Consider the following 55,307-nt stretch of genomic DNA (forward strand, 5'->3'; position numbering starts at 1 on the left):
CGGAGGCGGTGTTCGTGGGCGCCTCCGCGGTGGTCGCCTTCGCCGCGCCGGGCACCACCGCGACCACCTACGCCCTGATCGCCCTCACGGCCTTCGCCATGGGCCTGCGCAACGCGACGGTCCGCAAACTCGGTGTGCCGGACCTCACGACCACCGTCCTGACGATGACCCTGACCGGCCTCGCCGCCGAGTCCCGGGCCGGCGACGGCTCGGGCCACCGCTCCCCCCGCCGCACTGCGTCCGTCCTCGCCATGCTGGCGGGCGCGACGCTCGGCGCATGGCTGGTGATCCACCACGGCCTGGGCATCCCTCTGCTGCTCTCGGCAGCACTGGCGGGGGTACTGGCGGTCGCGACGTCCGGGCGGGAGTGACGGGGTCCGCACGGGTGCAGCAGTCCGTGACCAGAGGGACGCGGACTCCCTGAACGCGCGAACAGGCCCCGGGCTCCGTCACGGAGTCCGGGGCCTTCGAGCGGGCCGGGTTACAGCCGGTCGAGGAGCCAGGTGCACAGCTCTTCGGTGATCTTGGTGTGGCCCTCGTTCTGGGAGGCGCACAGGAACGCGTCGAGTTCGCTCTCGTCGGGGTCGAGGGCGTCGATGTCGGTGTTCAGCAGGGCGGTGGTGTCCAGGTCACGGATGGCCACCGCGCTGACCGAGGGCACGAAGCAGATCTCGGGGACCGGGGCCACGGCACTACCGGGAATCAGCTTGTTGAGGGTGTTGGCGGCAATGCCGAAGGACGCCAGGGTGCCACCGGGAGCGCCGTCGATCTCCGGGAACCCGTCGGTGGTGATCGTCTCGTCCTTCCCGAAGGTCGCCTTCAGTTCGGCGACCACGGCGTCGTCACCCTCGGACTGGGTGTAGATGGTGGTGCCGGGGAACAGAATCCCGGTGGCGCGGAACGCCTCCGCGCCGGGCTCGATCCCCGTGCCCTGGCCGTTCCCGGTGCCGTTGGCGACGCCGAGTGTCCTCGGCATCCTCGGCCAGCCGCCGACGCGGTCCAGGGCGGCGAGGAACTCGGTACGGGCCTTGTCCTGCCCGGGAGTGCCGTCCACCGTCTCGATGTGCCGCCACATCAGCTCACGGGAGGCCGGGCTGTTGATCTGGTCCGACAGCGCGCTGTTGGCCGGGTTGCCGCGCTTGATGTAGTGCGCGAACGCCTGCAGCCCGATCGGCACCCACGCGCCACGGTGGGGGCTGTCGTAGGAGAAGTACGTCCCGGTCTGGTGGTCCATCTTCTGGGTCTCCATACGCGCCAGGGCGTAGCGGGTGACCAGACCGCCCATGCTGAACCCGCCGACCACCAGCAGTTCACTGCCACTGCGCTCGTCGATCAGCCTCGTGATCGCCTCGATCACATACCCGGCATTGTCGAGGATCGACGCGGAGCGCTCCCCGTAGCCGAAGATGACCGCGTCCCGGCCGCGCTCGCGCAACTGGCTCATCAGCGGGTACTCGCCCCGCTCGAATCCGTCGTAGAGCTCGTCCAGAACGCTGGGCCCCATGTTGAAGCCGTCGGACATCAGCACCGGCCGCTGCACACCGCGGTGGCCCTTGCCGTAGTACACCCAGGCGGTGCCGTCGTAGACCGGCACGTAGCCTTCCTGGCCCTCCTCGTCGGCGTTCAGGTGCCGTCCGAAGTGCCACGTCTCGTCCGGCGCCGGGGCCGGTGGCGGCTTCGGCTGGTCCAGCGGGGCCACCAGCCCGATCGAACCGACGAACTGCTGCTCTCGGGCCGCCTTCTCATTGCTCACTGCGGTTGATCCCCTTCCTTCGGGCCGCACGAAGACCCCGAAGGCATATGCCCCGGGGTCGTGCGGCTTGGATGTGAGGCTCATCATCAGGGGACAAAAAAGGATGTTCGGGTTCCCTCGCGCGATCATCATCACCATGAGTGATTCCCAGCCTCACGGGTTTGGCCCGGCGGCCGAGCCGGTCGACACTCGAACCAGACCGTCTTGCCGCCCCCGGGCCCCGGCCCCACACCCCACTTGTCGACCACCGCGTCGAGCAGCACAAGCCCGCGCCCACCCTCCGCCTCCGGTGGCAACCCGGAGGGCACGCGAGGTGGTTGCGGGGAGCCGTCCGCGACCTCCACCCTCACTCCGGCCGTCTGCCGCAGCACCAGCAACGCGCAGTGCCGGTCCGGGACATGGCGTACGACGTTGGCGACCAGCTCGGTCACGGCCAGCTCCACGGAGTCCGTCAGCTCGGCCAAGTCCCACTCGTCCAGCAGCGACCTGACGATCCGCCGGATGTGCCGGGCCGAGTGCGCGCCGACCGTGATCCGCATCCCGTACTGGGCCGGGCGGGGGCCCAGGAGGGTGGGGGGAATGTGTTCGTTCACGTGACGAGACTGAGCCCGCGCGACTACGCTCGGCTACGGAACGAATACAACGGGTGCCGGAGTGGACCGAGTTGCGCGCGAGAGGGGCCGTACGTGACCCATATCAACATCCTCGACCCGGGCGCGTCCCCGCTCGACTACTACGGGTTCGAGTTGCGACGGTATCGGGAGGCGGCCGGACTGACACAGCGGCAGCTCGGCGACATCGTCAACTACACCGGTTCGCTGGTCGGCCAGATCGAGACGGCGAGAAAGCTGCCGACGCCGGAGTTCAGTGAGCGGGTGGACGTGGCGCTGGGGACGGGTGGGTTGCTTTCCCGGCTGGTCGGACTGGTGATGCGTAGTCAACTTCCGGCCTGGTTCCAACAGGTGGCGGAGTTGGAGGCGCGGGCGGTCGAGATCTGTTCCTTCCAGACGCACATGGTCCTCGGTCTCCTCCAGACCGATGCATACGCGCGTGCCGTGCTGGGCGCACTGGACCAGACCGACCTTGACGACCGTACCGCCGTGCGGCTGGCCCGCCAACGCATCTTCGAGAAGCGGGAACCGCCGGTCTTCTGGGCGGTCCTCAGCGAGGCCGCGTTGCACCAGGGGATCGGCGGCCCGAAGACCATGCGAGAGCAACTCACCCACTTGTTGTCGTTCGAGGACAACTCCCGGATCAACGTTCAGGTGCTGCCGTTCTCGGCTGGAGAACACGCCGGACTGCAAGGCTCGTTCGACCTCTACCGCTTCGCGAGCGACCCGACCATCGTTTACACCGAGAGCTACGGAAGCGGGCATCCGTCCGCCAACCCGGACACCGTCAAGGACTGTTCGCTCCGTTACGATCATCTCCGAGCTTCCGCGCTCTCCCTCAGGGACTCGGCGGAGCTGATCCGGCGCGCGATGGAGGAACGCTATGGAGAACAACGCGATTCTGACGGCGGTCCAGTGGCGTAAGTCCAGCTACAGCGGCGACCAGGGCGGCCAGTGCGTCGAGTGCGCACCCCTCGGCCCCTTGGCCTGGCGCAAGTCGACGTACAGCAGCGACCAGGGCGGCGACTGCGTCGAGATCGCCGAAACCCCCTGCGCCACCACCGTCGCCGTACGAGACTCAAAAAACCCCACCGGCCCGATCCTCACGATCGCCCCCGCCGCCTTCGCCACCTTCGTCTCGTGGACTACAACCGCTGGATGATCGTCCCGGTGGCCAGTCCACCGCCCGCGCACATCGTGATCAGCGCGAACTCCTTGTCCCGTCGCTCCAGTTCGTGCAGGGCGGTCGTGATCAGCCGCGCTCCCGTCGCTCCGACCGGGTGCCCGAGCGCGATCGCACCGCCGTTCACGTTGACCTTCTCCAGGTCCTGTTCGAAGACCTGCGCCCAGCTCAACACCACTGAAGCGAACGCCTCGTTGATCTCCACGAGGTCGATGTCCTTCAAAGACATCCCCGCCTTGCCCAGCACCGCACGCGTCGCGTCGATCGGCCCGTCCAGATGGAAGTGCGGGTCCGAACCCACCAGCGCCTGGGCCACGATCCGTGCCCTCGGGCGCAGCTTCAGCGCCCGGGCCATCCGCTTGGACGCCCAGAGGATCGCCGCCGCACCGTCCGAGATCTGTGAGGAGTTGCCCGCCGTGTGGACGGCTGTGGGCATCACCGGTTTGAGGCCGGCCAGCGCCTCCATGGACGTGTCGCGGAGCCCCTCGTCGCGGTCGACGAGGCGCCACATACCCTGTCCGGCCCGCTGCTCGTCCTCGGTGGTCGGCACCTGGACGGCGAAGGTCTCGCGCTTGAAGCGTTCCTCCGCCCAGGCGTTCGCGGCGCGCTCCTGGGAGACGAGCCCGAGCGAGTCGACGTTCTCGCGCGTCAGGCCACGATTGCGGGCGATGCGCTCGGCGGCCTCGAACTGATTGGGCAGGTCCACGTTCCACTCGTCCGGGAACGGCTTCCCGGGGCCGTGCTTGGAGCCGGAGCCCAGCGGCACCCTCGACATCGCCTCGACGCCGCACGAGATGCCGACGTCGATGACGCCCGCCGCGACCATGTTGGCCACCATGTGGGAAGCCTGCTGCGAGGAGCCGCACTGGCAGTCGACGGTCGTCGCCGCCGTCTCGTACGGCAGGCCCATGGCGAGCCAGGCCGTGCGCGCGGGGTTCATGGACTGCTCGCCGGCGTGCGTCACCGTGCCGCCGACGATCTGCTCGACGCAGTCGGCGTGGATGCCGGTGCGGCCGAGGAGTTCACGGTAGGTCTCGCCCAGGAGATAGGCGGGGTGGAGGTTGGCGAGCGCGCCACCTCGCTTGCCGATGGGGGTGCGTACGGCTTCGACGATCACGGGTTCCGCGGCCATGGGGGCTCGTCCTCTCCTCAGGCCTGTCCGGCGGCCAGGCCCTGCTGACCCGCGCAGCGCGGGGCGTCCCGGCCCACCCACCGCGCAGAACTAGAACGCGTACCAGTTCTGTGTGCAGTCTGCGGATCGGAGCCCCCGTGCCGCAAGGGTCGTGCAGCGCCCGAAGTCGTGATCTGCACGAACTCCCCACGGAATTCGGGGCGCCGTACCTCTTGCGACTTGTAGAACCCGTTACTACCTTCACGGCAATTCCGGATTCCTGATGGACCGTCAGAATGGTGGGTGGTCGCCGATGCCCTGTCCCGCGCTGCCCGACGGGTTCGACTTCACCGACCCCGATCTGCTGCACCACCGTGTGCCCCTGCCGGAGTTCGCCGAACTGCGCCGGGCCGAACCCGTCCGCTGGATCCCCCAGCCGGCCGGTCTGGCCGGTTTCCAGGACGAGGGCTACTGGGCGGTGACCCGGCACGCGGACGTCAAGTACGTCTCCACGCACCCGGAGATCTACTCCTCCTACCTCAACACCGCGATCATCCGCTTCCACGAGCACATGCAGCGCGACGCGATCGACGCCCAGCGGCTGATCCTGCTCAACATGGACCCACCCGAGCACACCCGCGTCCGCCAGATCGTGCAACGCGGTTTCACGCCAAGGGCCATCCGGGCGCTGGAGGAACGGCTCCGCTCCCGCGCCCTCGCGATCGTCGAGGGCGCCCGCGCCCACTCGGGACCCTTCGACTTCGTCACCGAGGTCGCCTGCGAACTGCCCCTCCAGGCGATAGCCGAGCTGATCGGCGTCCCCCAGGACGACCGCATCAAGATCTTCGAGTGGTCCAACAAGATGATCGCGTACGACGACCCGGAGTACGCCATCACCGAGGAGGTCGGCGCCGAGTCTGCCGCCGAGCTCATCTCGTACGCCATGAACATGGCCGCCGACCGCAAGCAGTGCCCGGCGAAGGACATCGTCAGCACGCTGGTGGCGGCCGAGGACGAGGGCAACCTCGGTTCCGACGAGTTCGGCTTCTTCGTGCTGATGCTGTCGGTCGCCGGCAACGAGACCACGCGCAACGCCATCACCCACGGCATGCACGCCTTCCTCACTCACCCCGAGCAGTGGGAGCTGTACAAGAGCACGCGCCCGGCGACCACGGCCGAGGAGATCGTGCGGTGGGCGACCCCGGTCGTCTCCTTCCAGCGCACCGCCACCCAGGACACCGAACTCGGCGGCAAGCAGATCAGGAAGGGCGACCGCGTCGGCATCTTCTACTCCTCCGCCAACCACGACCCCGAGGTCTTCGAGAACCCGGACACCTTCGACATCACCCGCGACCCCAACCCCCACCTCGGCTTCGGCGGCGGAGGCCCGCACTACTGCCTCGGCAAGTCCCTGGCCGTCCTCGAGATCGACCTCATTTTCAACGCGATCGCCGACGCGATGCCGAATCTCAGCCTGGTCGGTGACCCGCGCCGACTGCGCTCCGCCTGGATCAACGGCGTCAAGGAACTCCAGGTCAACGCCGGCTGACCGCACCGCACGCTCGGGCCGACGGACTCCCGGTGTCCGTCGGCCCGTCCCGCGGGAGGCAGGGGCATCCCTCCTACGCCCCGCCCCTGCCTCCCCCGAGACGAAAGTCCGATGAACGTCTCCGTTCCGTTTCGCGTCTTCACCGGTGGCTCAGCCATCCCCCCCACCTCCGAAGACAACCGACGCTGCGAACGGAACCGGTGCACCGTGGTCTCTGCCGAGCTGATCCCCGTCCGGCCCGACCACCCGGCCGTCCGCCGAAAACGCCCGCATCACGGGTTCTGGCTCCGCCACCGTCTCCCCCTCCTCGTCACCCTCCCCGTGCTGCCGCTGTACGCGGTGTGGTGGGCCTTCCTCGCGACCGGCGGTGGTGATCTCGCGGCCCAGGTGGCGTGGGCGGAGTTCGTGGCGCGGCACGGCGGGTCGGCGTACAACCTCTTCTGGTACGGCGGGATGCACACCGCCAACTACAGCCTGATCTCGCCGTATCTGATGGCCGCGCTGGGTGTGCGCCCGGTGACGGTGGTCTCCGGGCTCGCCGCCACCTGGCTGGCCGCCGTGCTGATCGCCCGCACGGGGATACGACGGCCGGTGGGCCCGGCGCTGCTGGCGTCGCTCGCGCTGTGGTGCAACGTCGCCTCGGGGCGCACCACCTTCGCGCTGGGCGTCGCCCTCGGTCTCGCCGCCTGTGTGCTGCTGACGGGCGAGCGGCGGGCGCTGCCGGCGGCGGCGTACGCGGCACTGGCGACCATGGCGAGCCCGGTGGCCGGGCTGTTCCTGCTGGTGGTGGGCGCCGGACAGCTCGCCGTACGGGACCGGGTGCGGGCTGGGGCGCTGCTGGTGCCGCCGGTCGTCGTGGTCGGAGCGACCACGCTGCTGTTCCCCTTCACCGGACAGCAGTTGATGCCCTCGGACCGGATCTGGCCGCCCGTGCTGTTCGGGCTGACCGTCGCCACGCTGGCCCCGCGCGGCTGGCGGGTGGCCCGATGGTGCGGGGTCGTGTACGCGGTCGGAACCGTGCTGACGTATCTGATCGCCTCCCCGGTGGGGACGAACGTGGAGCGGTTCGCGGAGCTGTTCGCGCCCGCCGCGCTCCTCGCGGCGCTGCTCACCGCGCCCGTGGGGCTGCACGTGGTGCGGCGCGTCGCGCTGGTGGTGGCGCTCGTGCTCTCCGTCGCCTGGGTCGGGCAGAAGACCGTGGACGACCTGGAGGTGTCCACGTCCGTGCCCGCCTGGGCCGCCGACACGCACGGCGTCGTACGGACGCTGGAGCGGCTCGGCGCCGGCCGCGGCCGTGTCGAGGTGGTCCCGGCCCGCAACCACCGCGAGGCCTCCACGCTCGCCCCGCATGTGAACCTGGCGCGCGGCTGGAACCGTCAGCTGGACATGGTGCGGGGGCGGCTCTTCTACGACGGCACGTTCTCGGAGGCGACCTATCGGGCCTGGCTGGACCGCTGGGCGGTGGGATTCGTCGTGCTGCCGGCGGGGAAGCCGGACGGGTTCGCCGAGGCGGAGGCGCGGCTGGTGAGGAGCCGGCCCGCGTGGCTGGAGCCGGTGTGGAGCGACGCCAACTGGCAGGTGCTGCGGGTGCGCGACGCCGTGCCGCTGGTGTCGGCGCCCGGCTCCGTGCTGCGCACGACGAGCGCCGAGGTGGACGTACGGGTGCCGGTGCCCGGCCCGGTGACCGTGCGGATCGCGTACTCGCCGTGGCTGCGCGCGCGGGGCGGCTGCCTGACCCGGGACGGCGAGTTCACGCGGCTGACGGTGACCGAGCCGGGTGCGTACCGGATCAGCTCGGGGTACGGCCCGTCAACGGGACCGGATCCTTCATGCTGACCTCCACGGGCTTTCTCAGCGGCCTCGGCCGCGGCCCTTGGAGGAGGTGGGTCAGGCCGAAGCCCGCGCCGACGACGGCCGCGCCGCCCACCGCGTCCAGCACCCAGTGGTTGCCGGTCGCCACGATCGCGGAGACCGTGAGCAGCGGGTGCAGCAGGCCGAGCGCCTTCATCCACCACTTGGGCGCCAGGACCACGATGACGACTCCGCACCACAGGGACCAGCCGAAGTGCAGCGAGGGCATCGCCGCGTACTGGTTGGTCAGCGCGGTCAGCGTGCCGTAGTCCGGCTTGGAGAAGTCCTGCACGCCGTGCACGGTGTCGATGACGCCGAGGCCCGGCATCAGGCGCGGCGGGGCGAGCGGGAAGAGCCAGAAGCCGAGGAGCGCTATCAGGGTGGCGAAGCCGAGCGCCGAGCGCGCCCAGCGGTAGTCGCCGGGGCGGCGGGCGTAGAGCACACCGAGGACGGTGAGCGGGACGACGAAGTGGAACGACTCGTAATAGAAGTCGAAGAAGTCCCGTAGCCACTCGACCTTGAACACGGCGTGGTTGACCCAGTGCTCGATGTCGATGTGCAGGAACCGCTCGATGGAGAGGATCTGGTCGCCGTGGTGTTCGGCGGTGGTCCGGCCGCCCGCGTTGGTGCCGCCCGTCGCGGCGAGCCTGACCTGCTGGTAGGCGGAGTAGCCGACGCGGATCAGGAGCAGTTCGAGCAGCAGGTTCGGGCGGGTGAACACGCGGCCCAGGAAGGGGAGCAGCGGCACCCGCTTCCAGCGCGTGGGGACGGAGTGGGCGTAGTCGGTGGGGATCGGCGCCCGGTAGTACTCCGAGGTGCGGGAGAGGAACGGCACGATCGTGGCGGCGGCGAGCGCGGCGAGCAGCACCACGTTGTCGCGCAGCGGGAAGAGCTCCGCCATGTTCGGCAGCATCATCTTCGCGGGCAGCGTCATGACAAGGATGACGGCGACGGGCCACATGGCGCGGTCCGAGGTCTTCTTGCCGACCCTGCCGACCAGCGCGAGCAGCACCCACAGCAGCTGGTGCTGCCAGGACGTGGGCGAGACGACGACGGCGACACAGCCGGTGATCGCCACGGCCAGCAGCAGCTGCCCGTCCCGTGCGTAGCGGATGGCGCGGCGCAGGCCGAGGGCGGCGACGGCGGCGCCCAGCAGCAGGAACAGGGTGATCTCCAGCGGGCCGTAGAGGCCGAGCCGCAGCAGCGCGCCGTGCAGCGACTGGTTGGAGAGGGCGTCGGCGTCCCCGCCGAGGCCGACGCCCGCCAGGTGGTGCACCCAGTAGGTGGTGGAGTCGTGCGGCATCACGGCCCAGGCGAGCGCGCCGAGGCCGCCGAAGGTGATCGCGGTGGACTCGACGGCGCGGCGGCGCCCGGTGAACCAGAGCAGCGGCGCGAAGAGCAGCATGGTGGGCTGGAGGGCGGCGGCGATGCCGATCAGCAGGCCGCCGGCGCGCTCGCCCCGGACGGCGAAGCAGCCCAGCAGGACGAGCAGCACCGGGATGATGCTGGTCTGGCCGAGGTAGAGGGCGTTGCGCACCGGCAACGACAGCATCAGCAGGCTGATCGCGACGGGCGCGGCGAGCAGGGCGGTGCGCCGGCTCACCGGCTGGGGCAGGGCACGTGCGACGACCAGGCCGAGCACGACGACCAGCGAGAGACTGCCGAAGGTCCAGCCCCAGCCGAGCGCCTGTTCGGCGGCGCGGGTGAGGGGTTTGAGGACGAGTCCTCCGAAGGGGGTGCCGGTGAACTGCGTCGAGTCGTACAGCGATCCCTTCACATGCAGGACGCCGTTGGGTCCGACCCAGGTCTCCAGGTCCGTCAGCCGTTCCCCTTTCGGGGTGCTCAGCACGACGGTGACCTGCCGTATCGCCAGGACCACGGCGATCAGCCACAGCCCTATCCGGATCGCGCGCAGTCTCGCTCTCGCCGATTCCGCCGCCCCCGCCCCGAAGGCATTGCCCGCTGTCCCACCGTGCTCAACGTTCGCCACGCCCCGCCGACCCTCCCACCCCGTTTGTCCCGTTCGTCCCGCGTGCCCCGTGCGTCCGGACCCGGCCCGGACCCTACGAGGCTCGCACGCCCCGATTGAGAGACGCAGGCAACCCCCTCTTCACCTGACGGCCTCCCGCCTTTTGTCCGGTTGACGATAGTGCGCGCCTGGTTCCGGTTCCCCCCTCCGTTCGCGACTTAGCTCACAAAGGGGCCCCGGAAAAGCGGCGCGCGATCCGGCCGACACCCCTGCGTACGGCACATTTAATTGCAGCATGCATCGAGTTGCCTACGGTACGTGATGCGGAGGAGTGCCCCTATGGTCGCTTTTCGGCCCACTTCCGGGTGAGCCACGTCCCCGTCCCCTACGAAGGGCATGCCCTTGCCGTCCGCCACAGCAGTCGCCCCCGCCGTACCCCGACCCCGGACCCCCGCGCCGCCCGAGGCCTACGTCACCGATCCGGCCATGGTCAGGCGGGCCGTGAAGGCAGCGGCCCTCGGCAACGCGATGGAGTGGTTCGACTTCGGTGTCTACAGCTACATCGCGGTGACGCTGGGCAAGGTCTTCTTCCCCTCCGGCAACCCCACCGCGCAGCTGCTGTCCACCTTCGGCGCCTTCGCCGCGGCCTTCCTCGTCCGCCCACTCGGCGGCATGGTCTTCGGCCCGCTCGGCGACCGCGTCGGCCGCCAGAAGGTCCTCGCCCTCACCATGATCATGATGGCGGCGGGCACCTTCGCGATCGGCCTGATCCCGTCGTACGCCACGATCGGCGTCGGCGCCCCCCTGCTGCTGCTCGCGGCCCGGCTCGTCCAGGGCTTCTCCACCGGCGGCGAGTACGCGGGCGCCTCCACCTTCATCGCCGAGTACGCGCCCGACAAGAAGCGTGGCTTCTTCGGGAGCTGGCTGGAGTTCGGCACCCTCGCCGGATACATCGGCGGCGCCGGCCTGGTCACCCTCATGACCGCCTTCCTGTCCACCGAGGACCTGCTGTCCTGGGGCTGGCGTGTGCCGTTCCTGATCGCGGGCCCGATGGGGATCATCGGCCTGTATCTGCGGATGCGCCTGGAGGAGACCCCGGCGTTCGCGGCGGAACTGGCGAAGGCCTCGAAGAAGGAGGCGGACCGCCCCAAGGTGCGGCTGCGCGAGATGGTCGCGGGCCAGTGGCGCGCGCTGCTGCTCTGCGTCGGCCTGGTGCTGGTCTTCAACGTCACCGACTACATGCTGCTGTCGTACATGCCGAGCTATCTGACGAGCGAGCTGAAGTACGACGAGACGCACGGCCTGCTGGTCGTCCTCGGCGTGATGGCGCTGATGATGATCATCCAGCCCTTCGCGGGCGCGCTGACCGACCGGATCGGCCGCCGCCCGGTGATCGCCGCGGGCTGCGTCGGCTTCCTCGCCCTGTCCGTCCCGGCACTCCTGCTGATCCGCCAGGGCAGTCTGCTCGCGGTCGCGCTCGGCATGGGCGCACTGGGCCTGCTGCTGGTCTGCTTCACCTCCGCGATGCCCGCCGCACTCCCGGCGCTCTTCCCGACGAAGGTCCGCTACGGCTCGCTGTCCATCGGCTTCAACGTCTCCGTCTCGCTCTTCGGCGGTACGACCCCGCTGGTGACCACGGCGCTCATCGGGGCGACCGGGAACATGATGATGCCCGCCTACTACATGATGGCCGCGGCCGTCGTCGGCGGCGTGGCCGTGTGGTTCATGACCGAGTCCGCGGGTCGCCCGCTGCCGGGCTCCGCACCCGCCGTGTAGGTTGGGCGTGGGACTAGTTAGGACATCTAACTAGGCATACGAAAGGCATGGTTCATGAGCGAGTCGCAGCTCTGGAACGAAGTCGACGACTACTTCGCCACCCTCCTCGCCCCCGCCGACGAGACACTGACGGCGGCCCTGCGCGACAGCGACGCCGCGGGGCTGCCGCAGATCGCTGTCGCGCCGAACCAGGGCAAGCTGCTCCAGCTGCTCGCCGAGATCCAGGGCGCCCGCCGCATCCTGGAGATCGGCACCCTCGGCGGCTACAGCACCATCTGGCTGGGCCGCGCGCTCCCGGCCGACGGCCGGCTGATCACCTTCGAGTACGACGCCACGCACGCCGAGGTCGCCCGCCGCAACCTCGCCCGCGCGGGCCTCGACAAGATCGCCGAGGTGCGGGTCGGACCCGCGCTGGAGTCGCTGCCGAAGCTGGCCGAGGAGAACTCGGAGCCGTTCGACTTCGTGTTCATCGACGCCGACAAGGTGAACAACCCGCACTACGTCGAGTGGGCCCTCAAGCTCACCCGCCCCGGCAGCCTGATCGTCGTCGACAACGTCGTGCGCAGCGGGCGGGTCACCGAGGCGGGCAGTGCCGAACCGAGCGTGCGGGGCACCCGGGCCGCCCTCGAACTGATCGCCGCCCACCCGAAGTTGAGCGGTACGGCGATCCAGACGGTGGGCAGCAAGGGGTACGACGGGTTCGCGCTGGCGCGCGTGCTGGCCTGACACCCGCTTCCCCCTCCAGGGCGCTCAGGCTCGCGCTCCGGGGGGCATCAGGCTCACACTCCGGGGCTCAGGCTCGCGCTCCGGGGGGCTCAGGTCTCGTGATAGAAACCCACGTTCACGCTGTTCGGTCCTGTGCGGTCGAGGATGACGATCTCCCCCGAACCGCCCGCGGGGAGCTTCGCCGTCCCGCCGTACGGGACCGCCTGGGTCTGCAGTCCGGCCAGCGTCAGCCGTACCTCGGCGGAGGGCTCAGGGCGTGACCCGTGCAGCCAGGTGACCTGCCAGGTACCGTCCGGGCCGCACAGGAACTCCAGGTGGACGCGGGAGACGAACAGCCAGTCGTCGGGGGTCGCGAGCCGGCACACGGCCCGGTCCCGGCCCACCCGCAGCACGGCTCCGGGGTCGCTCGGCGCGTCGGCCATCAGCATTCCGGCCGTCGCACCAGCGTCCGCCCCGGTGACCGAGGCCATGGTGAGTTCGAGCACGTGCGCTCCTTCGAGTTCCAGCGTTCATCCGGGCCGCGGCGCTTCAACCCTCCTGGTACCGAGTGTGGTTGACGCGCCGCCGCCGCATGATAAATCTCCCGATCGTCCGATCGTGTGTCGTACGGCACAATGGACGCATGACCGAACGGAAGCCACCCGGGGTCAGCTTCGAGACCTGGGTCGACCGACAGATCCGTGAGGCGGAGGCCCGCGGTGAGTTCGCGGACCTGCCCGGTGCGGGCAAGCCCATGCCCGCCGTGACCGACACTCCGTACGACGAACTGTGGTGGATCAAGCGGAAGATGGCCCGCGAGGGGCTGTCGGTGCTGCCGCCGACGCTGGCCCTGCGCAAGGAGGCCGAGGACGCGCTCGCGGCGGCCTCGGTGGCGCCCTCGGAGCGCGTCGTGCGCCGGATCGTCGAGGACATCAACGCCAAGATCCGCGAGGTCATGTTCAAGCCGCCGCCGGGACCTCCCCTCGGCCTCAAGCCGTACGACGTGGACGAGATCGTCCGGGAGTGGCGCGAGCGCCGGGCCGGATGACCCCGTCCACGGGTGAGGCCGCGCCCCGGAACATGGTCCGGGGCGCGGCCTCACGGTGGTACTCGACGGTTCGGCTTCTCACGGTGGTACCCGACGGTTCGGCCTCCTGACCGGTGCAGAAGGCGCTCGGTCACCTACAGGTGCAGGAGGCGCTCGGTCACCTCGCGGTAGTCGCGCAGGGCGAGCCGCAGCTTCTCGGTGTCGGCCGTGTCGCTCTCACCGGCCGCCTGCCAGGTCGTCCGCAGGCTGCGGCGGCGCCGGGTCATGGCGTCCGTGAACTCGGTGGTCAGCTCCTCCAGGACGTGGTCCGCCTCCTCGACGGACGCCCGCGGGCCGTCCACGAACCCACCGACGGCGTGCTGCATCCGCAACGCGTACTTGTCGCACTCGTCGTGCGGCAGCAACGCCCCGTCGCCGTCACCCTGCGGACCGGTACCGCGCTGCTCCGCGGGGGTGGGGCCGCTCTGCCCGGCAGCCGATTCCTGCCGCCCGGCACGAGTGGGTTCACCCCGCGCACCACCGCGGGCGAACTCCGCTTCTTCGGCGCGCATGGATTGCTGCTGCCCGGCGCGGGTGGGGTCACCGCCCTGCCCGGAGCGGGCGGAATCCGGCTGCGCGGAGCGCATGGCTTCCTGCTGCCCGGCGCGCAGGCCGGTGTCCTGTCCGGCGCGGGTGTCGCGGTCGTCGGCGGGCATGCCCCGCATGTCGTCGGCCGTCGAACGGGACGGGTCCGCGCTCTCGCGGGACCCCCTACCGCCGGGGGCCTCGCCGGGGTCGCGGACGGCCGGGTCGGCGGGGGTACCGGGTCCGGCCGGCGGAGCGACCTGGGCGTCCTGGGCGTGCCGGTGGACGAGGGGGTCGACGTCGCCGCGCCCCGTCATCGCCCCACGACGCGGAGTGTTCTCATTGCCGTTGTCCGAAGTCATCTTCTTCACTTCCTCAACTCCCCTTCGCATGACGCCTGGTCAGTACCGACGGAACATGGGCTCGGTGGGAACGCCCGTCCGGGACGGATGCCGCGACCGGGGCGGTGTCGGCGGCGTCCTGGCGGGCGTCCTCGCGCACCGGGGCCAGCAGCTCCTCGAAGAGACCGCGGGCCTCCACCATGGACGAGCGGAGCTCCTCCGTGCTGCCGCCGGCGCCCGCGGCGGGGGCGTACGTGGCCTGGTGGACGCGCCGGTAGCCGTGCAGATGGTGTCCGTGGTGGACGGAGAGCGCGTCGAGCTGCTCCTCGTAGCGCTCGCCGTCGGGGAAGCCGCGTGCGCCGGCCAGCTCGGCGACCAGCCGGTCCGCCTCGGCCACCGCCTCCTGGGGCGAGTCGACGAAGCGTTCCTGAACGGCCCCCCAGCGGGCCGCGTACTCGTCGCGGGCCGCGGGCTCCAGCGGCCGTTCACGCAGCGAGCCGTGTCGCTTCACCCGCTCGGCGAGGTCACGCTCGGCGGCCCTGGCGTCGCCGTCGTGCTGGGCGACGGCCCGATCGTACTCGGGCCCGAAGCGCCGTCGCAGTGTGCGCCCGCCCTGCGGCCTGCGGGCCAGAAGGATCAGCGCGGCCGCGACGACGGCGACCGCCACGATCACGATCAAAGCGATGATGAGGCCTGTGGACATGGGTGCCTTCCGGGGGTCTCGACCCGACGGGCCGGTTCGAGGACCGGGTTGCCCGGAACCCCGCACTCAAACGAACCCCTCACCGGCGCCCCGCCGAAATCCGCTTGCGAACAGGGGGCCGCGCCTCCCGACAATGACCGCCATGACCTGGACCATCGCCCCCGAGCCCTTCGACTCGTCCGTCGCCGCCGCACTGTGGCGCGCTTACTACACGGAGGTCAGCGACCGCTGGTACCTGCTGCACGAGGGGCACCCGACCGACCCCGGGGAACTGGAGCGGGAGATCGCCGCGACCCCGGGTGGCGAGTTCCGGGCGCCCGGCGGGGTGCTGCTGGTCGCGCGGTACGGCGGCGACCCCGGCGGCATGGCCGGGGTACGGATGCTCGACGCCACGACGGGTGAGCTGAAGCGCGTGTTCGTGCGCGAGGGGTTGCGCGGAAGAGGCGGTGCGGCGCTGCTGCTCACGGCGGCCGAGGAGGCGGCGCGCGGCCTCGGCGCCGAACGGCTGATCCTCGACACCCGGGGCGACCTGGTGGAGGCACGCGCCCTGTACGCGCGGCACGGCTACGAGGAGACCGAGCCCCACAACGACGAGACCTACGCCGACCACTGGTTCACGAAGAAGCTGACGTCCTGAAGTCCGACGCTGGACTCAGGCCGGTGTCCGGACTCACGCCGGTGTCCCGCGCGGATGCGTACGCGGCACCGTGCCGTCGTGCGGCCGCTCCGCGTCGGACCCGCACAGCTCGCCGTTCAGCTCCTTGACCAGCTTGGTCAGATCGGTCGGGCGGTCCGGGCCCCACCAGTCGCCGAGCAGCTCCGCCAGGGACTCCTCACGGGCCTTGGCCAGCTTCCCGGCGACCTCGCGGCCCTCGTCCGTGAGGACGAGGTCGAGCCCTTCGCGGGCGGCGAGGCGGCGCTCCTCCAACTGCCGGGCCGCGGCCAGTACGACGGACAGCGGTACGGTGCTGCGCTCGGCCAGCAGCGCGGGCTCCGCCCAGCCGTACTTCTTGATCCGCAGCAGCAGCCAGCTCGCGGCGGGCAGCAGGTCGTACCCGGCCCGCTCGGTGATCTTCACGTAGATCTCCCGCTGCCCCTCCCTGGTGCCGAGCACGGACAGCGCGCGGCACACCTCGTCGTACGACGACCGCTCCACCGGATTGGTGGCGAGCGTCTCGGTGATGTCGGGTGCCGTGACCGAACCCCGCAGCTTGTCCTCGCGCAGGAACCAGGCCAGGACGAAGCCGAGCAGGGCGACCGGGGCGGCGTACAGGAAGACGTCGGTGATCGACGAGGCGTACGCGTGCAGGACGGGCTGGCGGAGCGCGGACGGCAGGTCGGCGATGCCCTTCGGGTCGGCCTTGAGACTGTTCGGCGTGATGCCGGCGGGCAGGTGCCTTCCGCTCAGCACGGCCACCAGGTTGTCGCCGAGGCGGCTCGCGAAGACGGTGCCGAAGATGGCCACGCCGAACGAGGCGCCGATGGAGCGGAAGAAGGTGGCGCCGGAGGTGGCGACGCCCAGATCCTCGTACGAGACCGCGTTCTGCACGATCAGGACCAGGACCTGCATGACCAGGCCGAGGCCCAGGCCGAAGACGAGGAAGTACACGCTCATCTCGCCGGTGCTGCTGTGCTCGTCGAGCTTGTGGAGCAGGAGCAGACCGATCGCCGTGACACCGGTGCCCGCGACGGGGAAGACCTTCCAGCGTCCGGTACGGCTGACGATCTGCCCGGAGACGGTCGAGGACAGCAGCAGCCCGAACACCATCGGCAGCATGTACACGCCGGACAGGGTGGGGCTCACGCCCCGGACGACCTGGAGGAAGGTCGGCAGATAGGTCATCGCGCCGAACATCGCGAAACCCACGATGAAGCTGATGACGGCGGAGAGGGAGAAGGTGCGGATGCGGAAGAGCCGCAGGGGCAGGACGGGTTCGGCCGCCCGCTGCTCCACCGCCACGAACGCCACGGCGAGCAGGACACCGAGCACCGCGAGACCGATGATCTGCGGCGAGCTCCACCCCCAGGTGGTACCGCCGAGCGAGGCCACGAGAACGAGACAGGTGGCGACCGCGGCGATGAGGAACGTGCCGAGGTAGTCGATGACGTGCTGGGCGGACTTCCTCGGGATGTGCAGGACCGCCGCGATCACGATGAGCGCGACCACGCCGACCGGCAGGTTGATGTAGAAGACCCAGCGCCAGCTGAGGTGCTCGGTGAACAGCCCGCCGAGCAGCGGCCCGAGCACGCTCGTCGCACCGAAGACGGCCCCGAACAGCCCCTGGTACTTGCCTCGTTCGCGCGGCGAGACGATGTCGCCGACGATCGCCATGGACAGCACGATGAGCCCACCGCCACCGAGGCCCTGAAGGGCCCGGAAGCCGATCAACTCGCCCATGTTCTGCGCCATTCCGCACAATGCGGACCCGACGAGGAAGATCACGATCGCGGCCTGGAACAGCTTCTTCCGGCCATACTGGTCGCCGAGTTTGCCCCACAGCGGAGTGGCCGCGGTCGACGCGAGCAGATACGCGGTGACCACCCACGACAGATGTTCGAGCCCGCCCAGGTCGCTGACGATGGTCGGCAGCGCGGTCGACACGATCGTCTGGTCGAGGGCGGCCAGCAGCATGCCGAGCAGCAGCGCGCCGATCGAGACGACGACGCTGCCGTGCACCGGCGCCTCCTTGGCGTCGACGGCTGCCGCCGAGCGCCTCCGCACGGCCGACTCGTTCACACCGTACGGGGGGTCGTGCGGCGGTGCGTCCGGGTCGTGCACATCACCGGGTATCTCGCCCGTCATGCGGACCTCCCATGAGCCCCTGGGGTCTCGGTCACCCTCCATGGTGGTCGGTATGGCGGGTTATGGCCTGTTGAAGCTTGTAACGGGTGCGGAAGGCGGGATTCCGGGGGCTCCTGGGAGAAGGTGTGGTGGATGTGACTAACCTCGGGAGTTCCGAGGGGGCGAGTCTCAGGGGGAGGGACCCAACGCGTGACTGAACCGAACGGGCATGTCTGCCCCGAGTGCGCCGCGCCCCGGACGCCGGACGGCACCCCGTCCTGCGCCTGCACCCGGCGCGCGTCCGACGCCCTGCGCGACGCGCGCACCGCGGAGGCGGCAGCGGCGGAGGACTTCGATCCCCTGCGCATCCGCCCGTACGTGGACCTGACGGCGAACGAGTCCGCCCCCGCCACCATGCGCCTGCGTGCGGTGCCGCCGGAGGCCCTCAGCGCCGCACGACACGTCGACTTCGGAAACGAGCCCGCGGAACCACCCCCGCTCCCCCTCTCGGAGGAACCTCCCCGGCGCCGACGGCGTACGGCCCTGCTGGCCGTGGCCGGGGCCACGGTGGCGGTCGTGGCGGCGGCGGGGTTCGCGAGCGGGCTGTTCTCGTACGACGCTCCCGCGCGGGACCGGGCGCTGCCGGACGACGTACGGGCGAGCGTTCCGGACCCGTCACCGACGACGGCGTCGACGCCGTCGTCGTCCCCGTCGCCGCGACCGGGCTCGGGGTCGGCCCCCGGAAGCGCCGCATCCCCCACGACCACGGCAACAACAGCGACGAGGCCAACCGCATCGCCCAGCGGCAGTCCATCCCCCTCGGCGTCGGCGACGCGATCGCAGCCGCCCACGTCCTCACCGTCCGCTACGCCCACGCCCACCGCGGCTGCCTCGTTGGCACCGGGCCAGGGCTCCACGGGCGATCAGCCCGCCCAGACCCTGCGCCGCGGCGACCAGGGCCCCGAGGTCACGGAACTCCAACTGCGCCTGCGCCAGTTGTCCCTCTACACCGGCAGGGCCGACGGCAGGTACTCCGGCCAGGTCGAGGACGCGGTACGCCGCTACCAGTGGGCCCGTGGCATCACGGGCGACAAGTCCGGGGAGTACGGGGCGGCGACGCGCGCGAGCCTCGAGAGCGAGACGTGGACGCCGTAGGGGTCGGCGGGTTCGGTTGATTCACCGGCTGCGGCCCGGTGGCAGCCGATCGCGCAGTTCCCCGCGCCCCTGAGGCGGGGACTTCGCCCCGCATCGCCCCGGCCGCCCGGAGTTCTTCGACTGCGGCCCGGCGGGAGCTGGGCGCACAGTTCCCCGCGTCCCTTGAGGGCGTCGGCGCGCGTCTTTCAGCCTGTCCGGCGTTTGAGGACGAGGCCGTTCAGGCCGATGGGGGGCTGGGGCGGAGCCCCTGGTGAGGGGACGGGTAGGGGCGGCGGGGGCGAGGAAACCCGGTGTCAGGCGATGTGCAGGCGTATCGTCCCGCCCCCGTCAACCTCCACCCGCACCTGCGTCAGATCCCGCACCACGACATCCGGCCGATGAAAGCCGGCCCGCGGCCCCACCCCGACCACCCGCATCCCGGCCCCCCGCCCAGCGGAAATCCCGGCCCCCGAATCCTCGAAGACAACACACTCCTCAGGCGCCACACCCAACTCGGCGGCACCCTTCAGAAAACCCTCCGGATCAGGCTTGCTCGCACCGACGGACTCCGCGGTGACCCGCACATCCGGCAGCCCCAGCCCGGCGGCAGCCATCCGCGCCGTGGACAGCCCCACATCCGCGGAAGTGACAAGGGCATGCGGCACCCCGTCCAGCGAGGCAAGAAACTCCGCGGCACCCGGAATCGCGACGACCCCGTCCATGTCCGCGGTCTCCTCGGCGAGCATGCGCGCGTTGTCGGCGTAGTTCTGCTCCATGGGCCGGTTCGGCAGCAGCACCGCCATCGACGCGTACCCCTGCCGCCCGTGGACGACCTTCATGACCTCGTCCCCGTCCAGCCCGTGCCGGTCGGCCCAGCGGCGCCAGCAGCGCTCGACCACGGCGTCCGAGTTGACGAGGGTGCCGTCCATGTCGAGCAGGAGGGCGCGGGCGGTCAGAACGGTGGTGGCCGTCATCGGCAGGCTCCAGAGCATGGGGGAAGGGGCCGGGGGCGTCCATTGGATCAGCACCGGGTCCCCCGGGGACAAGGCGGCCCCGCCCGCCGGTCAGGGAGTGCGGACGGGAGCCACTTTGTTTCTCTACCATACAAAACAAGAGGGGCCGGCGCCACCACCTCCGTCCGGGACGAACGTCGGGCCCTTCGACGACGCCCGACCGACGCCCCGACCGACGCCCCGACGAGCGGGGCACCAGTGGCTCAGGCCGCCACCGCCTCGTACAGACTCCAGACGCCCAGCGCCAGCATCAGCATGGCCGCGACCTTGGTGATGAGCTCCAGCGGAACCCGCTTCATCAGGGCCTTGCCGCCGACGATGCCGAGTCCGGCCACCGCCCAGAGCGCGAGCACCGCACCGAGGCCGACCGAGAGCGGGTCGTCGTACCGGGCGGCGAGGTTCGCCGTCATGATCTGCGTGAGATCACCGAACTCGGCGACCAGGATGAGCATGAAGCCCGCCCCCGAGACCTTCCAGAAGCTCTGGTTCGCGGGATCGCGGATCTCCTCCTCGTCCTCGCCCTTCTTCAGGAGCAGCACGGCGGCACCGGCGAGGAACAGCACACCCGTGATCGCGTGCACGATCTGCTGCGGCAGCAGGGTCAGCACACTGCCCGCGGCGACGGCGAGCGTGACATGTACGGCGAAGGCGGCGGCGACGCCCACGAAGACGTACGAGGCGCGATAGCGGGTGCCGAGGACGAGCCCGGCGAGCGCGGTCTTGTCCGGCAGCTCGGCGAGGAAGACGACGCCGAAGACGAGCGCCATCACGGTGATGCTGATCAAAATCCCTCAATCGGTCGGGGCCGCCCCACCGAGAGTGCTGTGACTGCTGCGCGACACCTCGGCACGGCAGCACACATCGGCGCCCGCACGAGGACGTACGCGCGGACAGTGCACTGCTCTGCCGAAGGTCTCGCTGGCCGACCGTGACGGTCTGCCTCCGGGCGCCGGCTCAGACGAGCTGAGCAGTATGTCGACGGTCCGGCGAAGAGCTACTCCCCTTCTGCGCCACCCATCGTACGGGATGACGAAACGGGCCGGACAGGGCCGAAGGTCCCGAGCCCCTCGGACCGGCCACACCGCCGCACCTTCGGAGCCCGCCTTCCCCGATCCGCAGAAACCGATTACCCCGAACCCCTTGGCATGTCATGCACACGTCACTAACTTCTTACCTGCCTCACACCTTCCGGAAATGCGCCACCGCGAGCATGGGCCCGCTCGCCCCAACGTCCCCCCACCTCAAGGGAGTTCGCATGCCAAAGGTCTACGCGCGTCGACGGCTGAGCATACTCGCAGCCTTCACCGGCCTGATAGCCATGGTCGGGATTTTCAACGGCCCGACCGCCTCCGCCGCACTCCCCACCCCGGTCAGCGCCGCCACCGCGCGCACCTACCTCGCCTCGCTCACCGTGGCGACGGAGAACCGCACCGGCTACAACCGGGACCTGTTCCCCACCTGGATCACCATCAGCGGCACCTGCAACACCCGTGAGTACGTCCTCAAGCGCGACGGTTCGAACGTCGTCACCAACTCCGCCTGCACCGCCACCAGCGGCACCTGGTACTCGGTCTACGACGGCGCCACCTGGACCGCCGCCTCCGACCTGGACATCGACCACCTCGTCCCGCTCGCCGAGGCCTGGGACTCCGGCGCCAGCGCCTGGACCACCGCCCAGCGCCAGGCCTTCGCCAACGACGTCACCCGTCCGCAGCTCATCGCCGTCACGGACAACGTGAACCAGCAGAAGAGCGACCAGGACCCGGCCGAGTGGATGCCCCCGCTCAGCTCCTACGCCTGCACCTACGTCCGCGCCTGGGTCCAGGTGAAGTACTACTACAACCTCAAGGTCGACTCGGCGGAGAAGAGCAAGCTCAGCTCGGTCCTCAACGGCTGCTGATCCCCGCACCGATCCCCCCACGGCTCACCGCCGGTCCCCTCCCCCCCACGGAAACCGGCGCAGTTACCGGAACCTCCCCGCTCCTCTCCGTCGTTCCGTACCGTACGGGGCGACGGAGAGGGGTGATCACCTTGGCGGAGCTGCGCCTGGGACCGCTGCTGAGGTACGTCGACGGCTCGTCCGCGACCTTCTGGGTCGAGGCGAGCCGTCCGTGCACCGCCGAGGTGCGCTGCGCCGACGGCGCCCGCGGCTCGGCCCGCACCTTCCAAGTCGCCGGACACCACTACGCGTTGGTGCCGGTGAGCGGTCTGGCCCCGGGCACGGACACCACCTACGAGGTGCTGCTGGACGGCGTCGGCGTCTGGCCGCTGCCCGGCTCCCCCTTCCCACCCTCCGTCGTCCGCACCCGGGGCGAGGAGGACGCCGTCCGCGTCACCTTCGGCTCCTGCCGCTGGGCCGCGCCGCCCGCCGACGGGAAGGACCCGGTCGGACCCGACGCGCTGGACACGCTGGCGGCCCGTATCGCGGGCGAGCCCGGGAGCGAACGGCCGGACGTCCTGGTCCTGTTGGGCGACCAGGTGTACGCCGACGAGACCTCGAAGGCCACCCAGCGCTGGCTCGCCGCCCGCCGCAACCTCGCGGACCCCCCGGGCGACCAGGTCGCGGACTACGAGGAGTACACCCGCCTCTACTACGAATCCTGGCTCGACCCGGAAGTGCGCTGGCTGCTGTCGACCGTACCGAGCTGCATGATCTTCGACGACCACGACGTCATCGACGACTGGAACACCAGCGCCTCCTGGCTCGCCGACATGCGGGCCACGGCGTGGTGGCGCGAGCGGCTGCTGAGCGGACTGATGTCGTACTGGGTCCACCAGCACCTCGGCAACCTCTCACCGCGCGAACTCGCCGAGGACGCTCTGTACGCCGCCGTCCGCGAGACCCCCGACGGCACCGACGTGCTGAGCGCCTTCGCCGCCCAGTCCGACGCCGACCCGGCCTCCGTCCGCTGGAGCTACCGCCGCGACTTCGGCCGCGTACGGCTGCTGATGGTGGACACCCGGGCGGCCCGCGTGCTGGCCGAGGACCAGCGGGCGATGCTGGACGCGGGCGAGGAGCGGTGGCTGCGCGAGCAGGCGCTGGACGCGCCGGGCTCCTGCGACCACCTCCTGATCGGCACCTCACTGCCCTGGCTGCTCCCCCACCTCGTGCACGACGCCGAGACATGGGACGCCGCCCTGTGCCGGGGCGAACGGGGCGCGCGCTGGGCCCGGTTCGGGGAGAAGCTGCGCCGCCGGGCCGACCTCGAACACTGGGCGGCCTTCCCCGCGTCCTTCGCCGCGCTCGCGGAGCTGATCGCCGAGGCCGGTTCCGGACCGGACGCCCCGGCGACGGTGTCCGTGCTGTCCGGAGACGTCCACCACGCCTACATCGCCGAGCCTCAGTGGCCTTCCGGGACCCCTGGGACCCCCGGCTCCCCCCGCTCCCCCGACGCCCGTGTCCTCCAGCTGACCTGCTCTCCCGTCCACAACTCCATCCCCCTGTCCATACGGCTCGGCTTCCGCTTCGGGTGGAGCGCGGTCGGCCAGGCGATCGGGCGCCGGTTCGCCCGGCACGGCAAGTGCGACCGGCCGCCCGTCGACTGGCGCAAGACCGGCGGCCCTTGGTTCGGCAACCAGCTCATGACCCTGACGCTGCACGGACGTTCGGCCCGGCTGCGGCTGGAGCAGGCGCGGGCGGGGAAGGGCGGGGGCGCCGCCCGGCTGCGGACGGTCATGGAGTCCGAGATCGGTTCGTGAACGTCCACGGTCGTGCGCGGTCGCCCTCTGCCGCCTTCTGCTGTCGTCCTCCCTCGTCCGCTGCCGTTCCCAACACGCTTGTGAAGCAAGCGTGTCAGCCGTGCGAGAGGTGCGTGAGGGCCGCGTGAGGTACCCGTGACGCATCCCCCAGCGGGCGGCGATCCTCCCGCCCGGGGCTCGGTTCGGGTTCTCGCCGACGGCATGATGAGGCGGACCGTCCGCTTCCAGGGGACCTTCCCGTGGAGCTCCCCGCAGGCGGTTCGCCGTCATGCGCCCTCCATGCCCGGGAGTCACACCTTTGTCTGCAGTGAGCGCCGCGCCGTCCGGGACCACCCCTGCCGTCGATGTGTCCCTCGCCGTCGTCGGCGCGGGACCACGGGGCACCAGCGTCCTTGAACGCCTGTGCGCCTCAGCGCCGGAGCTGCTCCCGCCCGGAGCACGGCTGACGGTCCACGTGGTCGACCCGTCGCCACCCGGCCCCGGCCGCGTCTGGCGCACCGCGCAGTCGCCCCATCTGCTGATGAACACCGTGGCCTCGCAGGTCACCCTCTTCACCGACGACAGCGTGGACTGCTCGGGCCCGGTCCGCCCCGGGCCGAGCCTGCACACCTGGGCGGGCGGCGAGCTGGGCCCGGACGACTACCCGACCCGCGCGCACTACGGCCGCTACCTGGAGTGGGTGTTCGGCGAGGTGGCGCGCGCAGCGCCGCCCGGCGTGCGTGTCGAGGTGCACCCGGCGCGCGCGGTACGGCTCGACGACGACCCCGACGGCCGCCAGACCCTCACCCTCGACAACGGGCGCACACTGCCGGAGCTGTCCGCGGTCGTCCTCGCCCAGGGCCATCTACCGGCGGCCCCGGATCGCGCCCAACGCGACCTCACGGCGTACGCCGAACGGCACGGCCTGCGCCACATCCCGCCCGCCAACCCGGCGGACGTCGACCTCTCCGCCGCCGGACCCGCTCCCGGCGAACCGGTCCTGCTGCGCGGCCTCGGTCTCAACTTCTTCGACCACATGGCCCTGCTCACGACGGGCCGCGGCGGCCGCTTCACCCGCACCGCCGAGGGCCTGTGCTACCTCCCCTCCGGCCGCGAGCCCCGGCTGTACGCGGGCTCGCGCCGCGGTGTCCCGTACCAGGCCCGCGGCGACAACGCGAAGGGCCCCTACGGCCGCCACCTCCCCCTCGTCCTCACCGACGAGGTCATCGCCGGCTTCCGCAAGCGCGCCGACTCCGGTGAGGCGCCGGACTTCCTGGGCGAGATATGGCCGCTGATCGCGAAGGAGGTGGAGGCGGTCTACTACGAGGGGGTGTGCGCCGGGCGGTGGGAGCGTCCGAGGCTGCTGGAGTTCAGGGACCGTTTCCTCGCCGCCCCGCACCGGAGCCCTCAAGAGACCCGCGCCCTCGACGAGTTCGGCGTCCCGGAGGGCGAGCGCTGGTGCTGGGACCGCGTTTCGCGCCCGTACGCCGGCCGCGACTTCGCCACGCCCGGCGCCTGGCGCTCCTGGCTGCTGGCACATCTGCGCGAAGACGCCGAGCAGGCCGCGCTCGGGAACGTCGACGGTCCCCTGAAGGCCGCCCTGGACGTACTGCGCGACCTGCGCAACGAGGTGCGGCGGATCGTGGACCACGGGGGCCTGCCGGGCGGCTCGCGGCGCGACCACCTGGACCGCTGGTACACACCGCTCAACGCCTTCCTCTCCATCGGGCCGCCCCGCCGCCGCGTCGAGGAGATGGCCGCGCTGATCGAGGCGGGCGTCCTGGACGTTCCGGGCCCCCGGCTGGAGGTGCGGGCCGAGGACGGGGCGTGGGTCGCGCACTCCCCCGACGTGCCGGGCTCGACCGTGCGCGCGACGACGCTGATAGAGGCACGGCTGCCGGAACCGGACCTCAGACGGACGGGCGACGAGTTGCTCACCCGGCTGCTGAGGACGGGCGGGTGCCGTCCGCACACGAGCGACGGTTACGAAACCGGAGGACTGGACGTGACACCGCGGCCCTACCGTCTGAGGGACAGTCAAGGTCACGCGCACGCACGGCGGTTCGCCTTCGGGGTACCCACGGAGGGCGTGCACTGGGTGACCGCGGCCGGGGCCCGGCCGGGTGTGGATTCGGTCACGCTTTCGGACGCCGACGCGGTGGCGCGGGCCGCCCTGCGCGCGGCGACAGCGGAGACGGAAGCCCAAGCGGAATCCGGCCCATGGCTAAATGTTGAACTTGCAAGCATTGATTAGGTTCACCTAACCTTGGTGACTCACTCGGTTCCGCCCCCAGGATCCGGTTCCCCCACGGACCGGACCAGACCGAAGGAGTCCCCCACATGACCGACCGCCTCAACAGCGCTCAGCCGTACGCCATCGGCCTGTTCCGCATCGTCATAGGCCTGCTCTTCGCCGTGCACGGCGCCGCCTCGCTCTTCGGTGTCCTCGGCGGCGCGGCCGGCACCGACGGCGGCTCCATCCCGTCCGGCACCTGGCCGGGCTGGTACGCGGCCGTGATCCAGCTCGTCGGCGGCGCCCTGGTGCTGCTGGGCCTCGGCACCCGCGGCGCGGCGTTCATCGCGTCGGGCTCGATGGCGTACGCGTACTTCGACGTGCACCAGTCGTCGGCCCTGTGGCCGATCCAGAACGGCGGCGAGCTCCCCGTGCTGTTCTGCTGGGCCATGCTGCTGCTGGTCTTCACCGGCTCCGGCGCGCTCGGCCTCGACCGGCTCTTCGCCGGGCGCACGGCCGCGTCCCGTACGGACGAGCGGGCCTCGGAGCCCGTCGCGGCCTGACCCGGCCGCCACTCGTGACGGCGCCCGCCTCCCTCACCCGGAGGTGGGCGCCGTCCCGGCGACCCGCCCTGGCCCGGGCCGTCCCCGCGACCCGCCCACGCTCAGGCGGTCCCGGCGACCCAGCCGAACGGGACGGTGAAGCACGCCAGCCGCGTACCTCCCGCGCCCGGCCCGTCGTAGAGCACGACCGAACCGGCCCCGCCCGGCCGGAAGCCCCAGTCGTGCCGGGTCCTCGCCTCACCCGTCCCGTTCGCGTCGGCGGTGAAGTCCAGCCACACCTCGTTGTCGGGATCGGTGTGAGCCGGGTCCTCGCGGTGCTGGTAGACCCCGCCCGCCGCGGCCGGATCGGCGGCGCAGGACTTCTGGTGCACCCGCGCCCCGAACGCGTGGCCCGCCTTCACTCCGGTCACCCGCAGCCGTACGGTCGTCGCGCCCCGCTCGTCCATCAGCTGGCTCACCTCGATCCCGCCGGCCGCCGGAACGGCCTGCATGTCGTACGTCAGTGCCGCCGACGGGAGGAAGGCGCCGGGCGGCGCGAACCGCGCGTCCGTCGTCATCCAATAGCCGTCCGCTCCCGCGCCGCCGCCCACCGTCAGTACGGCCGACGCCAGGGCACCGGCGATCATCCCTGCCACCATCGTTGTCCCACTCCTCCGGCACTCGTCCCCGCCCTGACTTCACCCCTCCCCTACTCGCTCCCGCCGTGAGGAGCACATGAACCCCCAGTGACCCTCCTGTCACACCCGCCGCGTACGCTGTATGGCTGTCACAGGCCGCCTGCCGCTCCCCCGCGACGTAGCGGCGAGGTCGTGCCAACGGGGGAGTACAGGGGAGTTTCGGTGTTGGAGAGTGTGGGGCCGCTGACGGGCAGCCCATGGATCTACGCGGCGGTGGCCGTCTCGGTCCTGCTGGACGTCTTCCTGCCGGTCCTGCCGAGCGGCGTCCTCGTCATCACGGCGGCCACGGCAGCGGCGGCGGGCTCCGCGGGGGCCGCCGTCGGGCAGGCGGTGCCCAACATCATGGCGCTCACCCTCTCCGCGGCCACCGCCTCGGTCCTCGGCGACCTGGTGGCCTACCGGCTGGCGTGGCGCGGCGGCGAACGCCTGGACCGGGCCATAGCCCGCTCGCGCCGGCTGTCCCGCGCGCAGGAACGTCTCGGCGCGGTCCTCGCGCGCGGCGGCGGCGCCCGGGGCGCGCTGGTCGTCCTCGCCCGCTTCGCGCCCGCCGGACGCTCGGTCGTCTCACTCGGCGCGGGCGCGGCCCACCGTCGGGTCCGCGAGTTCCTGCCGTGGTCGATCGTGGCGGGCCTGGCCTGGGCCGCCTACAGCGTCGCCCTCGGCTACTTCGGCGGCCAGTGGCTGGGCGCGAGCTGGTTCGCGACCGGGGTGTCGTTCCTGGCGCTGTTCGGCGCGGGGGCGGGCGCGGCGTACCTGATGCGCCGTCCCGAACCCCAGGAGTCGGGCACCAGCGCCTGACCTGCGGCCCTGAGGAGCGCGCGGGGGGCTATCCGGCGCGCTGGGGCTGAGCGGCCCCGCGTACCTCCAGGCCGTCCAGCAGTTCGGCGGTGGCGGCGGCGATCGCCTCGACCGCGCGGTCGAACACCTCACGGTTGTGGGCGGCCGGGGCGCGGAAGCCGGACACCTTGCGGACGTACTGGAGGGCGGCGGCCCGGACCTCCTCCTCGGTGGCCTCTTCGGGGAGCACGGGCGGGCGGAGTGTCTTGATGCTGCGGCACATGCGTCCAGTCTCGCGCATACCGGTGGGAACCCGGGGCGTCGATTCCGTTGCCGTAGCGGGATGATCTACATCGAGGCGGCCACCTTCCGGGGCCGACCGACGAGAGGATCGAACAGCCATGACCAAGGACCAGCCGAAGGACCAGTCGAAGGATCGGGCCGGGGAACGTTCGACCGTGGCGGTACTGGGCCCGGGCGGCGTCGGCGGACTGCTGGCGGCGCTGGTGGCGCGGGCCGGACACCGGGTGATCTGTCTGGCCGGGGACGAAACGGCGCGGGCGCTGCGCACGGACGGCATCCGCGTCCGCAGCGGCCGGTTCGGGGACTTCACGGCGGCCGTGGAGGCCGACACCGAACTGCGCGAACCGGTCGACGCCTGCCTGATCACCGTCAAGCACACGGCACTGGACGCGGCCCTGGAGCGGGTACGGCCGGAGGTGCTCGGCGACGGCCTGCTGGTCCCGTTCCTGAACGGTGTCGAACACCCCGCGACGCTGCGCGCCCGCTACGGCGCCGCCCGTGTCGCCCCCGCCGTCATTCGCGTCGAGTCGACCCGGACCGCACCCGGGGTCATCGAACACGGCAGCCCCTTCGCCGAGATCGACCTGACCGGCGAGAGCGTGCCGCGCGGCCGACTGGACACGCTCGCCGGGGTGTTGGCGGCGGCCGGCCCGGCCATCCGCGTACGGGACGACGAGGCGTCGACGCTGTGGGCGAAGATGTCGTTCCTCGCGCCGTTCGCGCTGCTGACGACCCGTTACGGGGTGCCGCTGGGCGAGGTCCGTACGCGCCACCGGGAGGAGTTGACGGCCCTGGTCGCGGAGACGGCCGCCGTCAGCGGGGCGTGCGGCGGCCCGGCGGACCCGGCCGTGGCCCTCGCCCGCTACGACGCCTTCCCGCCGGACACCAAGTCCTCCATGCAGCGCGACGCCGAGGCGGGCCGTCCGCTCGAACTGGACGCGATCGGCGGCGCGTTGCTGCGGGCCGCGGACCGGCACGGGGTGGCCGTGCCGGTGGCACGGAGGCTGGTGCGGGAGCTGGAGGAGCCGGCGGGCGACCGCCGCCACTGAGACCGGCTACGGCTCACCCCGGCCACGGTTCACCCCGACCATGGTTCACCTGGCGCGCGGCTCAGGCGTGGGTCTTGGCCAGCACTTCCAGGATCTCGTCCGTCGTGCCCGTCTCACCGAGACGCGGGAAGATCCGCTCGACGCTGTTGCGGTGGGTCTCGGCGTCCATGTCGGACATCGCGTCGGTGGCCAGGGTGACGTGGTAGCCGTGCTCGTGGGCGGCGCGGGCGCTGGACTCGACGCCGATGCTGGTGGCGATGCCGACCAGCACGATCTGGGTGATCCCGCGGCGGCGCAGCTGCAGGTCGAGGTCGGTGCCGTAGAACGCGCCCCAGTTCCGCTTGGTGACGACGATGTCCTCCGGGTGACCGGCGAGCTCGTCGACGAGGACGTCCCAGCCCTCCGGCCAGACACGGGGGGCGCGGGCGGGGCCGTCGATGCGCCCGTGGACGCCGTCCGCGCCGTCGGCGGCGGCGGTGACCCGGACGAGGACGACGGGGAGGCTCTGCTCGCGGAACGCGTCCGCGAGCCGGGCCGCCCGCTCCACGACCTCGGCGGCCGGGTGCGGGGCGAGGCCCGGGTTCCCGGCGATGCCGTTCTGCAGGTCGATGACGACGAGCGCGGTCTTCGGGTCGAGCGTGGTGACAGCCATGGTCAGGCCTTTCGGGGGGTGGAGGGCGCGAGGGTGCGCAGGGATCGGTCGAGCAGGGTCACCGCCAGGAGCAGCGTGGCTCCGGCGAGCATGAAGAGGGCCAGGTCGTGCAGGCCCCCGGTGTCGGCGCCCTGGGGGAAGACGGCCGCGTCGGCGGCTGAGGCGACCATCGCGCCGAGGTACATGAAGGTGCGCAGGAGTCCGGCCGCGGAGCCCATACGGGCGGGGTCGGCCTGCCGGTAGAGGGCGTTCTGGTTGGCGAGGCCGTTGAGGCCCTGCGGGACGCCCATGACGATCCCGACGGCGCCGAGCAGCCAGATCGCACTGCCGGAGTTCGCGCCCAACAGCGCGGCACACCCGGCGATCTGGACCAGACTGCCCACGACGAGCTTGCCCCGGATCGCCTCGCGGCGCCCGGTGACGGCGGAGACGGCCAGCGCGCTGAGCGACAGGGGCAGCAGGACGAGTCCGGCGGTGGCGGCGGACAGCTCCCGCCCCTCCTCCAGCCACTGTGTGAAGCCGTACAGGAACGCGTACGCCGTCGTGAAGCTGAGGAATTGGCGCAGGAAGGTCGCGAGCATGGGGACGTTGCCGCCGAGCACCCGCAGATCGATGAACGGCTCCGCGACGCGAACCTCCCGCAGGGCGAAGGCCGTTGCCGCGCCGACGGCGAGGACGAGCAGCCACCAGTGGTCGGCCCGAGGTTTCATCAGGAAGAACATGAGGGCGGCGAGCAGGCCGGCGAACAGCGCCATGCCGAGCGGATCGACGCTGCGCCTCTCCCGCCGGCCGCCCGGGCTCTTCGGCAGCCGCAGCACACCGAGGACCAGACAGGCCACCGACAGCGGCACGTTGACGAGGAAGATGGTGCGCCAGCCGCCCACACCGATCAGCAGTCCGCCCAGGGTGGGGCCGACGACGGCGACGGTCTGGGCGGAGACGGCGAGCGCGGTCAGTACTCCGGCCGGGCTGTCCCGCCCGGTGCGCTCGGCCTCACTGCGGGTGAGGCTCATCGAGGCGGGGTACGCGGCGGAGGTGCCGACTCCGAGCAGCACCCGGGCTGCGACCAGCGCGCCGAGGCTCGGAGCGAAGGCGCCGAGCAGCCCGGCGATCCCCACGAGCGCCGTCCCGATGAGATAGAGGCGACGGGGTCCGTAGGTGTCCACGAGCCGTCCGATGACGGGCTGCCCCACGGCGGTGGCCAGGTAGAGCCCCGTGACCAGCCAGGCTGTCTGCGCGGGCGGTGCCCCGAGCGCGGCCCCGATCGGCACCAACGCCACCGCGATCATGGCGGAGTTGATGGGGTTCAGTACGGATCCGAGGACCATCGGGGCGATCAGCCGCCGGTCGAAGGAGTCCGCGGGGCGGGGGCGCGAGGGCCTATCGGAGCGAGCGAGTCCGGATATCTTGGGCATCACGGCCGGGTGAGCCGGTCCAGTACGGCCATGGCCTCGATGACGGTCTGCCGCTCGGCCTCCGTGCAGCGGTCCTCGAAGGCCCGGGCCAGCCACTCCGCACGGGCCTGCCGGGTGCCCTCGATGCGCTCGCGCCCCGCGTCGGTGAGCGTGACGAGCTGCCGCCGGCCGTCCCCGGGGTCGGGGTTGCGCGCGATCAGCCCGTACTGGTCGAGCGCGGCGAGCGTGGCGGCCATCGACTGCGGGCGCACCCCCTCGGCGGCCGCCAGTCCACTGGCCGTCGCGGCGCCGCTCTTGCTCACCAGCGTGAGCGCGGACACCTGGGAGGGCGTGAGGTCCTGCGTCTCCCCCTGCGTCTCGGCGACCTCCCGGATCCGCCGCCGCAGCCGGTTGAAGGCGACCCGCAGATCCCGCGCGGCACGGGCGGCGGACCCGGAGATCCCGTCGACACCGAGGCCGTCATCGGCGTCAGCGGCCCTTGGGGTGCCGCTCGAGGCCTCAGTGGCGTCCGCGCCTTCGGTGCCGTCCCTGCTGTCGTCCATGCCCCCACGCTAGAACCTTCAGTCCAGACTGTCCAGTTCAGACTGTGCAGCCTGGGCTGAGCGATTCCGTCGATACGAGGAGGCGACGGAGCCGAAGAGAAAACCACGGGCGCTTCCCGCCCGCCCCGGGCAGGATGTGCCCCCGTGAACCACATCCTGTGCGGGCTCGCCGCCAACCCGGCCCTCCCCGCCGAGCTGGTCGACCGGCTGATCACGGTCGCGGACGACGAGATCGCCACGGAGCTCGCCGCCCGCCCGGACCTCGGCCGCGCCCAGGCACTCGCCCTGGCCGCCCGCGACGAGGACATCGCCGTACACCTCGCGTACGAGGGACGGCTGACGTCCGCCGACATCGATCCCGTGGCCCAGCCGCAGGCCGCGCTCGCCCTGCTCGACACGGGGGCCGGCCTCCCGCAGTGGGCGCGCCGCCTCGCGACGGATCCGGTCACCGGGCGCCGCGAGAAGCTGGCCGCCTGCCCGGACCTTCCCCCCGATGTGACGGACACACTCGCCGCCGACTCCGAGATCGCGGTGGTGGCCGAGCTCGCGCTGTGGACCACTCCGGACATGGCCGCCCGGCTCGCGCGACACCCGCATGCGGAGGTCCGCCGCGCAGTGGCGGCCAACGAGGCGACACCACCGGCGGTACTGGAGATGCTGCTGACCGGGGACGGGCTGCCTCCGGCGCGGCGCTGCCTGGTCTGCGACCGAGAGCGGACTCCGGCCGCCCACGCCCACGCTCACCCACACCCACACCCGCACTCGCACTCGCACTCGCACTCGCACTCGCACCCGGCCGACGACCTGCCGCGGGGCGCGTTCTGCACCGGTTCCCACGAGTCCACGGTGCACGAGATGCGGCGGCAGGCGCTGAGCAACCCGGCCACGCCCGCCCGGGCCGCCGCCGGCTTCGCCGGCCATTCCTCGGCGCTGCTGCGCTGGTCGCTCGCCGCCCGCCCCGATCTGTCCCCGGAGGTATGGGGTCGGCTGGTCGACGACCCGCTGCCCGGCATACGGGGCGACCTCGCCGAGAACCCCGCGCTCGACGCCACCCACCTGCGCGCGCTGGCCACCGACGTGGACCCCGATGTTCGGCGCAGACTGGCCCACAATCCCCGTGTGCCACTGGACCTGCTCACCTCCTTGGCGGGCAACACCAAGATCGGCGCGACCCTGCTGCCGCGGATCGCCGCCGCCACCCCCGCCGAGGTCGAGAGCCTGGCCGAGTCTCCCGACCCGGCCGTACGGATGCTCCTGGCCGCACGACGTGATCTGCCGCCCGGAACACGCGACGCGCTGGCCGCCGACACCGACGCGAAGGTGCTCAAGTCCATCGCCCCTCACCCCGGCCTCACCGAGGCCCGGTTGCGCGACATGATCGACCGTCACGGAGTCCGGGTGCTGGCCAAGGTGGCGACGAACCCGGACGCGTCGCCGGCCCTCCTGGAGCACGTGACGAGACACGACCCACCGGTCCAGAAGGCGTTCCGCGAGGTGGCCCGCCACCGCAACGCGACGGCACCGTCCCTGCTCGCCTGCCTGACCGACCGACAGGCGCGACCGATGGCCGCCGCCCACCCGTCCCTGCCCGTACCGGTCGTCGTCGAACTGCTCGGCGACGCCGAGGGGCGCGTGGCGGAGGCGGCCGCGGCCAACCCGTCACTGCCGCCGGCCATGATGCTGAAGCTGATCCCCTGACCCCGCCGGGGCGAGGAACGGCTCCAGCAGGCCGAGGAGCCGGTCCGGGCGGTGCAGCGGGATGATGTGCCCACAGTTCTCGATGACGTGGCCGGTCAAGTGATCGGTCACCGGCCGCAGTTGCTGTTCGAGCGCGCCGCCCACGGGGTGGGCGCCGATGGCCATGGTGGGCACGGTCAGCCGGACCGTACAGACGGCTTCCTGGATCTGCCGGGCACTTTCAGGCAGGGCCCGGTAGTACGAGAAGGCGCAGCGCAGGGCCTCGGTCCCGGTGTACGCGTGGACGAAGGCGTCGCGGACGGCGGGATCCACGCCCTGCCCGAGGGTGCCCGCGTCGAGGAACCAGTCGATGTACCGGTCCTCGTGCCCGGTCAGGACGGATTCCGCGAGGCCGGGTTCCGCGTGGAAGCCGAACCACCACGGCGCGCCGTCGGCGAGGAACTCCTCGGCGCCCGGCAGCCTGCCCACCAGCGACTCCATGACGACGAGTCGCCGGACGAGGTCGGGGCGGCGCAGGGCGAGCAGGAAGGCCGGCGGGGTGCCCGCGTCGATGCCGACCACGGCGGCCGAGGTCTCTCCGAGGGTGTCGAGCAGGGCTTCGGCGTCGGCCGCGAGCGTACCGGCGTCGTAGCCGCCCGCCGTGCGCGCGCTCGCGCCGCATCCGCGCAGGTCCGGTGCGATGACTCGGTAGCGCCCCGCGAGCCTGTCCAGGACGTGGGTCCACAGCTGCCAGGTGTGCGGGAAGCCGTGGAGCAGCAGAACGGCCGGGCCCTCACCGGCCACGGCCACGTTGAGTTCGACGCCGTTGACTTCGACCTGCCGGAGCGCGACGGACATGAGACCTCCAGGTGCGGGGGGGGTCACCATTGGTGACAACCAAACGCTAGGTAACTAGCCTGGAGACGCCAAGACCGCACTTCCACGACAGGCAGTGAGCCCCAGGTGACCCCCTCATGACCCCTTCTCCGCCACAGCCCCGCGACGGGACTCGCGGGGATCTGTTCGATCCGCAGTGCCCGACCCGTCGCCTGCTCGACCGGATCGGTACGAAGTGGATGTCGATGGCCGTCAAAGTGCTGGCGGAGGCGTCCCCGGAGGAGGTGCGCTTCGCGGAACTGCAGCGCAGGATGCCCGGGGTCTCACAGAAGATGCTGTCGGTCACCCTCCAGGGCATGACCCGCGACGGCCTGGTCGGCCGCAGGGTGGAACCGACGGTGCCGCCGCGCGTGTACTACCGGCTCACTCCGCTCGGCCTGTCACTGGAGGGCCCGCTGGCCATGGTCAGGGCCTGGGCCGAGGAGCACATGGCCGAGGTGGACCGGGCCAACGCGCGCGGCCGCGAACTCGCCGACGACGACTGACCGTTCGGGCCGCCACGACAGGACGCCGTCCGCCGTGGACGCCCCACCCGTTCGCGTGAAGTCCCCGAAGGAACTCGCACCTCAAATTCGAACAGGCGTACCATTGCCGCGTGGCTGCGACCTATGACTTCCCGAGTGACCTCCTGGCAGGCCAGGAGGAGCTGCATCAGGTCCGGGCGGAGCTCCTGGCCCTGCTCAAGAGGCTCCCCTGGTCGGTGGAGCCCCTGGACGGCTTCAGCGACGACAAGGGCTGGCGCAAGGTGGAACGCCCCGCCTCCCCCGGCTGGACACCCGACGAACAGGCCGAGGTCGAGAAGCTCCGCCAACGTGAACGAGAACTCGCCGTCTTCGTCACCTGCCACCGCTTCTGGTCGGAGGTCGCCCCACCGGACACGGTGGACGCCCGCGCGAAGCTGAAGCACACCCACGAAGGCCCGCCACAAACGTCGTAATTCCGTGTCACTCCGGGTGCGAGGGAGCCTCCGCGCGGCAACAATGAGTCACCGGCGTTGACGCGGAGGTACTCATGCCCATGCTCCTCATCGAAGGCGACTACCGGATCCTGAACGCGAAACCGGACGGCGACACCGTCCGCTTCGACCCGCACGACGCGGCCTTCTGGTACGAGATCCCCGGCACGCACAAGATCGACAAGACCCACCGGAACAGCCGTGGCGGCGCCAACCTGCGGCTCGACGCGATCGACGCGCTGGAGACCCACTATCTGGGCACGGGTCCGCACGAGGTGCACCAGCCGCTGGACCTCGGCGCCCACGCCGCCCGGGACGAGCTGCTGAGCTGGCTCGGTTTCACCACCGTCCAGCACACGGGCGAGAAGGTCACCGCCAGCACCCCGGAGAGCGTGCCCGGTTTCATCCTGGCGAGCGCGATCGACGTACACAGCCGCTGCGTCGCGCTGGCCGGTCGCGGCGCACCACCCGCGGGCAAGAAGAGCGGCGACTGGATCAACGTGGACGTACCGCTGCTCCGCACCACCGCCAACCACCACCTGCTCACGCTCGGCCTGGTCTTCCCGACCTTCTACTCGGACCTCTTCCCCGACCTGCGCACCGAGCTGACCGCGGTGTCCCAGCAGGCGAGGTCGGCGGGCCTCGGCGTATGGGCCAAGGACACGACGACCACCGGGGCGGCGATCACCGGCCTGTCCTCCCTCACGGACGACCTGGTGCTGCTCCCGAAGCTCTTCCGCCGCCTCGCGGACCACCTGCGCTTCGCGCCCGACTCCTCGCTGGACTGCTTCCCCAGCTACCTCTTCGGCGGCGCCGACCGATTCCGCATCCTCTCCCAGGGCCCCACCGCCAAGACCCTCACCGGCCTGCACCACGTGGTCGAGGTCGACGGCGGGACGGTACGCATGACCCACCCGATCGAAGACCTGGTCTTCGCCGAGGAATGACGAGGCCGGACGTCCGACCATCAGGGCTTCAGAAGTCCGCCCACCCACCAGTCACGCGGTTCACCCCTGACCACGGTGCGATGGCGCAGGGTTCCCTCGACGGTGAAGCCGAGCTTCTCGGCGAGTGCGCGGGAGGGCACGTTCCCGACCATCGCCCACCACTCGATCCGGTGTGCCCCGAGCACGGCGAAACCCCAGTCGCACAGGACCCGGGCCGCTTCCGCGGAGTACCCCCGGCCGCGCTGCTCCTTGGCCGCCCAGTAGCCGAGTTCGTAGACCCCCTCGGAGAGCCTCGTCAGACAGAACGAACCGACCAGCGCACCGTTGTCCGACCGGAAGGCACCCAGAATGTGGTCGCGATCCCCGGCCCAGCCCTGGGACGCGGTCTCCCCGACGTACTTCTCGGCATCCTCACGCCGAAACGGTGACGGCGCCGGCGTGTAGTACTGGATGTCCTCGTCCTGACAGGCCGCGTACACCGCGTCCGCGTCGGAGGGGCCGAAGGGCCTGAGCAGAAGTCGCGCGGTCTCCAGAGTCACGGGATCCATGGCCGCAGTATGGCCAGCACCCACCAGCGCAACCACCGAATTCCCGGGACCCACGGATCCCGCTACGGCATGCCCGGCACGGTCCTGATCCAGCGGCGGAGCACCAGGCAGGAGATCACGGGACCCACCACAAGGGCGCACAGCCAGAGGAACATGGTGAAGGGGGAGATCGCGTAGTACTGCACACGCTCAGGCAGGAGCGCCACCAGCCCCAGGCCCACGACGAGAACCGCCCACGTGCCGAGAACGACAAGTACGGCCTTGGACACGATGACTGCGACACGCATGGCGGATGAGGATAGCCAAGAAGACCAAGGCCCAGGCCCCCCGGGTTCCCCCGGCCGGCCTCGGCCCTTCTCGCCTCCTGAGACTGGTCCCGCAGACAGGCTTCCCTCGGGCGTGGCGGCAGATGGTCACGAACCGGTGGCGGTGGAGAAGCACAGGCGCAGACTGTCGCTGGTCCAGTCACAGTTGAACTCGATGCCGGCTGCCCGGCCGATTCGGATGACGATGTTTGCGGCAGCACCAGCCGTGAGCCGAGAGGCCGGGTCGTGGATCGGGTGCTTGTCCTGGGTCGCGCTCTCGGTCATCCATGCGTACCCGTCGGTCCGCACGAACAGCGGTCCCTCGGTTCGGCCTGCTGCGCGCAAGCCGCCGAGCAGCTCTTGAGTGGCTGCTACCACGCAGTTCGTGGGGTCAGCGCGGTGCGGCGACAGGGAAATCAGGTCGTCTCGCTCCCGATCCTGTCGGCGGATCTTCACCACCAGGCTTGCGCTTGTGGCGGTCATCGGCGACATCAAGTGCGACGAGTTCGGACACTGTCGCATCGCAGGCATGACCGAGCAGGAGCAGGGCGGCACCGCGAGAGCCGGGGATCGTCGGCGAGACCGCCGCCAAGGCAGCATGCAGGGCAGCCGGGATGGCAGCTGTCGCGGTGAGGTCGGGCTCAGTCACGACATCTCCTCACGGATCACGATCTCCGCTCAGCATGGCGGTCACCCCATGGCTGACGTCATCATGACCGGTGCAATCGTGGCCGACCACCGCATTAGGGGTTCGACCCGCGCCCGCTCTTGCTGTTGCCGTCGACTGTGCCATGGGTGGACATGGATGTCGTCCCACTGCACGACGCTCGGCACGGCTGCACGACCCTGATCACCGCCGCCGGGGTGGCGCCACGCGTCGTAACGGAGATCCTGGGGCACAGCCGGATCGCCGTCACGACGAACGTCTACGCCCACGTGGTCCAGGACACGCAGCGCGAGTAGCCCCGGCGCCGATGCCAGATCCGGATGTCAAAGACCCCCAGCCATGATCGGCTGGGGGCCTTCTTCCTGGTGGGCGCGGACGGTTTCGAACCGCCGACATCCGCCTTGTAAGGGCGGACGTGATCGGCGATGGAGCTCCCCAGGTCACTCCAGCTGTATCGGCAGCCCAAGCGAACCGCGCATCTCGACCGCAGCGAGCCCTCGTCGACCGTGGTTGACCGCACAATGTGGCACGGCTGTGGCACGTTCCGAACGACGGAGCGCTTAGAAGGCGCTTTGCCCGTACGCCTGTGGCTGGGCCCTGACCTGGGTAATCACCCGCCCCGGCGACGGCTTACCACCCGACTTCGACACGCATTCGACACGGCCCGGACTACTCGTAGATGGCCGCCGCTCGCAGAGCTCGTGCGAAGAACCTCCAGTCACCGCTGGCCGGCAGCTCGTGGCCGGTGTTGCCGTACCAGCCGTCCGCGTCGTCGATCCATGCCGCCAAGGCCTCCAGGAAGCTCGGGAGGTCCGGGTTCTCCCATGAGCCTCCATCCTCGCCGTGGCTGCGATGCAGGGAACGAACGAAGGCTGCCAGGTCTTCTCTGCTGTCGACGTGCTCAGGAGAAGTAGTCACGCCCGGGACCTTACTTGGCGCACCGGCTCCGGGGCCTGGTGAGCACCGCCTTGTAAGTTCGATCCGGCTGCGGCGTTGATCCTGCTGGGCTGCCTCTGCCTCGCCCTGCCAATTCCCGGGAAGGCCGCATGAGTCCAGCCTTGTCTGCCCTCGTTGATGTCAACCCTGGATGTCAGCCTGCTCGTTCAGGCCGAACCAGGTCAGGCAATCCGGCAGGCCTTCGATCACGACCGGGACCCGTTGGCGATCTTGCCACTGCTCAGCGGTGAGTCGAAGCCTTTGCAGCACTGCAGGCCTGCCCCGTACAGCGTGACGCTCGATCCCGTCGCCGCGGTAGCCCAGCTTGCGCGATACCCCCAGCGAGGCCGAGTTATCGACGTATGCCCCTGAGATGGCCTGCTGCGCACCGAGTCCGGCGAACGCCAGGTGCAGGACCGCCGCGCGCATCTCTGTTCCCAGGCCGTGCCCGTGGTACGTCCTACCGAGCCAGGAGCCGGTACCTACTTCACGGCGTACTGTGAAGTCCCGGGCACTGATGCCCTGGGTCCCCACAACGACGCCGTCGCGTAGGACCACCAAGTTCAGGTCCCAGTCCTCCGGCTTCCACGCGGCCCAGCAGCGCCAGTGGTACTGGAGGACGCTCTGGGCCCGCTGCTCCGGCGCGACATCAGTCCATGCCACGGTGAATGGCTGCACCGCTGGATCGTGAACCCCAGCGGCTGCCAAGGAAGCCAGCTCGACAAGCTCATCCGAGTCCGGCAGTCGGAGCTCCAGACGCCGGGTGGTCAACCGCAGCCCTGCAAGAGGCCAATGGGATACCAAGCTCATGACCAGGAATTGTTCCCGCTCCGATCGGCCGTGATCAAGTTATATAGATGGCTTGTAACTGGGGAAAACGGAGCCCCAGTTCGGAAGATCGCGTAACCGCATGGGGCGTGACCTGGTGGGACGCTGACCTGGACGTTCTCTGGGCGCGCGCCGCTGTTCCCCGTGGTTCCCCGCCGGTCGCCGTCCTATCAGACACGCAGAGGGCACGTGTGTCCGAGATGCTCGTCCTGGTACCGGATGGGGCCTCAACGCCGCGCGTGGCGGATCTTCAACCGTCCAAATCCCATAGCTCCGGAGATCCGGATCCTCGGCCCGCCGGGGCGGGAACGCCGACGGGTCTTGTAGAGCAGGTCCTTCCACCCGGTCTGCAGACCCTCGACGTCGACGATCGCGTCGCGAGGCACCGTGATCTTGGCTCTGCCGGTGCCGAGTTGCAACTCGATGTCGACTACCGCATGCTCGATGACCGCCCGGGACAGGTCCAGGTGCACCCTTCCGAATGCGGACTCAACCTTGAGGCTCCGAGGTACCCGCCATGGGCCGCGCCGCTGGATCCGTCCGCTGGCGGCGGCAATCGTGGACGTGGTGCCCGCACTCTCCTCCGGGAGCGAGGCCAGAGCCGACACGAGCTCGTTGCGCGTCTTGGCAGTAAGCACCTGGTGGAGGTCTTCGTCCATCTCCTCGTGCGAGATGTGCCCTTCGGCGTACGCCTCCTGTAGACGCTGCACAGCCGCGTCGCGGTCGTCTTCGCTGATCAGTGACGGCAGATCTTCCGGCAGAGAGGCCACCGTCTCACTCTAGTGCCGTGCCGGTGATGCGAACACGCCAAGGTCGGCGGAACGACTTTGGCCGGGGGCTGCTTCGGCGCGAGTGATCATGGCCCCGCAAGCTTCCGGCGAGTCGGGCAGTCTGTGGACCTGCCCGTTAAAGCACGACGTTGGGGCCATGATCTTCGAGGCTCGTGCCAAAGCGGCTGGCCAAAGTCGTGGAGCCGACCGCCCCAGGCCACTCGTCGGTGCGGGCCGCGCTGGTCTATCAGCACCTCGTCAACGGCCGCGACCACGAGATCGCCGACTACGTGGACGGGCAGATCAGGAAGGTGAAGCGGCCCCGGCGCGGCCCATCTGGCACGCAAGTGGCACGGCGCCGAAGGGTCGCCGAGAAAGATCAAGGCCCAGATCTCCGGGTGGTCACCCGGAGATCTGGGCCTTTCTCGTGTCCTGAGACTGGTGGGCGCGGACGGTTTCGAACCGCCGACATCCGCCTTGTAAGGGCGGCGCTCTACCGCTGAGCTACGCGCCCAGGACGAGTCGACAGCCTACATTGCCCGGGGGGATGCCCCGCAAACCCGTATCCGGGGGTTAACCCCACCTCCGGTCCGGGAGCAGCCCGGATCCCCCGGCGGACCCCGGAACCGTACGGTCGAAAGGCGTCGAAGGGCATCGGAGCGCGTCGGCGCTACATTCCAGGGGGAGATCTTCATGGCTCGGACTCGGACACGGACAGCCGCGCGGACCGCGGCCGTCGCCGGTGGCGTCGTCGCTCTCGTCGCGACCGCCGCAGGCTGCGGGGCGAGTGCCGGGGACGACAGGCATCCGGAGCATCGGGCGTTCGCGCTGCACGGTCGTACGCTCACCGTGGACTCGGACGACTCCGCGCTGGAGCTCGTGGTCGCCGGGTCGGCCGAGGCGGACGACGTCGAGGTCACCCGGTGGTTCCAGGGGCACACCGTCGTCGGTGGGGATCCCCGCGTGACCTGGGCGATGAAGGACGACCGGCTGACGCTGCGGATGAAGTGCTCCGGCGTGGTCGCCGACTGCAGCGCCAAGCACCGGATCGTCGTGCCGCGCGGTGTCGCGGTGAAGGTCGTGGACGGGGACGGGAGCGTACGGGCGGAGGGGTTCAAGGAGGCGCTCGGGATCCGTACGTCGGACGGGAGTGTCCGCGTGACGAACTCCTCCGGCGCGCTGGACCTGCGGACCGCCGACGGCTCGATCCACGCCCTCGGCATCGCCGCGCGCCACGTGCGCGCCCAGAGCTCGGACGGGTCCGTACAACTCGAACTCGGCGTCGTGCCCGACCTGGTCGAGGCCCGCAGCCAGGACGGTTCGCTCACCATCGGGCTGCCTCACGACACGTACCGGGTGACGGCCGAGAGCGGGGACGGATCCGTGCGGGTGTCCGTGCCCCGGGACCCGGCCAGTTCGCACGTGGTGTCCGCCCACGCGAGCGACGGAAGCATCACAGTACGAACCGCGAACTAACCGGCCCGTGTGTTCGTCCTTAACCGGTGGGAGAATGAACCGGGCAGGGCGGATGACAGCACGGGAGAGGGATGTGACGGCGACACCTTCAGAGCCGTACACGCCGTTTGCGCCACGCGCGCAGTCGGTACGCCGTCAGCCCCATCGATACCGTGACGTGCTGACCCTCGTCACCCTCCCGCTCCTCGCCGCCCTCGTCCTGCCCGCGGCCTTCGCCGGTGGCGGCACCCGGCGCTGGTTCGGCGGGCGCGCCGAGAGTCAGCGGGCCGAGGCGCAGGCCGCGAAGGACGCCGCCGCGGCGGCGTTCTACGAGCTGGACACCGCCCAGCGTGATCTGCGGATCTCGATCGAGACCATCACCGCCGTCGACGACTCCCCCGCGGCCCGCCGCGCTGTCTCCGACTTCGAGGCGCTGGGCCGGCGCATCGACGAGGCCAGTGGGAAGTACATCGAGGCCGTCGACGCCCACGACCTCGACCGGGACGAGCTGGAGGCCTCGGTCGCCACCCGCGCCCGCGCCGAACTCACCGCCGCCAAGGACCAGCTGGGGCGGGTCAAACAGGACCTGGACCGGTTCGGCCAGGGACTCGCGCCGCTGCTCGGGAAGGCCGAGACGCAGCTCGCCCGGCTCGCGCCCGCCGTCGAGCGCGCCCGCCAGGCCCTGCTCGCCGCCTCGAACGCCCTCGATGCCGTACGCAGGACAGGGCTCGCAGCCGATGATCTGGCCGGCCGGCTCGCCGCGCTCGGGCCCGAGCTGACCAAGCTCAACCAGGGGGCCGGACAGCACGGCGTACCGGAGACGCTGGAGCGTGCCGAGCGGGTCTCGCGGGAGGCCGGGGCGGTGCGCGCGGAGGCCGAGCGGCTGCCGGAGCGGGCCGCGGAGATCGACCACCGGCTGGTGTCGCTGCGCACCCGCGCCCAGGCGCTGACCACCCGCGCCGGGCAGGTGGAGCCGGTGCTGAGCGAGCTGCGGCGCCGGTTCGCGGCGGCGTGCTGGCAGGACCTGCAGCACGTACCGGAGCAGGCCACCGAGAACGTACGGCAGGCAGAGCTGAAACTGAAGGAGGCGCAGGCCGCGCGCGACGCGCAGCGCTGGCCGGACGCCACCTCGCTGCTGTCCACGGTGCGCGCGCTGCTGAACGGGACCGACGAGGCCGTGTCGGCGGCCGGCGGCCGGCTGCGACGGCTGAACGCCGTGTCCAAGGACCCCCAGCAGGAGATCGACCGCACCCGCTTCGCCATCCGGGACGCCCAGCGCCTGGCCATGGCGGGCCGCAACACCCCGGATCCGCGGCACGCCCGCCCGCTCGACGACTCCGTCGCCCGGCTGGAGCGTGCCGTCGCCGCGCTGGAGGGGCGCCACCCCGACTACTGGCACTTCCTGACCGAGACGGAGGCGGTGCGGGCGACGGCCGCCCGGGTGGTCTCCCAGATCCGCGAGGAGCGCGGCGGCCCGGTCTGAGCCGGCGGTCCCGGTCCCCGAGTACCGCCGATGCCGGTCTCCGATCCCGGTCTCCGGGGCCGGTCGTCCCGGCCTTCGGTACCGGCGATCCCGGTCCCCGGTGTTGGCGGTCCCCCGCTTCCGGGCGGATGCTGGGTTGTACGTACGGCCTCCGCTAGCGGAAGAGGGAGGCGGACATGGCCACGCACGTACTTCGTCCCGGAACCCGACGACGCATCGCCTTCGACGACCATCTGCCGGTGGATCACCGGCTGAACACGTTCTACCGAATCGGCGCGGGCCTGATGGGCCTCTTCCTGCTCGCCTTCGGCATCCTGGGCCTGACCAACAGGGTCGGCTTCTTCACCACCCACGGGGACACGGTGATGGGGCTGAACACCAACGGCTCGCTCAGCGTGCTGTCCATCTGCGTGGGGCTGCTGCTGTTCGTGGGCATGGTGATCGGCGGGAACTTCGCCTCGACGCTCAACATGGTCTTCGGCGTCCTGTTCATCCTCAACGGCTTCCTGAACCTGGCGCTGCTGGACGGCCGCTACAACTTCCTCGCCTTCCACATCCAGAACGTGCTGTTCAGCTTCGTGGTCGGCGTCCTGCTGATGTTCTTCGGGATGTACGGGAGGGTCGGCTCGGCCCTGCCGCACGACAACCCGTACTACAAAGCCCGCCACCCCGAGGAGACCGAGCGGGCGGAGCGGATCCGGGCGCTGCAGGAGGCGGCCTCGGCAACGGCCCTGCAGCAGTCGCACAGGGCCGAGCCGACGCCCAAGGCCGTGGGCGGCACGGAGACCAAGGCAGCGGAAACCACCAAGGGGGCGGAATCCGAGGCAACGGAATCCAAGGCGGCAGAGTCCAAGCCGTCGGAGACCAGGGCCGCCGAGCCGCCCAGGACCACGGACCCCTAGGTCACCTCAGGTGACCAGGTGATCAGGTGATCAGGTGCGGTACGCGTAGTACGCCGAGGTCGGGTACGACGCGATGATGCTCGACAGCGACCGGCGGTAGGTGTCGGCGTCGTGGTACGTCAGGTACGGAATGCCGCTGGAGCTGCGGTAGGACGTGATCATGGTGTGGTCCTTGGACCCGTCCCTGTCGAAGTCCATCTGCAGGACGTCACCGACGTCCATCTGATAGACGTTCGCCAGCGGCGTGGTGCGCTTGGCGGTCTGGGTGAACCAGGACCACTCGTTCACGCCCGCCCAGGAGTCGGACTGGCCGTTGGCGACGTAGTACCAGGTGTCGTACTCCTCCGGAGTCACGGTGCTGATCGGCTGCCAGCCGCCCGCCAGCAGACTCTGGCTCACGAAGTTGGTGCAGTCGCCGCCGACCCCGTTGAACTTCCGGTAGGCCGTGTTGTAGTTCTTCCAGTACTTCTCGGCGTAGGTCGCCATCGCCGCGTAGTTGTACGCGCCTCCGGTGAGCTTCTTGGGGTTGGCGGGCGCGGGATACGTGGTCGCTGCCGGGGGGGCGTCGACAACGGCCATCGGGGTCCTGCGCGCGGGGGTGGCGTTGACGGGTTCGTTGACCTGGTGGGCGCCCTTGTCGGTCGTACGCAGGCCCGAGAGCTTCCAGGTGCCGTCCGGCTGGGCGGCGAAGGTCAGGACGTGGTGCGCGTCGAAGCCCGTGGTGTCGGGTTCGTCGCCGCGGATCTTCTTGTACGTGAGGACGGTGGTCTCGGTGACCCAGGCGGTGGCCACCTTGCCCCACCTGCGCGTCCTGTCGACGGTGACCTTGGTGTCGGCGGCGGTGTAGGCCTCACCCAGCGCCGCGAGGCGGGAGCGGGTGCCGCGGAGGGAGGTCAGCGCGGTGTCCTCCGTCTTCGTCAGCGCGGCGGTCAGCTTGACGCCTCCTGTCGACTTCGACGCGAGGGCCGTGCGGGGTGCCGCCGGGCTCTTGTCGAGGAGGGCCGCCGTGCGGTCGGTGAGCACGGCGTCCGCCATCCGGCCGAACGCGTCGGCCGTCGCCCGGTTCACGGTGACGGACGCGGTCGCCGCGTGGGCGGACGAAAGGGGCAGCAGGACCGCGGAGACGGCGATCGCCGTCAGGGTCGAGCATCGGCTCAACATCTTCGTTCTCACTGATGATCTCCTTACACCCGATCAGATACCGGGGAAGGAATCTTTACACGTCCTCCTCAACTGTGGTGAACCCGGGAGGATTTCGTGCACGCCGAGGTCAACTCCCTTGAGAAAAGGGTAAGTTGACGCACCGAAAGTCAGGGTGCCGTTCACGGCTACTTCACCACCGTCGACCAGTCCGGGGACTGCGCGGGATCCAGACTGCGCAGGCGCTCCAGGGTCTCGGGCTTCTGCACGTCGAGCCAGTCGGACAGCTCTCGGAAGGACACACAGCGAACGCCCTTCTTCGTGCACACGTTCTTGACGACCTGGTCGATGGACTTCATGTAGATGCCACCGTTCCAGTTCTCGAAGTGGTTGCCGATGAACAGCGGTGCACGGCTGCCGTAGTACACGCGGTTGAAACCGTCCATGTACGACGCGACGGTCTCCTGTTCCCACTCGGGGTACTTGGCCGGGTCGCCCTCGGTCGAGTCGCCGGACTGGTTGGCGAGGAAGTTGAAGTCCATGGACAGGCCTTGGAACTTGCCGCCCTCGTAGGGGAGCAGCTGCAGCGGGAAGTCCCAGACGCCCTCCTTCTTGTTGGGCCATATCTGGAGGTTGCCCGAGGAGCTCGCGTCGTAGCGCCAGTCGTAGTCCTTGGCGGTCGCCTTCATGGCCTTGAGCAGGTTCTTCTGGCCCTCCAGGCAGGGCGCGCGCCCGCCGCTGACCTCCTTCGTGGGGTCGAACGGCAGGGCCGGCAGGTCGGTGTAGCCGGTGTTGGTCTTCCACTTCTCGACGAACGAGAAGAACTGGTTGATCTCGCTCTCCCACTCCTCCACGCTCCAGTCCCCGCCGCCCTTGTCCTCGCAGAAGTGACCGTTGAAGTGGGTGCCGATCTCGTTGCCCTCCTTGTACGCCTTGCCGAGCTCCTCCAGCGTGTCGCGGATGTGCTGGTCGGTGGCGTAGCTGATCGCCGCGGCGCCCGGGGCGTGCATCGGCGGCTTGTAGAGCGTCTTCTTGTCCTTGGGCAGCAGATAGATGCCGGTCAGGAAGAACGTCATGTGGGCGTTGTACTGCTTCGCCAACTCCTGGTAGTGGGTGAAGAGTTTGTCGTCGCCCTGGAGGGCGCCGTCCCAGGAGAAGACGACGAACTGGGGTGGCTTCTCACCCGGCTTGAGCGGAACGGGCTTCAACTGGCCCTTCTGCGGCCCGGTGTAGGACGTGGAGCCGTCCCCGAGCACCTTCGTCTTGCCGTCCCACGGGGGTTCCTTGGTCGTCTTGGTGGCGCTGGCCCCGGAGCGGGGACCGCCGGCCGAGGCGGCCGGTGTGGTGTTGTCCGAGTGGTTCAGGGCCAGGTAGGTGGCGGTCGTCGACGTCACGACGAGGAAGGCCGCCATGGCCACGAAACCCTGGCGGGCGGAACCGGGAGCGGGCGCGGGTTCGCGGCGGCGGTGACCGCTGTGCTTCGAGTTCATACGGGGCACATTCTGCGAGGGGGGTGGAAGGAGCGGGCGGGGGCCTTTCGGCCATCGGGATGCGCGGTGGCCTCTCGGCCGTCGGGGTGGGCGGCCTCGTGGCCGTCGCGGTCAGCCGAGCGGACTCATGGCGCCGGCCCAGATGCCGTACGGGACGTCGTCGGCGGACGTGCCCGCGAGCCCCTTGAGCGGCAGTGGTTCGAGGCTCTTGGTCAGGTCGATGCGGTAGAGGACGATCGCGGTCGACACGGAACGGTTCGTGCCGACGTACCAGGCGGCGGTGTCGTCCGCCGTGGTGCCGGCCTTCCCGGCCGGGCCCGGTGTGTCCGGTGCGCTCTGGGCCGCGGTGGGGTGCGCTGTGCCGAAGGCGTCCGTGAGCCCCTCGGTGACCTCGCGGGCCACCTCCGGGCTCACCGCGCGCTTGGGGCGGGGGGTGTCCAGGGCGACCTGGGAGCCGTTGCGGGTGATGCGTCGCACGGAGTACGGCTCGGTGTGCGACCCGCCCGCGGCGAAGGTGGCGTAGGCGTTGGCCATCCGGATCGCGCTGGGCGTGGAGTTGCCCAGGGACAGGGCGGGCACCTGGGGACCCATGGTCGACGAGAGCAGCCCGGCCGCTTCGGCGGTCTGCCGCACCTTGTCCAGGCCCGTGTCCATGCCGAGCTGCATGAACGGCACGTTCACGGACTCGGCGAGCGCCTTGCGCAGGCTGATCTGCCCCCAGGACTTGTTTCCGTCGTTGTGGGCGGCGACCTTCTTGTTGGCGCGGTCCCAGTAGGGCCCTTCGGGTGTGGTGACGGGGATGTTGTCGTCACCGTTGTAGAGCGTCTCCGGCGTGACTGGTGTCGCCGTACTGTCGCGGGTCTTGTGGACGCCGTGTTCCAGCCCGGCCGCGTAGACGAACGGCAGGAACGACGAACCGGCCGGGACGGTGGTCGCGTTGGACTCGTTGTAGCCCTGCGTACGGTGGTCGGGGCCACCGTAGACGGCGAGGATCTTGCCGTCGGCGGCCACCGAGGAGGCCCCGTAGTGGGCGGTCTTCGCCGTCTTGGGGTCGTCCTTCAGGGCCTTGTTGCGGGCCTTGGTCACGGCGTCGGCGAGCGCCGTCTCCCGCTTCCGGTCGAAGGTCGTGTAGATCTGGTAGCCGCCCAGGTCGAACTGCTGGTCCGAGATGTGCGCGGCCTTCTTGGCGTACTGGGTCGCGAGCTCCACCAGGTAGTCGCTCTGCTTGCCGGTGTCGAAGGTCTGGGACTGCGTGGTCGGCTCGGGGAACTTCGTGTACTTGGCCCGCTCGGCCGGCGACAGCTTGCCGATCTTGACCATGCGGTCGAGGATCCAGGACCAGCGCTCCACGGCGCGCTTGTGGTTCGCCTGGCTCAGGGTGGGGTCGTACAGTCCCGCGCCCTTCAGCAGGGAGGCGAGCATCGCGGCCTCGCTGGCGTTGAGTTCGCCGACGTCCTTGCCGTAGTACGCCTGGGCGGCGCGCTGGATGCCGTACGTGCCGCGGCCGAACCAGCTGGTGTTGAGATAGCCCTCGAGGATCTTGTCCTTGCTCATCTTCTGGTCGAGCTTGAGGGAGATCATCGCCTCGGTGAACTTGCGGCTCACCGAGCGGTTCTGGTTCAGGTAGACGTTCTTGACGTACTGCTGGGTGATCGTCGAGCCACCCTCGGTGTTGCCCTCGCCGATCGTGCGCACGAGGGCACGGCTGATGCCCTTGAAGGAGATGCCCGGGTCGGAGTAGAAGCTCTGGTTCTCCGCGGCCAGCACCGCCCAGCGCACGTCCTGGGGTATGTCCTTCAGCGGCATCGCCTGCCGCCGCACCCATCCGGTACGGGCCATGGGCGTCCCGTCGGACCAGAAGTAGACGTTGTCCTGCTGGGTGGCGTAGGTGTTGAGGTTCTGGGGTATGTCTGTCGCGGCGTAGGCGATCACCAGAAACGTTCCGCTCAGCCCGATGGCCAGGCCCCAGGCGCCCAGCCATTGACGCCAGGAGGGCATCCAGCGCCGCCAGCCGGAGCGGCCGGGGCGCGGGTACGCCGGTTTCAGACGGCGGGCGATGCGCGCCCAGCGTCCGGCGAGCGCGGAGGGCACGGCCGGTTTGCGGCGGGTGCCGCGATGGCCGGAAGCCGTCCCTCGATCGGCGCGTTGTGCGGGGTCCTCCGCACCTGAGTGCGCCTCGATCTCGGCAGGAGAGGGGACGCGAAGCTGCGTGGTCTCCTCGGCGGGACCCTCGGCGCGGGGCGGGATGCGGAGTTGCGTGGTCTCCTCGGCACGGGGCGGCAGGCGGAGCTGAGTGGTCTCCTCGGCACGGGGCGGGAAGCGGAGCTGGGTGGTTCGCTCGGCGGGAGTCTCGTTCTCCGTGTCTTCCGCACGACGACTCGCGGAGTCTTCCCTACGACGGCTCGCGGAGTCTTCCGCGCGACGGCCCGCAGGGTCTTCCGCACGACGGCCCGCAGGATCATCCGCGCGGCCGCTCGCGGGCCGTTGCGGACCGACCCCGCGGCGATTCCGGCGGTCGTCGCCCTCCCCGCTAGCCACGGCGGGCTCCGGCGCGTGGACGGCCCAGAGGATGCGGGGCATCTGTTCGATGCCATGCCTCGGTCACGACTGCGTCTCCCTCCGCACTTCGGAATTGCGCGCGCGGGTAGATGCAGCTGCCGCACATGCGGCTGCGAGCCCCCCTCCCCGACCTTGCGGCTCGTCGCGGCCCTCTTAAATTATCAGCGACTAATACGATCTCCTCGCCCAGGAACCAGACAGAAATATTCAGCAGGTCAAGTCGGCCCTCTGAAGGCACCGGGCGGGAATCGGGGAGGAATCGAGGAGGTCCGGGTTCCGGATCACCGCGCCACCCGATGCGCGACCGGGCCGCGGAAGGCTTCGATCGCCGGCTCCCGGCCGCTAACCTGTGCGTATGCCTCGCTACGAGTACCGCTGCCGGACCTGCGGCGACACCTTCGAACTGAGCCGCCCGATGGCGGAATCCGCCGCTCCGGCGGACTGTCCCGCCGGGCACGACGACACGGTGAAACTCCTGTCGACCGTCGCGGTCGCCACCGGCGGATCGGCTTCCGCGCCCGCCCCGGGCCCGTCCGCAGGGGGCGGAGGCGGGTGCTGCGGCGGCGGGTGCTGCGGCTGATCGACCAGGATTTTTCAGGAAGTCTTCAGCTTTTCTTCGCCCGAATCCTCCGTGCGGCCCGGGCGTGTCGCACTCCCAGGCCGTACGTGGCACCCGCACAGGCCGGGCACGGCTCCCGCTGAGACCGCGCCCGGCTCCCGCTCAGACCGCGCCCGGTCGGCCACAGGCGTGCGTGAACTCCCGCAGGATCCGCTCCCCCGCCGCGACCCCCCGCTCCGGGAGGGCGGTGATCGCCGGCGCCGTCCAGTCGGCCTCGGCCAGTTCCCCGTGGCCGGGCCGCCAGCCGCGGTCGGCGGCGAGCAGCAGGTCGGCGTCGAGCAGGGAGTCACCGGCGGCGAGCGTGAGGAGGGCGCCGGTGCGGCGGGCCACCTCGCGCACGGCCGCGCTCTTGGTGAGCGGCTTCGGCACGGCGTAGATCTTGCGGCCCTGCAGCGACACCGTCCAGCCGCGGCTCTCCGCCCAGACGGCGAGCTCCTTCACCCACTCCTCGGGCAGCAGCTCGCGCTCCACCACCAGATAGACGAACAGGTCCTCGGCGACCCGGTGTTTGCGGACCCAGGCCGGATCGGCGGTGGCCGCGAGGTGGTCCCGCACCTCGGCCAGCGGAGCGCACTCGTCGGCGAGCCGCGCGGTCACGGCCACGTGCCAGTCGGGGTCGGAGACACCGTCGACGAGCAGATGCCCGCCGTTGGCGCAGATCGCGTACTCGGGGGCGGGCCCCGGCAGGTTGATGCGCTGGTACTGCTTGCGGGTGCGGGTCGTGGTGGGCACGAAGTGGGCCGTGTCGCCGAGCTCGGTGAGCAGCGCGGCGGCCGTCTCGGTCATGTACGACAGCGGCCTGGCCTCGTGCACCTCGACGCAGAGCAGCCGAGGCGCCCGCGCGTCGGGCATGGTCAGCGCGAGGGCGGCGGAGGAGTAGATCAGCGTACGGTCGAGATCGCTGGCGACGAGCACCTTGGGCGCGGACATCAGACCGTCACCGCCTTGCCGTCGGCGCCGGTCGCGCCGCGCGTGTACTTCGGGTGGATCAACCCCACGCAGGTGTACGGGAGCTCGTCGACCTCCTCGACGGGTACCCCGCGCTGCTGGGCGAGCAGACGTACGTGGTCGAGGTCGGTGCCTGCTCCGGCGCGCGCCAGGATCTTCCAGGGGACGCGGCGCAGCAGCACGCGGGTGGTCTCGCCGACACCCGGCTTGACGAGGTTCACGTCGCGGATCTCGTACTCCTCGCTGATCCGCTCGACGGCCGCCCAGCCCTCCCAGGTGGGGGTGCGGTCGGTGGCGAGGAGCTCCTTGGCCTGGGCGCAGGCCGCGTCGGCGACGTCGGGGAAGTGGGCGGCGACGGCGTCCAGGAAGTCGACGGAGACGTCGGAGCCGGCGAGCTCGCGGTAGAACTTCGCGCCGTGGAAGTCGTACTCGCCGACCAGGTCCGAGCGCAGAACCGTGCGCGAAATCAGCCCTGAGACCGTCGAGTTGAGGCAGGCGGAGGGGATGAGGAAGTCCTCGCGGGTGCCGTACGTCCGCACGCACGAGCCCGGGTCGGCGAGGACCGCGATCTCCGGGTCGAAGCCGGTGACGCCCTCGGCGGACTCGAACTCCCTGATGGCCTCGGTGAGTTCGCGGGTGATGGCGCCCTTGCCGGTCCAGCCGTCGACGAACACGACGTCGGCCGGGTCGTGGTGGGCGGCCAGCCAGCGCAACGCGTTGGCGTCGATGCCGCGGCCACGGACGATGGAGACGGCGTAGTGCGGCAGGTCGAGGCCGTGCCGGTGCTGGGCCCAGCGGCGCATCAGAACGCCGACGGGGGTGCCCGCGCGGGCCAGCGAGACGAGTACAGGGTGCGGAGAGCGTTCGGCGAGCACCAGTTCGGTGACGGCGCCGACGGCCTGGGCGATCCGGGCGGCCGAGGTGCCGAGGGCCGTCTGGAACAGCTCCTGGTACTGGGGGCTCGGCTGGTATTCGACCGGCAGCGACTCCGCGTAGTGGGCGCCGCCGCTCTGGATCGCCTCCTCGCGCTCCTCGGTCGGCGCCTCCAGCGTCACGTCCGAGAGGTCCTGCAACAGCCAGCCGACCTCGTCGGGCGCGTACGAGGAGAAGGCGGGGCCGCGGAGGGGCTCGGGGAGCATGGAGGGCCTTTCGGTGGACGGCCGTGCGGGGACGTACGACGGAACGACGGCGAGCAGGACGCTCGGCGTGTGCTCCGCGAGCTGGGCCAGCAGACCGTCGAGGGCGTGCAGGGCGGGCGTGTCGGCGACGGAGTCGACCACGGCCACGACCGCGTCGAAACCGGCACCCGCGACGTTGTACGCGTACCGCTCACCCGGTCCGTCGTCGGGGTCGTCGTGGGCCGGGAAGGCCAGGCGCGTCCGTATGGCGTAACCGGGGTCGTCGAGGGCGAGCACCGGGGAGCGGGTGGTCGTGGAGTACCGCACCTCGGCGGACACCACCTGCTCCAGCTCCCTGGCCAGCCTGAGCGGCGCGTACATCAGCTCCTCGAAGCCGAGTACGAGGACGCGCCGCGCCCCGTCCGGCAGCGCTTCGGCGACCCGCGCGGCCATCGCGGGCAGCGCCGCGTCCAGCCGTATTCGCTGCCCGGGCGTGAAGCCGTGCCGTCCCCCGTCGGGCAGACCCCGGGGCCAGCCGAGCTCGACACGGGCGGCACCCGGGTACCCGGGTGGGCTGTCGGCGGCCTCGGTGGTCTTGGAGGTGTCGGTCGTCTTGGTGGTCTGGGTGGTCTCGGTGGTCTCGTGTTCCGCCACCAGCGCCTGGCCCTTCTCCAGGACGCCCTCCGGGAGGTTCACGGTGCCCCTCGCCGCGGCGACCAGGTCCACCCGTGCGCCGATCTCCGTCGCGAACTCCGCCAGACGGCCCAGGTCCGCGGCCGAACGCATGTCGACCAGGGCCACGACCACATAGCGGTCGCGCGGATAACGGGCGTGGAGGTCGCGGATGGTGTTGAGGACCGTGTTGCCGGTGGAGAACTCGTCGTCGACGAGGACCAGGGGGCCCGCGCCCGCCAGCAGAGCGGGGTTCTCCGGCAGCAGGAGGTGAGAGGTGGCGTGGGAGTGGGACTCCTCGAAGCCGCCCGCCGTCTCGACGCCGGGGACGGGACGGCGGGTCGAGTGGAGGTAGGGCGCGAGGCCCACACCGTCGGCGACGCAGTGGCCGAGGCCGGTGGCCGTCTCCGCGTACCCGAGGACGACGGCCGCGCGTGCGCCCTCGGCGCCGAGCAGCTCCCGTACCCGCCGGCCGAGCGCGAACCCGTGTCCGTACACCACGGACGGCGACTGCGGGACGTGCTTGCCGAGCACGTTCGACACGAGCAGATGCGCCCGGCGGGGGTTACGCCGCAGCGCGAGCCCCAGCAGGTCGCTCAGCTTCTCGTCACCGACGAGCTCGACACCCAGTCGCTCGGCGACCCAGGTCCCCGTCCACACCACGTTCTTCATCGATTCCTTGTTGGTCGGTCGGTCGGGCCGGCGCGGTTCACGCAGGCAGGGCGGCCGCGAGCAGTTCCACGAAGCCGATGTCCTCGTTCGCCACACCGAACACCTCGGCGCGCTGGAGGGTGCGCTCGGCCCAGGCGCGGTGCGGCTTCACTTCATTCATTTTGTTCGTATACGCCGATCGCAGCACGCCCCCGCCGCCCCGCTCGGGCCTGAGGATGTCCTGCGCGTCGCTGTACTCCTCGTGGCTGACCACGGACAGCGCGTGCACCGCCGGGACGTGCGAGGGGTGGATGCAGGTCTTGCCGAGCAGACCGTTGGCCCGGTCGAGTGCGATCTCGCGCAGCAGCCCGTCCAGGTCGTGCTCGATCAGCGCCTGGCGCAGGTCCTCGACCTCGCCCTCCTGGAAGGGGCTGCGGCGCAGCTGCGGCTTGAACATGCGCTCCTGGACCCGGAAGTACTCCCACACGGGCCCGGTGACCGTGAACCCGGTGCCGTCCGAGCGCCCCAGCATGTTCACCACGTCCGCGATCACGGAGGCGACGATCTGAACGTCGTAGGCGGTCATGTCGGGCGCCCTGCGCAGCCCGTACGCCGAGCAGAAGTCGGTGACGCCCAGGCGCAGCGCGAGGACGCGGTCGCGGTACTTGTCGACGACCCGGGAGATGCCCTCCAGGGTCTCCCGGCGGCTCTCCAGGTACAGCAGCCCGGGCGATTCCAGGACAGGCATCGCGAACAGCCGCCGGCCGCTCGCGGACTCGGCCGCGGCGAGCGCCTCCATGAACGGGACGCCCCGCTCCTCGGTGAACTTCGGCAGGACGAAACCGGACAGTAGCCGCACGGACGCGCCGAGCCGCCGGACGAGGTCCGGGATCTGCCCGGGCTCACGGACCCGTACGAACAGCAGCGGGAGCCCGTCGGTCTCCGGCCGTCCGGCGAGGTCGGCGAACTGCCGGACCAGGTTCTCCTCGGCGCCGACGACCTCGGCGTCGTCGATCGAGTCCTCCAGGCACAGCACCATGGAGACCACGCCGCGTCCGGCCTGCTTGACGACGTCGTCGGCGAGGTGGGGTCTGGTCGCGGGGCTGTACAGGGTGGCGCCGAGGGCCGCCGCGAGGACGCGGGCGGGCGACTCGGCGGTGAAGAGGCACGGCTCCCGGTAGAAGAGACGCTGCCGCTCTTCAGGGGCGATATGCCCGAAATGACGCATGAAACTCCCCCGTTGCGGCTAGGCGGACCTACGTGATGTGGCCGGTAATAGTACGTACAAATCCATGTCAGTCGTTCCCACCAGGCGTGAAGTTCAGGTAACTCGGCCATGTCGGTTGCCCGCACATCCCGACCGGGAATCCTTACCCCCGCGTTGTCGTGACCAGGACCGAGAGGGCAGGATGACCGCATGACGCACGCGATGCTGAAGGGGTCTAACGTCCCGCTGGACGCCACAGCGGTACGTGCCGTGCTGCGCTGGACGCCCGGGCAGGGTGTCCCCGATGTCGATGTCTCGGCGCTGCTCCTCGGTCCCGACGGTCGTGTGCGATCCGACGAGGACTTCGTCTTCTACAACCAGCCACGCCATCCCTCGGGCAAGGTGTGGCGACTTGGCAAGAAACGCGTCGCCGAGGGCCTCACCGACACCATCCAGACGGATCTGGCGGGTGTCGAGTCCGGTGTCGGACAGATTCTGCTGGTCGCATCGGCGGACGGCGTCACCTTCGACCAGGTACGCGCCCTACGCAT

General features: G+C 70.7%; 53 protein-coding genes, 1 tRNA gene and 1 pseudogene (2 of these 55 cut by a window edge). 26 read left to right on the forward strand and 29 right to left on the reverse strand.

All coding sequences use genetic code 11. From position 1 onward, the window contains the following. Positions 1-371: the 3' portion of a YoaK family protein gene (locus ACIRA5_RS05910; protein WP_403687705.1), read on the forward strand. The gene continues 349 nt to the left of window position 1, outside the view; 371 of the gene's 720 nt are visible here — the last part of the coding sequence; the start codon falls outside the window, past its left edge; it ends in the stop codon at positions 369-371. Positions 372-481: 110 nt separating this feature from the next. Here the strand turns inward: ACIRA5_RS05910 and ACIRA5_RS05915 are convergent, their stop codons facing one another. Next, positions 482-1,753, reverse strand: coding sequence for an esterase/lipase family protein (locus ACIRA5_RS05915; RefSeq protein ID WP_403687707.1), 1,272 nt, complete (start codon positions 1,751-1,753; stop codon positions 482-484). A 131-nt stretch (positions 1,754-1,884) separates the two neighbouring features. After that, on the reverse strand, positions 1,885-2,346 hold the full coding sequence (locus tag ACIRA5_RS05920) for an ATP-binding protein (RefSeq protein ID WP_403687710.1): 462 nt from the start codon (positions 2,344-2,346) through the stop codon (positions 1,885-1,887). Positions 2,347-2,439: 93 nt separating this feature from the next. On the opposite strand from ACIRA5_RS05920, the gene ACIRA5_RS05925 reads away from it, so the two are divergent. Further along, complete coding sequence (locus tag ACIRA5_RS05925) at positions 2,440-3,288, forward strand: helix-turn-helix domain-containing protein (protein ID WP_403687712.1); 849 nt, start codon at positions 2,440-2,442, stop codon at positions 3,286-3,288. Beyond that, on the forward strand, positions 3,248-3,526 hold the full coding sequence (locus ACIRA5_RS05930; RefSeq protein WP_403687714.1) for a DUF397 domain-containing protein: 279 nt from the start codon (positions 3,248-3,250) through the stop codon (positions 3,524-3,526). Before ACIRA5_RS05925 ends, ACIRA5_RS05930 begins: the two co-directional genes overlap by 41 nt. On the opposite strand, the gene ACIRA5_RS05935 is transcribed toward ACIRA5_RS05930, so the two are convergent. After that, the gene (locus tag ACIRA5_RS05935) at positions 3,510-4,679 is read right to left on the reverse strand and encodes a steroid 3-ketoacyl-CoA thiolase (RefSeq protein ID WP_075026617.1); all 1,170 of its coding nucleotides are present in this window, start codon (positions 4,677-4,679) and stop codon (positions 3,510-3,512) included. The two genes, ACIRA5_RS05930 and ACIRA5_RS05935, sit on opposite strands and share 17 nt — an antisense overlap. Before the next feature lie 292 nt (positions 4,680-4,971). On the opposite strand from ACIRA5_RS05935, the gene ACIRA5_RS05940 reads away from it, so the two are divergent. Together ACIRA5_RS05940 and ACIRA5_RS05945 are read left to right on the forward strand one after the other, a co-directional pair. Continuing rightward, the gene (locus tag ACIRA5_RS05940) at positions 4,972-6,207 is read left to right on the forward strand and encodes a cytochrome P450 (RefSeq protein WP_403687717.1); all 1,236 of its coding nucleotides are present in this window, start codon (positions 4,972-4,974) and stop codon (positions 6,205-6,207) included. Between the two features lie 207 nt (positions 6,208-6,414). Further along, positions 6,415-8,043 (forward strand): hypothetical protein, encoded by a 1,629-nt coding sequence (locus ACIRA5_RS05945; RefSeq protein WP_403687720.1) that lies wholly within the window; start codon positions 6,415-6,417, stop codon positions 8,041-8,043. On the opposite strand, the gene ACIRA5_RS05950 is transcribed toward ACIRA5_RS05945, so the two are convergent. Then, positions 7,997-10,048: a bifunctional glycosyltransferase 87/phosphatase PAP2 family protein gene (locus tag ACIRA5_RS05950; RefSeq protein ID WP_403687723.1), complete on the reverse strand. Its 2,052-nt coding sequence runs from the start codon at positions 10,046-10,048 to the stop codon at positions 7,997-7,999. The two genes, ACIRA5_RS05945 and ACIRA5_RS05950, sit on opposite strands and share 47 nt — an antisense overlap. 375 nt (positions 10,049-10,423) lie before the next feature. Here ACIRA5_RS05950 and proP point away from each other — a divergent pair, with 375 nt between their 5' ends. Next, positions 10,424-11,803, forward strand: coding sequence for a glycine betaine/L-proline transporter ProP (gene proP, locus ACIRA5_RS05955; protein ID WP_403687725.1), 1,380 nt, complete (start codon positions 10,424-10,426; stop codon positions 11,801-11,803). 54 nt (positions 11,804-11,857) lie between these two features. Continuing rightward, positions 11,858-12,529 (forward strand): O-methyltransferase, encoded by a 672-nt coding sequence (locus ACIRA5_RS05960; RefSeq protein ID WP_403687727.1) that lies wholly within the window; start codon positions 11,858-11,860, stop codon positions 12,527-12,529. An 89-nt stretch (positions 12,530-12,618) separates the two neighbouring features. On the opposite strand, the gene ACIRA5_RS05965 is transcribed toward ACIRA5_RS05960, so the two are convergent. Next, entirely contained in the window at positions 12,619-13,014 is a 396-nt protein-coding gene (locus ACIRA5_RS05965) for a hypothetical protein (RefSeq protein ID WP_403687730.1), read from the reverse strand. A 137-nt stretch (positions 13,015-13,151) separates the two neighbouring features. Between ACIRA5_RS05965 and ACIRA5_RS05970 the strand changes: the two genes are divergently transcribed. Beyond that, a complete protein-coding gene (locus ACIRA5_RS05970) occupies positions 13,152-13,556 on the forward strand; it encodes a DUF1992 domain-containing protein (protein WP_095854930.1) in 405 nt (134 codons plus the stop codon). 134 nt (positions 13,557-13,690) lie between these two features. On the opposite strand, the gene ACIRA5_RS05975 is transcribed toward ACIRA5_RS05970, so the two are convergent. Both ACIRA5_RS05975 and ACIRA5_RS05980 read right to left on the reverse strand, forming a co-directional pair. After that, positions 13,691-14,491: a hypothetical protein gene (locus ACIRA5_RS05975; RefSeq protein ID WP_403687732.1), complete on the reverse strand. Its 801-nt coding sequence runs from the start codon at positions 14,489-14,491 to the stop codon at positions 13,691-13,693. Between the two features lie 4 nt (positions 14,492-14,495). Beyond that, a complete protein-coding gene (locus tag ACIRA5_RS05980) occupies positions 14,496-15,164 on the reverse strand; it encodes a hypothetical protein (protein WP_403687734.1) in 669 nt (222 codons plus the stop codon). Between the two features lie 142 nt (positions 15,165-15,306). On the opposite strand from ACIRA5_RS05980, the gene ACIRA5_RS05985 reads away from it, so the two are divergent. Further along, positions 15,307-15,801, forward strand: a complete 495-nt coding sequence (locus ACIRA5_RS05985) for a GNAT family N-acetyltransferase (RefSeq protein WP_403687736.1) — start codon at positions 15,307-15,309, stop codon at positions 15,799-15,801. A gap of 33 nt (positions 15,802-15,834) precedes the next feature. On the opposite strand, the gene ACIRA5_RS05990 is transcribed toward ACIRA5_RS05985, so the two are convergent. After that, positions 15,835-17,796 carry a DHA2 family efflux MFS transporter permease subunit gene (locus ACIRA5_RS05990; protein ID WP_403688596.1) on the reverse strand — a complete coding sequence of 654 codons (1,962 nt, stop codon included), beginning with the start codon at positions 17,794-17,796 and terminating at the stop codon, positions 15,835-15,837. Between the two features lie 360 nt (positions 17,797-18,156). Between ACIRA5_RS05990 and ACIRA5_RS05995 the strand changes: the two genes are divergently transcribed. Next, positions 18,157-19,101: a peptidoglycan-binding protein gene (locus ACIRA5_RS05995; protein WP_403687739.1), complete on the forward strand. Its 945-nt coding sequence runs from the start codon at positions 18,157-18,159 to the stop codon at positions 19,099-19,101. Between the two features lie 293 nt (positions 19,102-19,394). On the opposite strand, the gene ACIRA5_RS06000 is transcribed toward ACIRA5_RS05995, so the two are convergent. After that, positions 19,395-20,054, reverse strand: a complete 660-nt coding sequence (locus tag ACIRA5_RS06000) for an HAD family hydrolase (protein ID WP_403687742.1) — start codon at positions 20,052-20,054, stop codon at positions 19,395-19,397. Positions 20,055-20,296: 242 nt separating this feature from the next. Continuing rightward, complete coding sequence (locus ACIRA5_RS06005; RefSeq protein ID WP_403687745.1) at positions 20,297-20,878, reverse strand: TMEM165/GDT1 family protein; 582 nt, start codon at positions 20,876-20,878, stop codon at positions 20,297-20,299. 470 nt (positions 20,879-21,348) lie between these two features. Between ACIRA5_RS06005 and ACIRA5_RS06010 the strand changes: the two genes are divergently transcribed. From ACIRA5_RS06010 to ACIRA5_RS06025, 4 genes are all read left to right on the forward strand, one after another. Then, on the forward strand, positions 21,349-21,993 hold the full coding sequence (locus tag ACIRA5_RS06010; protein ID WP_403687747.1) for an HNH endonuclease family protein: 645 nt from the start codon (positions 21,349-21,351) through the stop codon (positions 21,991-21,993). A 131-nt stretch (positions 21,994-22,124) separates the two neighbouring features. Next, positions 22,125-23,792: an alkaline phosphatase D family protein gene (locus ACIRA5_RS06015; RefSeq protein WP_403688599.1), complete on the forward strand. Its 1,668-nt coding sequence runs from the start codon at positions 22,125-22,127 to the stop codon at positions 23,790-23,792. A gap of 268 nt (positions 23,793-24,060) precedes the next feature. Continuing rightward, positions 24,061-26,025: an FAD/NAD(P)-binding protein gene (locus ACIRA5_RS06020; RefSeq protein ID WP_403687750.1), complete on the forward strand. Its 1,965-nt coding sequence runs from the start codon at positions 24,061-24,063 to the stop codon at positions 26,023-26,025. An 86-nt stretch (positions 26,026-26,111) separates the two neighbouring features. Beyond that, positions 26,112-26,567: a DoxX family protein gene (locus ACIRA5_RS06025; protein WP_403687753.1), complete on the forward strand. Its 456-nt coding sequence runs from the start codon at positions 26,112-26,114 to the stop codon at positions 26,565-26,567. Positions 26,568-26,668: 101 nt separating this feature from the next. On the opposite strand, the gene ACIRA5_RS06030 is transcribed toward ACIRA5_RS06025, so the two are convergent. Then, positions 26,669-27,205: a superoxide dismutase family protein gene (locus ACIRA5_RS06030; RefSeq protein ID WP_403687755.1), complete on the reverse strand. Its 537-nt coding sequence runs from the start codon at positions 27,203-27,205 to the stop codon at positions 26,669-26,671. 201 nt (positions 27,206-27,406) lie between these two features. Between ACIRA5_RS06030 and ACIRA5_RS06035 the strand changes: the two genes are divergently transcribed. Continuing rightward, positions 27,407-28,042 (forward strand): DedA family protein, encoded by a 636-nt coding sequence (locus ACIRA5_RS06035; RefSeq protein ID WP_403687757.1) that lies wholly within the window; start codon positions 27,407-27,409, stop codon positions 28,040-28,042. 28 nt (positions 28,043-28,070) lie between these two features. Here the strand turns inward: ACIRA5_RS06035 and ACIRA5_RS06040 are convergent, their stop codons facing one another. Then, positions 28,071-28,304: a DUF2277 domain-containing protein gene (locus tag ACIRA5_RS06040; RefSeq protein WP_403687759.1), complete on the reverse strand. Its 234-nt coding sequence runs from the start codon at positions 28,302-28,304 to the stop codon at positions 28,071-28,073. Between the two features lie 118 nt (positions 28,305-28,422). Here ACIRA5_RS06040 and ACIRA5_RS06045 point away from each other — a divergent pair, with 118 nt between their 5' ends. Next, the gene (locus tag ACIRA5_RS06045) at positions 28,423-29,373 is read left to right on the forward strand and encodes a ketopantoate reductase family protein (protein WP_403687762.1); all 951 of its coding nucleotides are present in this window, start codon (positions 28,423-28,425) and stop codon (positions 29,371-29,373) included. Positions 29,374-29,434: 61 nt separating this feature from the next. Here ACIRA5_RS06045 and ACIRA5_RS06050 read toward each other — a convergent pair whose 3' ends face one another. The 3 genes from ACIRA5_RS06050 to ACIRA5_RS06060 are packed head-to-tail and all read right to left on the reverse strand — an operon-like array spanning position 29,435 to position 31,982. Beyond that, complete coding sequence (locus ACIRA5_RS06050) at positions 29,435-30,025, reverse strand: hydrolase (RefSeq protein ID WP_403687764.1); 591 nt, start codon at positions 30,023-30,025, stop codon at positions 29,435-29,437. 2 nt (positions 30,026-30,027) lie between these two features. After that, positions 30,028-31,440 carry an MFS transporter gene (locus ACIRA5_RS06055; protein WP_403687767.1) on the reverse strand — a complete coding sequence of 471 codons (1,413 nt, stop codon included), beginning with the start codon at positions 31,438-31,440 and terminating at the stop codon, positions 30,028-30,030. Beyond that, entirely contained in the window at positions 31,440-31,982 is a 543-nt protein-coding gene (locus ACIRA5_RS06060) for a MarR family winged helix-turn-helix transcriptional regulator (RefSeq protein ID WP_403687770.1), read from the reverse strand. Before ACIRA5_RS06060 ends, ACIRA5_RS06055 begins: the two co-directional genes overlap by 1 nt. Before the next feature lie 144 nt (positions 31,983-32,126). On the opposite strand from ACIRA5_RS06060, the gene ACIRA5_RS06065 reads away from it, so the two are divergent. Further along, positions 32,127-33,680 carry a hypothetical protein gene (locus tag ACIRA5_RS06065; protein ID WP_403687773.1) on the forward strand — a complete coding sequence of 518 codons (1,554 nt, stop codon included), beginning with the start codon at positions 32,127-32,129 and terminating at the stop codon, positions 33,678-33,680. On the opposite strand, the gene ACIRA5_RS06070 is transcribed toward ACIRA5_RS06065, so the two are convergent. Continuing rightward, entirely contained in the window at positions 33,642-34,517 is an 876-nt protein-coding gene (locus tag ACIRA5_RS06070; protein WP_403687775.1) for an alpha/beta fold hydrolase, read from the reverse strand. The two genes, ACIRA5_RS06065 and ACIRA5_RS06070, sit on opposite strands and share 39 nt — an antisense overlap. Before the next feature lie 116 nt (positions 34,518-34,633). Between ACIRA5_RS06070 and ACIRA5_RS06075 the strand changes: the two genes are divergently transcribed. The 3 genes from ACIRA5_RS06075 (at position 34,634) to ACIRA5_RS06085 (ending at position 36,458) form a co-directional block, all read left to right on the forward strand. After that, complete coding sequence (locus ACIRA5_RS06075; protein WP_403687778.1) at positions 34,634-35,041, forward strand: winged helix-turn-helix transcriptional regulator; 408 nt, start codon at positions 34,634-34,636, stop codon at positions 35,039-35,041. A gap of 110 nt (positions 35,042-35,151) precedes the next feature. Beyond that, the gene (locus ACIRA5_RS06080) at positions 35,152-35,493 is read left to right on the forward strand and encodes a hypothetical protein (RefSeq protein ID WP_403687781.1); all 342 of its coding nucleotides are present in this window, start codon (positions 35,152-35,154) and stop codon (positions 35,491-35,493) included. A gap of 74 nt (positions 35,494-35,567) precedes the next feature. Continuing rightward, positions 35,568-36,458: a nuclease gene (locus tag ACIRA5_RS06085; RefSeq protein WP_403687784.1), complete on the forward strand. Its 891-nt coding sequence runs from the start codon at positions 35,568-35,570 to the stop codon at positions 36,456-36,458. A 20-nt stretch (positions 36,459-36,478) separates the two neighbouring features. Here the strand turns inward: ACIRA5_RS06085 and ACIRA5_RS06090 are convergent, their stop codons facing one another. The 3 genes from ACIRA5_RS06090 to ACIRA5_RS06100 all read right to left on the reverse strand — a co-directional run bounded on the left by ACIRA5_RS06090 (position 36,479) and on the right by ACIRA5_RS06100 (position 37,794). Further along, positions 36,479-37,006 carry a GNAT family N-acetyltransferase gene (locus ACIRA5_RS06090; RefSeq protein ID WP_403687786.1) on the reverse strand — a complete coding sequence of 176 codons (528 nt, stop codon included), beginning with the start codon at positions 37,004-37,006 and terminating at the stop codon, positions 36,479-36,481. Between the two features lie 62 nt (positions 37,007-37,068). Continuing rightward, positions 37,069-37,293, reverse strand: coding sequence for a hypothetical protein (locus ACIRA5_RS06095; protein ID WP_352045705.1), 225 nt, complete (start codon positions 37,291-37,293; stop codon positions 37,069-37,071). 126 nt (positions 37,294-37,419) lie between these two features. After that, positions 37,420-37,794, reverse strand: coding sequence for a hypothetical protein (locus ACIRA5_RS06100; RefSeq protein WP_403687789.1), 375 nt, complete (start codon positions 37,792-37,794; stop codon positions 37,420-37,422). 324 nt (positions 37,795-38,118) lie between these two features. On the opposite strand from ACIRA5_RS06100, the pseudogene ACIRA5_RS06105 reads away from it, so the two are divergent. Next, positions 38,119-38,274: pseudogene (locus ACIRA5_RS06105) on the forward strand (tyrosine-type recombinase/integrase); the annotation flags it as partial. A 373-nt stretch (positions 38,275-38,647) separates the two neighbouring features. Here ACIRA5_RS06105 and ACIRA5_RS06110 read toward each other — a convergent pair. The 4 genes from ACIRA5_RS06110 to ACIRA5_RS06125 all read right to left on the reverse strand — a co-directional run bounded on the left by ACIRA5_RS06110 (position 38,648) and on the right by ACIRA5_RS06125 (position 41,026). Further along, positions 38,648-38,896 (reverse strand): hypothetical protein, encoded by a 249-nt coding sequence (locus tag ACIRA5_RS06110; protein ID WP_403687791.1) that lies wholly within the window; start codon positions 38,894-38,896, stop codon positions 38,648-38,650. Between the two features lie 159 nt (positions 38,897-39,055). Next, positions 39,056-39,724, reverse strand: a complete 669-nt coding sequence (locus ACIRA5_RS06115) for a GNAT family N-acetyltransferase (RefSeq protein WP_403687794.1) — start codon at positions 39,722-39,724, stop codon at positions 39,056-39,058. A 245-nt stretch (positions 39,725-39,969) separates the two neighbouring features. Further along, positions 39,970-40,512, reverse strand: coding sequence for a DUF1707 domain-containing protein (locus tag ACIRA5_RS06120; protein ID WP_403687796.1), 543 nt, complete (start codon positions 40,510-40,512; stop codon positions 39,970-39,972). 439 nt (positions 40,513-40,951) lie between these two features. Continuing rightward, positions 40,952-41,026 (reverse strand) — tRNA-Val (locus tag ACIRA5_RS06125). Positions 41,027-41,205: 179 nt separating this feature from the next. On the opposite strand from ACIRA5_RS06125, the gene ACIRA5_RS06130 reads away from it, so the two are divergent. The 3 genes from ACIRA5_RS06130 (at position 41,206) to ACIRA5_RS06140 (ending at position 44,352) form a co-directional block, all read left to right on the forward strand. Then, positions 41,206-41,988 (forward strand): DUF4097 family beta strand repeat-containing protein, encoded by a 783-nt coding sequence (locus tag ACIRA5_RS06130; RefSeq protein WP_403687798.1) that lies wholly within the window; start codon positions 41,206-41,208, stop codon positions 41,986-41,988. A gap of 73 nt (positions 41,989-42,061) precedes the next feature. Next, positions 42,062-43,450 carry a hypothetical protein gene (locus tag ACIRA5_RS06135; RefSeq protein WP_403687800.1) on the forward strand — a complete coding sequence of 463 codons (1,389 nt, stop codon included), beginning with the start codon at positions 42,062-42,064 and terminating at the stop codon, positions 43,448-43,450. A gap of 176 nt (positions 43,451-43,626) precedes the next feature. Continuing rightward, the gene (locus ACIRA5_RS06140) at positions 43,627-44,352 is read left to right on the forward strand and encodes a DUF4383 domain-containing protein (RefSeq protein ID WP_403687803.1); all 726 of its coding nucleotides are present in this window, start codon (positions 43,627-43,629) and stop codon (positions 44,350-44,352) included. Between the two features lie 30 nt (positions 44,353-44,382). Here ACIRA5_RS06140 and ACIRA5_RS06145 read toward each other — a convergent pair whose 3' ends face one another. The 3 genes from ACIRA5_RS06145 to ACIRA5_RS06155 all read right to left on the reverse strand — a co-directional run bounded on the left by ACIRA5_RS06145 (position 44,383) and on the right by ACIRA5_RS06155 (position 49,562). Next, positions 44,383-45,513 (reverse strand): amidase domain-containing protein, encoded by a 1,131-nt coding sequence (locus ACIRA5_RS06145; protein WP_403688601.1) that lies wholly within the window; start codon positions 45,511-45,513, stop codon positions 44,383-44,385. Positions 45,514-45,680: 167 nt separating this feature from the next. Beyond that, a complete protein-coding gene (locus tag ACIRA5_RS06150) occupies positions 45,681-46,982 on the reverse strand; it encodes a hypothetical protein (RefSeq protein ID WP_403687806.1) in 1,302 nt (433 codons plus the stop codon). Positions 46,983-47,093: 111 nt separating this feature from the next. After that, entirely contained in the window at positions 47,094-49,562 is a 2,469-nt protein-coding gene (locus ACIRA5_RS06155; RefSeq protein ID WP_403687808.1) for a transglycosylase domain-containing protein, read from the reverse strand. 334 nt (positions 49,563-49,896) lie between these two features. Here ACIRA5_RS06155 and ACIRA5_RS06160 point away from each other — a divergent pair, with 334 nt between their 5' ends. After that, positions 49,897-50,121 (forward strand): zinc ribbon domain-containing protein, encoded by a 225-nt coding sequence (locus ACIRA5_RS06160; protein WP_099922882.1) that lies wholly within the window; start codon positions 49,897-49,899, stop codon positions 50,119-50,121. Between the two features lie 141 nt (positions 50,122-50,262). Here ACIRA5_RS06160 and ACIRA5_RS06165 read toward each other — a convergent pair whose 3' ends face one another. Genes ACIRA5_RS06165 through ACIRA5_RS06175 form a run of 3 tightly spaced genes read right to left on the reverse strand, consistent with a single transcriptional unit; the run spans position 50,263 to position 54,777 of the window. Then, positions 50,263-51,090 (reverse strand): HAD family hydrolase, encoded by an 828-nt coding sequence (locus tag ACIRA5_RS06165; protein WP_403687810.1) that lies wholly within the window; start codon positions 51,088-51,090, stop codon positions 50,263-50,265. Beyond that, a complete protein-coding gene (locus ACIRA5_RS06170) occupies positions 51,090-53,570 on the reverse strand; it encodes a phosphoribosyltransferase (protein WP_403687813.1) in 2,481 nt (826 codons plus the stop codon). The genes ACIRA5_RS06165 and ACIRA5_RS06170 overlap by 1 nt, the downstream gene beginning before the upstream one ends. Before the next feature lie 37 nt (positions 53,571-53,607). Continuing rightward, on the reverse strand, positions 53,608-54,777 hold the full coding sequence (locus ACIRA5_RS06175; RefSeq protein WP_403687815.1) for an HpcH/HpaI aldolase/citrate lyase family protein: 1,170 nt from the start codon (positions 54,775-54,777) through the stop codon (positions 53,608-53,610). A gap of 189 nt (positions 54,778-54,966) precedes the next feature. On the opposite strand from ACIRA5_RS06175, the gene ACIRA5_RS06180 reads away from it, so the two are divergent. Then, positions 54,967-55,307 carry the start of a TerD family protein gene (locus ACIRA5_RS06180; RefSeq protein WP_403687817.1) on the forward strand. It continues 547 nt past the right edge of the window, so the window shows 341 of its 888 coding nt (coding positions 1-341); its start codon is at positions 54,967-54,969; its stop codon lies beyond the right edge, outside the window.

Origin of the sequence: Streptomyces sp. NPDC096311 (genome assembly GCF_044763085.1) — a bacterium.
Lineage (GTDB): Bacteria > Actinomycetota > Actinomycetes > Streptomycetales > Streptomycetaceae > Streptomyces.

Bases quoted from the DNA above. Each gene is read 5' to 3' on its own strand.
- ACIRA5_RS06140 (WP_403687803.1), top strand. From the start codon at position 43,627: ATGGCCACGCACGTACTTCGTCCCGGAACCCGACGACGCATCGCCTTC.
- ACIRA5_RS06075 (WP_403687778.1), top strand. From the start codon at position 34,634: ATGACCCCTTCTCCGCCACAGCCCCGCGACGGGACTCGCGGGGATCTG.
- ACIRA5_RS06070 (WP_403687775.1), bottom strand. From the start codon at position 34,517: ATGTCCGTCGCGCTCCGGCAGGTCGAAGTCAACGGCGTCGAACTCAAC.
- ACIRA5_RS05970 (WP_095854930.1), top strand. From the start codon at position 13,152: ATGACCGAACGGAAGCCACCCGGGGTCAGCTTCGAGACCTGGGTCGAC.
- ACIRA5_RS06175 (WP_403687815.1), bottom strand. From the start codon at position 54,777: ATGCGTCATTTCGGGCATATCGCCCCTGAAGAGCGGCAGCGTCTCTTC.
- ACIRA5_RS06095 (WP_352045705.1), bottom strand. From the start codon at position 37,293: ATGCGTGTCGCAGTCATCGTGTCCAAGGCCGTACTTGTCGTTCTCGGC.
- ACIRA5_RS06030 (WP_403687755.1), bottom strand. From the start codon at position 27,205: ATGGTGGCAGGGATGATCGCCGGTGCCCTGGCGTCGGCCGTACTGACG.
- ACIRA5_RS06020 (WP_403687750.1), top strand. From the start codon at position 24,061: ATGCGCCCTCCATGCCCGGGAGTCACACCTTTGTCTGCAGTGAGCGCC.
- ACIRA5_RS06145 (WP_403688601.1), bottom strand. From the start codon at position 45,513: ATGTTGAGCCGATGCTCGACCCTGACGGCGATCGCCGTCTCCGCGGTC.
- ACIRA5_RS06155 (WP_403687808.1), bottom strand. From the start codon at position 49,562: ATGCCCCGCATCCTCTGGGCCGTCCACGCGCCGGAGCCCGCCGTGGCT.
- ACIRA5_RS06150 (WP_403687806.1), bottom strand. From the start codon at position 46,982: ATGAACTCGAAGCACAGCGGTCACCGCCGCCGCGAACCCGCGCCCGCT.
- ACIRA5_RS06165 (WP_403687810.1), bottom strand. From the start codon at position 51,090: ATGTCCGCGCCCAAGGTGCTCGTCGCCAGCGATCTCGACCGTACGCTG.
- ACIRA5_RS05985 (WP_403687736.1), top strand. From the start codon at position 15,307: ATGACCTGGACCATCGCCCCCGAGCCCTTCGACTCGTCCGTCGCCGCC.
- ACIRA5_RS05990 (WP_403688596.1), bottom strand. From the start codon at position 17,796: ATGCTGCTGGCCGCCCTCGACCAGACGATCGTGTCGACCGCGCTGCCG.
- ACIRA5_RS05940 (WP_403687717.1), top strand. From the start codon at position 4,972: ATGCCCTGTCCCGCGCTGCCCGACGGGTTCGACTTCACCGACCCCGAT.
- proP (WP_403687725.1), top strand. From the start codon at position 10,424: ATGCCCTTGCCGTCCGCCACAGCAGTCGCCCCCGCCGTACCCCGACCC.
- ACIRA5_RS06000 (WP_403687742.1), bottom strand. From the start codon at position 20,054: ATGACGGCCACCACCGTTCTGACCGCCCGCGCCCTCCTGCTCGACATG.
- ACIRA5_RS06100 (WP_403687789.1), bottom strand. From the start codon at position 37,794: ATGACCGCCACAAGCGCAAGCCTGGTGGTGAAGATCCGCCGACAGGAT.
- ACIRA5_RS06010 (WP_403687747.1), top strand. From the start codon at position 21,349: ATGCCAAAGGTCTACGCGCGTCGACGGCTGAGCATACTCGCAGCCTTC.
- ACIRA5_RS06045 (WP_403687762.1), top strand. From the start codon at position 28,423: ATGACCAAGGACCAGCCGAAGGACCAGTCGAAGGATCGGGCCGGGGAA.
- ACIRA5_RS06060 (WP_403687770.1), bottom strand. From the start codon at position 31,982: ATGGACGACAGCAGGGACGGCACCGAAGGCGCGGACGCCACTGAGGCC.
- ACIRA5_RS05960 (WP_403687727.1), top strand. From the start codon at position 11,858: ATGAGCGAGTCGCAGCTCTGGAACGAAGTCGACGACTACTTCGCCACC.
- ACIRA5_RS06025 (WP_403687753.1), top strand. From the start codon at position 26,112: ATGACCGACCGCCTCAACAGCGCTCAGCCGTACGCCATCGGCCTGTTC.
- ACIRA5_RS06050 (WP_403687764.1), bottom strand. From the start codon at position 30,025: ATGGCTGTCACCACGCTCGACCCGAAGACCGCGCTCGTCGTCATCGAC.
- ACIRA5_RS06115 (WP_403687794.1), bottom strand. From the start codon at position 39,724: ATGAGCTTGGTATCCCATTGGCCTCTTGCAGGGCTGCGGTTGACCACC.
- ACIRA5_RS06040 (WP_403687759.1), bottom strand. From the start codon at position 28,304: ATGTGCCGCAGCATCAAGACACTCCGCCCGCCCGTGCTCCCCGAAGAG.
- ACIRA5_RS05935 (WP_075026617.1), bottom strand. From the start codon at position 4,679: ATGGCCGCGGAACCCGTGATCGTCGAAGCCGTACGCACCCCCATCGGC.
- ACIRA5_RS06085 (WP_403687784.1), top strand. From the start codon at position 35,568: ATGCCCATGCTCCTCATCGAAGGCGACTACCGGATCCTGAACGCGAAA.
- ACIRA5_RS06090 (WP_403687786.1), bottom strand. From the start codon at position 37,006: ATGGATCCCGTGACTCTGGAGACCGCGCGACTTCTGCTCAGGCCCTTC.
- ACIRA5_RS06170 (WP_403687813.1), bottom strand. From the start codon at position 53,570: ATGAAGAACGTGGTGTGGACGGGGACCTGGGTCGCCGAGCGACTGGGT.
- ACIRA5_RS06160 (WP_099922882.1), top strand. From the start codon at position 49,897: ATGCCTCGCTACGAGTACCGCTGCCGGACCTGCGGCGACACCTTCGAA.
- ACIRA5_RS05930 (WP_403687714.1), top strand. From the start codon at position 3,248: ATGGAGAACAACGCGATTCTGACGGCGGTCCAGTGGCGTAAGTCCAGC.
- ACIRA5_RS05980 (WP_403687734.1), bottom strand. From the start codon at position 15,164: ATGTCCACAGGCCTCATCATCGCTTTGATCGTGATCGTGGCGGTCGCC.
- ACIRA5_RS06130 (WP_403687798.1), top strand. From the start codon at position 41,206: ATGGCTCGGACTCGGACACGGACAGCCGCGCGGACCGCGGCCGTCGCC.
- ACIRA5_RS06055 (WP_403687767.1), bottom strand. From the start codon at position 31,440: ATGCCCAAGATATCCGGACTCGCTCGCTCCGATAGGCCCTCGCGCCCC.